We start from the raw sequence: 57,671 nt of genomic DNA, 5'->3' as shown, positions 1-57,671 counted from the left end.
GCCGGACGGACGTCCACCGTAGATGAAGCTTCCTTGCGCTCGACCTTGCTCGATGTGCTCGGCCTCGACGCCGACGCTCTTCTGCCGCGCGCGGTCGTCAACGCCTCCACGAGCAGGGTAAAGACACTCGTCCCGCTGCGCTCCGTGAAGATCCTAGATTCGTTGCGCCCTGACTTCGCCCGCATCGAAGAATTATGCAACGCACTGTCGTCGACGGGCTTATATCCTTTCGCGCTAGACGAAGCCGACAGTGGCGTCTTTCACGCGAGGCAGTTTCCACGCTCGTCTGGCTATCCGGAAGATGCCGCGACCGGCATCGCTGCTGCCGCGCTTTTCTGTGGACTGGATGTGATGAATCTGCTGCAAGACGGAAGGACACTCATCACCGTGCGCCAGGGCGAAGCGATGGGGCGTCCGAGTGCGATAACAGTAGGCTGGCGCGACGTTAACGAAAAAAAGAGCGGGTATTGGCTTACCGGGTCGGTTTTGTTAGCGACGGAGGGCTAAAAAATGATGCATTTCACTGATGCGCAGATCGAAGCCTCAGTCTCGTGCGACGAGGCGTTCGACGCTATTCGTGAAGTCTACAAGGAACGCGCGTGCGGCCGCATTGCGTTGCAACCACGGCGGCGAATCGCGGTAGGCAGAAACAAATTCAGCACGATGGCGGCCATGCTCGACCGTGAGCAGGTCGCTGCTATCAAATTCTATGCGACGCTATCGGAGCGGTTCCATTTCCACGTCGCACTTGTATCGCTCGTCGATGGTCGCCTTATTGCGATGATGGACGGCGACGCGCTTACACGCCTTCGTACGGCCGCAACGACGACCTTCGCTGCTACCTTGTTTGCCAATCCGCGCAGCCAAACACTCGGATTGATCGGCGCGGGTGTGCAGGCAGCGGCGCATGTTCGCGCGCTCATTCGCGCGTTCCTCCTCGAGCGCGTCACCATCTACGATCCCAATGACGAGATAGTGGCTCGACTCCTGACTTCGCTGGGCGCAGACGGCATCGAGGCACGGACAGCCACTGCCGAAGAAGCAGCACGCAGCGACATCGTCGTCGCCGCGACGCGATCATCCACGCCGGTCTTGTCCGGTGACTGGCTTCTTCCTGGCACGTTCATCGCGAGCGTCGGCGCAACCCGTACCGATCAACGGGAATTGGACGACGCGTGCATCGCACGGGCAAGCCGCGTGATCGTCGATGCGCGTGAGCAGACTATTGAGGAAAGCGGCGACTTTCAGTTGCTTGCGCCGGAGCTGTTGGCTCGTGCGCGGATCGATGACCTTTCGGAAGCGCTTACGAGTCCAGGATTTAACCCGACGGCGGGTCCGGTTGTCTACAAAGCGGTTGGAAATGCGTTGCAGGACGCGGCGCTGGCTGCGCTAGTCTATAAAAAGCTCCGTTCGCGCGAGTCCGAAGTGGAATGACACGAACCTCGCAAAGGCGTAGGCCGGCGTTGCGTGCCCATCTATTCCAATTCAGCATAGCCATTTGCTCGATCAGAATTTGGGGTTGCGTTGAGCTCGATATAGTCCGCTCACGATGACGTCATGGCTTACAGATATGCGTCACGGAGAGTTCGTTTCCTTTAGTCCGGTTATCAACATGCTGAAGAACATCTTTTACACCTGTTTTGCAGGCGCCTTGCTCGTGTCGAGCCATATCGCCACAGCGCAGAGCCTTGGACCTACGCTTGATAAGATCCGCGCAAACGGCGTGATGGTCATCGGTCACAGGGAATCGTCCATTCCGTTCTCCTATTACGACGCCAACAATCAAGTCGTAGGATTTTCGCAAGATCTTTGCTCGCGCGTCGTCGATGCGGTCAAGGCCCGCGTAGGCAAGCCGGACCTGATCGTGCGGATGGTGCCCGTCAACTCGCAAAATCGCATCCCGCTATTGCAGAACGGAACGATCGATATCGAGTGCGGGGTCACGACCAACACCAATGCCCGCCATGCCCAGGTTGCTTTCTCCAACACGATCTTTCTCGCGCTCACGCGCCTGCTTGTCAACAAGCATTCGGGCGTTAAGGATTTTAGCGACCTTGCGAACAAGACGGTCGTCACAAACGCGGGAACGACCGCCGAAGGAATCATACGGCGCATGAACGTTGACAAGCACCTGGATATGAACATCGTATCCACCAAAGATTACGCCGAGTCATTCCTTACGCTGCAAACCGGTCGCGCCGCTGCCTTCATGCTGGATGACGTGCTCCTGTCCGGAGCACGCACGACCGCGCGCGAGCCAGACGATTGGATCGTTACCGGTACGCCGCAGTCGAGAGAGCCCTACGCTTTCATGCTGCGCAAGGACGATCCGCAGTTCAAAAGGCTGGTTGACGATGCGCTTTCGAACCTCATGAAATCGGGCGAGATAAAAACGATTTACGCGAAATGGTTCTTCAAGCCTGTACCGCCGAAGAATATCAACTTCAACTTTGCGATGACACCGCAACTGCGCGATCTTTACGCGCATCCGGACGATAGCGCTGCTTATTGACGCCGGTCGATCCGGCTTACAGGAAAAAGATATGGCTCATGGAATGCAACGCGCGAGCGCGACGCCACTCCCGGTCAAGATGGAAGAACTCGACACGCCGTCGATCCGAAATGCACGCATCGAATTGGCGGCGTGTTTCCGCATGGCGGCGCGCCTCGGGCTGCACGAAGGGGTGTGCAATCACTTGTCGGCGGTGCTGCCTGGTCGAGATGATCTGTTCCTGGTTAATCCTTACGGCTACGCGTTCGAGGAAATCACCGCATCGAGTCTCCTGATCTGTGATTTTCACGGAAATGTAATTGCTGGGGACGGCGTGCCGGAAATCACGGCGTTTTTCATCCACGCTCGAGTTCATATGCGAAAGCCACGGATCAAGGTGGCGTTCCATACGCACATGCCGAATGCGACCGCTGTCGCAATGCTCGATGGCCCGCCGCTTCGGTGGGCGGGACAAACCGCGCTGAAATTTTATGACCGCACGGCGGTGGACGAGCAGTTCAACGGGCTAGCGCTGGACGGCGCGGAAGGCGATCGCATCGCGGAGGCCATTGGAGATGCGGACGTCGCGTTCCTGAAGAACCATGGCGTCATGGTAGTCGGAGCGACGATTGCCGAGGCTTGGGACGATCTTTATTATCTGGAGCGCGCGTGCGAAGTGCAGCGCCTCGCGCAGTCGACCGGTCAGCCGCTCAAGTTGATCGAGGCGGAGATTGCGCGCAAAACGTATGCGCAAATGCGCGAAGGCGATCGCGATAGCGCGCGACGCCACTTGGCGAGCGTGCGACGACTGCTCGACAAGGAAGGTTCCGACTACGCGCGTTGACGTCGGTTCGTAATGTCGCCATTGGATCAATTCTCGAATTGAATCAGTTAGTCCACGTGACGTCGTCGCTGCAGTCGTCGATCGAGTGTATCGGCAGCTACCAGCATGGGCGACCGTGCCGGCGGCATTGTGATCGCGCGGTTAACGCCCGCCGCCCGCCTGGGAGTGTGCCGTGGAAGTGAAATGGATCGAGGATTTCGTGGCGCTCGCCAAGCATCAGACGTTCTCGCGTGCCGCTGACGTCCGAAATATCACACAGTCCGGGCTTTCTCGACGTATCAGAGCTCTCGAGCAGGCAGTGGGCGCGCAACTCATTGACCGTAGCAGCTATCCGCCGAAGCTGACTTCCGCGGGTCGGTTCTTTCTTGAGGCGGCCGAAGAGGTGCTAATGCGCCTTGCAGACGTGAAGGCAGTCATTCAGACGGAGCAGCGGCTGCCCGGCGCGGGACTTCAAGTGGCAGCCGGACATGCGATCGCGGTCGGCTTCCTGCCTAACTGGATACGCACGATCCGGAAACGCTTTCGCGATCTGCACCTTCGCATCACGCCCACCAATGTTCACGATTCGATCCTGATGCTGCTGAACGGATCGTGCGAACTCATGCTGGTCTACGAGCACCCAGAACTACCTCTGCACGTCGATCCGTTACGCTTTCCATCTCTGGTGGTCGGAGAGGATACCTTCATGCCAGTGTCTGCGCCCGATGCGCGCGGCGGCCCCCGTTACCGCCTGCCTGGGACAGTGGCAAATCCTTTGCCGCTCATCGCCTATAGCCTCGGTACGTATTTCGGGCGGTGCCTGACGCTGTTGCTCGCGCGATCGCCGCAACGTCCGCAACTTGGGACGATATTCGAATCCGATATGGCGGATGTTCTTAAGCAGCTCGCCCTCAACGGAGAGGGTGTTGCATGGCTGCCACGCAGTCTGATTGAAAAAGAGCTGGAGGATGGCGACCTGGTGCCTGCCGGGAATGACCGCTGGTCACTCGATCTTCAGTTGCTGCTTTATCGTGACCGTCAAAACACGATGGCGTTGCTGCAATCGCTATGGCATTCGTTGGAGAACGGCGCCCACGAGGCGCCCGGCACGGGCAGCGATGGCGGCCGCGTCGCTCGCACTTGACGCAGCCGATGCTTCCATTGATAACGCAACGCAGCGCATTGCCAAAATTCTCGATGGGTCGATGACGGCAACCATGAGCCCGTTGCACTCAAAGCGTAGGTCTTGACCGACGAGCAACGGCAACTCCGTGCAACCGAGTATCACCGCACGCGCCCCACGCGACGCAAGATCAGCAATAGCGCGTTGCACGGCCTCTCGCTGATCGGGCTCGCGGTGTCCGGCCTTGACACCCCGATGGCCGTAGATCGCTGTCATGATCTCCTTCTGATGCTGAGCCGCCGGGACAAGCACATCAATGCCCACCGCGCAAGCCTCATCGTGATAAAGGCCGGATTGGATGGTGCCGTCGGTGGCAAGCAGACCGATTGTGCGTGCGTCCGGCACCTCGCGAACGATGAAAGCGATGGTTTCGCGAAGCATATGGACGATCGGCACATCGATTTGTGATTCAATTCGGTTCACGAAAGCATGTGCCGTGTTGCAAGGAATTGCAATTGCCGTAGCCCCGGCGTGTTGCAGGCGTTCACAGATGTAAAGCAGTGCGAGCGTCGGGTCTGTTTCGTTTCGTAGTAAATGTGCCGTGCGATCGGGGATCTGCGGGTTTTGCTCGACCACGAGTCGGATGTGCTCTTGATCGCGTGTTGCGGGCGTTGACTGGACAATGTTGTCAAGAAAAGCAACGGTTGCTGCAGGCCCTACGCCGCCTATAACCCCGAGCTTAAAGGGGGTGTGGTCTGACTTATCAGCGATCTGAATGGCGCATGCCTCGATAACGTCGACGGCGGGACAACCATCGCCGGGAAGGAGACCGGCGAGATGCCAGAGCTCGTCCGCCAACCAGAGGCGCTCGACGCCGGCAATGCTCGCCCGACGCGCCACGTCTGCGAGTAGGCGGGGTTCCGCGCCACTCATCTGCGTCGCACTCAAACAGATCCCTTCGGCAGCGAATCGCGTCGCGAGCGCTCGAAAGTTTGGCGGCGTAGTGACGAAAACAAGCCAGACTCGAGATATAGGTTCCGAGCTCGCTTTCAGCGATTCGAGCACCGCAGTCGCCGTGTCTACGACATGGATCGGCAATGCAGGACGGAGGGCAGTCGCTATCTGATGGCAAGCAACCTCGGGTAGCACGATAGTGCGTTCGCCAGCCAAGATCGCCCTTTCTGCGACACGCAAGAAACTCACTTGTATGTCAAACGAAGCGGTGTTCAGGGCCACCTCAGACTCCACTTCGTACACAGTTAAATTTGGCTCTACCTCTGCAAGACGACATAGTTGCGCTTGCAATACGCTCGTGAAACCTTGTGCGGCGACGCTTGCGCGCTTGCTGATAACCGTTGCCCATCGGGCAGGAGAAACTTTCACGGTCAGTCTCATAACGGATTGTAGGCCTTTATCTTGAGCCGTAAGATTCGTTCCGCGGTGCGCTTTAAGCAAAAGTCGATGCGTGTTTGGAATGTGTTCTTGCCCGAAGGTTGAGCAGAAGATGGAGTCTGTTGAGTCGTCTGTCTCGCAATCCGTCGCGGTGAGCGCAGGGCTTATGAAGTTGAGGACTGGCGATACCGGCGTTAAACGATTACCAGGCAACGTGGTACGCGCTTTACGCGCTCCGGGCGCCTAAAAATCTAAAGTACCATCGTTGTAGGCAACAATTTAGCAAAACGAAATGTACGGCCGTCGATTGTTTGGTCAAAATGCACCTCACGCGTTTGTATCGACGGTGGGTCTGCAAGACATTCACGTGCAGCGAGCGGTTCATTGGGCCGTTTTGCGGATCGCTAGTATGGGATAAAAACGCAGCTATCGCATAAGGGTAGTGATCTTTCCAGTATTTTTTTGGCAAAAGTTTCTTTCGGTCAAGCGCTGCCGCCCGATATCCGCAACTTTCCCGTATGCAGCGGCGGTTTGATGGAACCCGAACTGAGCGCAGTTTGCAGCGGGTGCCGACCTGCTTGCGAATGAAACTAAGCCAAGCATCAAACTTCCGCCTGGGCCGACGCCTTCGTCACATATGGTTGCAGCGGTGGCCGTCGCTGCAAACGTCGCCGGCACGGCGTTTGATTTGCGCACTGGTGGAAAGAATCGGGCACGTTCCGCGTTGAGCAGGCACTATGAGGGCAGCGGACGTGAATCCGCCCTCATGGTATCTAAAACCGATGTGCGATCGCAACGCGAACGCCTATCTGATGGTTGTTTGCGGAAGCCGTCTGCCCTGTAAGATAGGCGACCGCCGGTTGACCTAGCGAATCCGTTCCGGCCGCATGCTGATAGACCGCGACGATATAAGCATCGGTCCGTTTCGAAAGGAAATAGTCCGTGCCGATGGTGACTTGATGATACAGCGCACCGCCACGGCCGTCGGCACCGCTCGCGTGCGTATACACATAGGCTAATCCTGCAAGCCATCCCGGGGTGATCTGATATTTCAAGTTCGCTTCGGCATTGTCGAACTTGGCAGTACCCGCATAGCCAAGCGGGTTGAGTCCAGAGGAAGACCCCAGTCCCCGGAATTGCACGTTCGAGTACGCGGCGCCCAGCGTCAGCGAACCTAGCTGGTAATTGCCGCCGGCGCTGATGATTTGCAAGGTCGACGCGGAGGCGTACCCTGCGTAGATCGGATTGGACTCGGGCGTGGTAGCGGATCCAAGCGAACCTAGATTGTTACTGGCCGCAGTAGTGCCTGCGTTCGGATTTGTTGCATAGATGCCGAGATTCGGAGAGCGAGCGTTCAAGTACGCGACGCCCAGGCCCAATAATCCACGGTTGTAGCTGCCGCCGACCGAATAGATCTGATTTCTTGCGATCGATCCAGCAACACCGCCGAAGCTGTAGAGGCCGCCAAACTTGAGCCCGCTAAAATCCGGGCTTGTGAACTTGACGGAATTGTTGCTGCGGCGTGTGTTCAATGTATTGTCGACGTCGCCCGCATGTCCGCCCATGTATCCGGCCCACTGTGCCCCAGACTGAAACGGCTGGGTGAAATCCGTCACGGAGTCGTACTGGCGGCCAAGCGTGACGCTACCGTGTTGCGATTGCAGGCCGACGAATGCCTGGCGCCCGAATTCGGCCCCGCCTTGCGCAAGAGTGCCGTTGCCGATGCCAAAGCCATTTTCAAGCACAAAAATCGCCTTGATGTTGCCGCCGAGATCTTCCCCGCCCCGCAAACCCCAGCGGCTACCACGGATGCCGCCGGTTGCTCCGTCCTGCAGGGAGTATTGATTTGCGCCTCGGGGGCCGCTGGCAGGGCGGCCCGTCTGCGTGTTACTCGTGAAGTCGAGGCCAGCATCTATTAATCCGTAGAGCGTCACGACACTTTGCGCGATTGCTGGTTTCGCAAGTAGCACCGCTCCGAAGGACGCGATGACCTTAATGTACCTAAGCCTCATTGCTATCTCCTTTATTGTGATCTGCAGAACGAAAGTCATCGATGTCCCATGAATCGAAGCCATCGACTGGATAACATGGGTCGAACATTGCGATCGCGACGCTGCCCGATCGAGCAAGGTCAACTAGTTGCACGATGGGCCGCCCCTTCTTCCGAGACACGAGGCCGTAGAATGATCGCCGCGGTGAGCAGGGTGAGCGAAACGAATGCCGCCAGAGCAAGCATTCCACTTGAGAAGCTTCCGGTATGCTCCTTTAGCATGCCAACCGCGTAAGGTGCGAAGAAGCCGGGCAAATTGCCAATCGAACTGATGATCGCGATTCCGGCCGGCGCCTCTTCCCGCGTGAGCATTGTGGGTGGGATGGTCCGGAAAACCGGCAAATTGGCAAAGGCACCAAAGCCGCCGGCGATGAGCGCGGCCAGTCTGACGGGCGGATAGTCGGTCACGGCGGTGAGGACCAGCGCGAGGATCGCCACGATGCTGGGGATCATCAAATGCCAGCGCCGTTCGCACTTGCGATCGGACCGGGCGCCCCACAGCGAAATGCCTATGGCTGCGACAGCATAGGGGAGAGCGGAAAGTAGTCCAGTAACGGTGATGGACGTGCCGAACGCGTGAACGATTTGAGGAAGAAAGAAGGTTACGCCGTAATTCGCACAGACAATCCCGCAGTACACAAAGCCGAGAAGCCATACTCGCGGATTGCTCAGGGCACTCATTGAGGACGGCTCATGCTTTTCTGCCGCAAGTGTGGTCCGTAGCCAATGGCGCTCGTGCTCGTTGAGCCATGTGGCGTCCTCCGGGCGATCGACGAGCCATTTCAGCAATGCTGCGCCGAGGATCAGCGACGGTATCGCCTCTATGATGAAGAGCCATTGCCAGTTGGCGAGACCGTGGACACGGCCTAGACTCAGGATGAATCCGGACAGGGGTGCACCGATTATCGACGATGCAGGAATGGCGATGGCGAACGCGCCAATGATGCGCCCGCGATAAGCAGCGGGAAACCAGTGCGTCAGATAGAAGATGACGCCTGGAAAGAAGCCGGCCTCTGCCACTCCGAGAAGCAAGCGTAACGAGAGGAATTGCGGGGTCGTTCGCACGAAGGCAAAGAGAAGCGAGATGATTCCCCATGTCAGCATGATTCGAGCGAACCAACGGCGCGCGCCAAAACGGCGCAGCGCTAGGTTGCTAGGCACTTCGAACGCGACGTAGCCCAGGAAGAAGATCCCGGCTCCGGCGCCGAACGCGGACGGCGATAGTCCTAGATCGTCATTCATCGACAAGGCGGCAAAACTCAAGTTGATGCGGTCCAGATAGGCCGCGAAGTAGCACAGCATGAGCAGTGGAATCAAATGTCGCCTGATCTTGGCGATGGTCTCGTCCGGGCTGACACCCATATATCTCTCCCGTTTTCCTCGATGCACAAGGCAACGAGCAGTCTGCTGCGAACAAAGCACCATTGAGTTATCTGCGCACGTCGGACGCTCTCGTCGATATCTATTCGGCTGACTTCAATGGCCGGACGCGTGGTTCGCAGCGTCTCGGTTTGAATTCGAGTCGAACAGGCTGGTCATTGGAGCGTTTGAGGTTGCTGTTTCGCGCGCGGTTACTCGTGCACCGGAGCCCACGCGAATGCATCGGGACGGTGCGCCAGCACCGCACCGGAGCTAAGCAGGGAATCGAGTGCGTCGTCGCTGATGCCGACCGAACGCAACACGTCCAGCGAGTGCTCGCCGAGTTCGGGCAGAGGCGAAGACTCGAGAGCTTCACCGTCCGGTGCACGCGGAAACTCAGGTACGTCGAATACGAGGCCACGGTAGTCGACCTCTCTGAGTTTTCCCGGAAACCGCGCTTGAGGCGCATCGAGAACGCGCTCGAGCGGGACGACCTCGGTGAAGCCGACGCCTGCCGCCGTCAGCTGCAACGAGAGCTCGTCGAACGTATGTCGTTGAATCGCATCACGCACGATGCGCTCAACTTTGTCCCGCGCTTTCTTGCGTAGCCTCAGCGTTGCGAGCGAAGCGTCTTCTGTCTCAGGCAGTTGCAGCGCCTTACAGAACCTCAGCCAATGGCCGTCGTTAAGGATAAGAAGATATCCCCAGCGGCTATCCGACGTGAGGTAAGCCCCGTAACCTGGCATGCTAAATTCGCCGTGAGGCTCCCGCTCGGGGCGGCCCAGCAACTGTGTCTTCAGCTGTACGCCCACCAGATCGCGGGATGCGACATGCAGGCCAGTCTCATACAATCCCACCTCGACATGCTTGCGAGCATTCGGTGAGTCAATGCGCAGCATCTCCGCGAGCATACCGATCACCGCATAGGCGCCTGCGAACTGATCGTGGTATGACGGGCCCAAACGGCTCGGACGCCCGTTGTTTCGATTCGTCTCCATGACCCCCGTCGACGCTTCCGCCACGGGATTCGAGGCAAGGTCTTCTTCCTGCGGCCCCGCTGCATAGCCACGAATGTGGCAGTAAATGAGCCGTGGATTAGCCGCTTCACACTCTTTGCGCGTGACGCCGAGTTTTCGTGCTGCTTTGGGCGCGAGGTTGTGAACGAGGCCATCGGCGGTCGCGAGCAATTTCATTAGAGCCTCTCTTGCGCCAGGCTTGCTCAGATCCATGCACACGCTCTTCTTGCCATGACTGTAGGCGATGAGCGTCCCGCTCGGACCGCCTCGCACCAAGCTGCGCGTGGGGTCGCCATTGGGCGGTTCCACCTTGATGATCTCCGCACCCAGCTGGGCAAGGATGTGCGTGGCGAATGGCGCGGCCAGCATGCTGCCCAGTTCGATGACGCGTCGGCCTGCTAGAGGTGCGGTGCCCATGTCCAGTCGCTCCGAATTGGTAAAGAATGCATTCTATGCGCTCATCGACAACACAAAAAGCGCTGATTACACAGTATAAACCCGGTGTTGTCGGCTGTTCCTCCATGCATATAATGCATTCTTAACGGTGCAACCACGGAAAGCCAAAGTGAAAAGAAGATCTTTCGTCATGTGCGGTATTGCAAGCGTGCTCGGCAGTTCGCTTGCACTGGTTCGGGCGCAGGAGCGCAGCTCAGGTATAGATGGCGCAGCCAAGATCGTTACCGTGGGCGCCTTTACTCCTATCAGCGGACCCGTGCCGTTTTATGCCGTTCTGACCAATGCGGCCGACGCATGCTTCAAGTGGTCAAATGACACTAACGCGCTCGGTGGCTGGAAGATCCGCTATGTCACGTTCGATGACGGCTACGAGCCGGCCCGAAGCGTTGCCGTCACGCGCCGCCTTGTCGAGGAAACTGGAATATTCGCGTTGGCGGCGCCGATCGGTACGCCGCAAACCCAGGCGGTCATTCCTTATGCGAAAGAAGTGGGCTTGCCGATGATCGGACCGATCGGCGGGGCAAGCGTGCTGTTTTCGGAGCGGCTGTCGTTTCCCTTGCTTCCAGACTACGGATGGTCTGCCGCGTCCAATCTCGAGTACGCGCTCAACCACCTCAAGCTTTCGAGGATCGCCCTGCTGTGGGAAAACGACGAGCTTGGCCGTTCGGCGAAGGCGGGCTTCGATCATTATCTGGGGTCTGTCAATAAATCAGCCGCCGCGTCCATACCTTTCGAGGTGCGCAACACGGATTTCACACCGCATATTCGGAAGATCGCAGAGGCACAAGCAGAGGCTGTGATTCTGTTCGGCTCGAACTCGAACCTTGCTGCGGCGCTAAAGTCCGCCGACCGAATCGGTTTCGACGCCAAATGGATGGCGCCTTTCTTTACGGCGGATCCGACTACCCGAAAGCTCGCAGGATCCCTGCTGGACGGCGTGAATTTCTCGTCCTGGCTCTTACCTGTATCAGCGAGCGATCGCCAAGTGAAGGCTTATCGCGAGGCGATCTCCAAGTACTATCCATCCGATCCCGTCGGCGTCTTCGGGCTCAACGGATGGAGTAATGGAATGTTATTCGTGAAGGGTTTCCAGATGCTGCTTTCGAGCGGAAAGCCGATTACCCGGGAGAATCTGGTCGCTGTCATGGAGACGATGCGCAATCAGTCGGTGGGCGGCGCGAAAGGCGTGAGTTTCGAGCCGGGAGATCACCGCGGCGCGCGTCAAGAAGCAATCATCCAGGCCACGAGCGATGGTGGATTCAAGCTCGTGCGGGATTTCAGTCCCTACCCGCCGCAAATTTTCAATTCGAAGACTGCATGAATAATCTAGCCATGACAAATGAATTCGAGGCCTGGATCGGCCGCGAGGAACAGCATGAAGGCCCGATATCCGCGTCGACTGCCCGGGCAATGGCCGCGACGCTCGGACTCGATGCGGCCCTTGTCGACGGAGACGCACTGCCGCCGGGATGGCATTGGCTCTACTTCAACGCGATGGTGCCGCGCAGTGTACTCGGCCCGGACGGGCATCCGCGTCGGGGCGGTTTCTTGCCGCCTATTGTCTTGCCGCGCCGTATGTGGGCGGGCAGCAGGATCCGTTATGTGTCGCCGTTGCCAGTGGGGGCGCATGTCACTAAAACAAGCCGCATTCTCAAGATCGAAAACAAGGCTGGAAAGCGCGGCTCGCTCTGGTTTGTGACCGTGCTTCATACGCTCGAAACCGAGGGGAGAGCGTGCATCGTAGAGGAGCAGGATATCGTCTTTCGCGAACCATCCTCTCCCGGATCGAACCCGGCTCCAGCGCCCGAACCTCATGCCGAGCAGGCTGAATGGTCGTCGACGTTCGAACCTGACACGACTTTGCTCTTCCGATATTCTGCACTGACCTTCAATGGACATCGCATTCACTATGATCAGGCGTATGCGAAACACAACGAAGGTTATCGGGATCTCGTCGTGCACGGTCCGCTTACGTCGACGCTCTTGCAGCAGTTCGCCCTCGAATGCGGCGGAGGGCGCCAACTCGCCCGTTTCGACTTTCGCGGTGTCAATCCGTTGTTCGTGGATCGGGCGTTTGCGCTCGAGGGGCGCGCTTCCGGCGACGGTAGCGTAGCAATGTGGGCACGGGGGCCCGATGGCGAACTGGCAATGTCCGCTATCGCATCTTTCAAGTAAGTGGTTTTGAATCTACAGAACAGGAGACATCGGCATGGCGCAACATCTAAGCGGTCCCGCGAACCTTGAAGGCCAAACGGTACTCATCACCGGCGGCGCCGGCGGCATGGGCGTCGCCATTGCAAATACCTTTAGGGACGCGGGGGCTCGCGTGATCGCAACCGATAGGGCAAAGCATCAGGACATCGGCTCGGGAATTCAGTATCGGCAATACGACGTCACGTCACGCGATCAGACCGACTCGGTCATCGATGCCGTCGTCGCAGAACATGGCCGGATCGACATTCTGGTCTTGTGCGCAGGCATCATCGCTCGCACACCGTTGGGCGACAGTACTGACGAAGAGTGGGACGCAATCATGTCGGTGAATGTGCGGGGCGTCGTGAACCCGACTCGCAAGCTATTCCCGCTGATGTGCAATCGGGGCTACGGCAAGATCCTGGCAGCGGGGTCCATTGCTGCGAAGAACGGAGGCGTAGCGTCAGGCCCCGCCTATGTATCCGCGAAGGCCGCGGTGCACGGCATGATGCGCTGGATAGCGAAGGCCGGCGCGCCGCACGGCGTCTATGCGAACGTCCTCGCGCCCGGCCCGGTCGAAACCGCCATGTGGTCGAGCGTGACAAGCAATGCGGCACCCTCCGCGAACGCCACCGTTCCGCTGGGACGTTATGGTACTTCTCAGGATATCGCTCAGGCAGCGCTGTTCCTGTGTTCGCCGGCATCGAACTGGATTACGGGCACGTCACTGGATATCAGTGGCGGCATGTGGATGGACTAAGGAGAGGAATGTCTGCTATGTCAGAGTCAATTATCGGCTTCGTGGGTCTTGGCGTCATGGGTGGCCCGATGTGTCGGAACATCGCTGCGAAGCACGGTGCCGAGGTTATCGCCTTTGACAGTCATGCGGCGGCCTTCGACATTCTCGAAGGGACCACGGCTCGCCGCGCCGGGAGCTTGAGCGAAGTGGCGGAAGCGGCAGACGTTGTTTTTTTGTCGCTCCCCGGCGGCCCCGCAGTGGAAGCGGTGTGCCTGGGCCCGGACGGTTTGTCCAGCGGCAGGCGGCAGCCCATGGTAGTTGTCGATCTCAGCACTACGACCGTGGCAAGCGCGCGCGCTGTCGGCCGCGCGCTTGCCGAACGAAACATCGAGTTTGCAGACGCTCCCGTTGCGCGGACCCGCGAAGCGGCGCAACGCGGGGAACTCAGCATCATGGTTGGCGCGAGCGAGTCGTTGTTCACGCGGATGGCTCCGCTGCTTCGCTATATCGGTACCGATGTCACACACTGCGGAGACGTCGGATGCGGGCAGGTGGTGAAGCTGATCAACAACGCGCTGGTCTTCGAGCATACCGTGGCCCTCGCGGAGATGATGGTGCTGGGCGAACGCGCGGGCGTCGAGCCGGCCACGCTGCTCGACGCCGTCTCGAAGGGCTCCGGCGATAGCTTCGTGTTGCGGAACCATGGCCGCAAGGCCATGTTGCCGCGGACCTTTCCCGAGAAATCGTTCCCATCGGAATACGTGCTCAAGGATATTGGCTACGTGCTGGAGCTCGCACGGCAGACCGAGTCTTCAGTGCGCGTTGCTGAACTCGCTCAGGCCTATTACGAGGCGACAGCGCGTGACGGTTATGCTGGCCGGTATTTCCCGGCGGTGATCGAGGTGATAGATCGAGGCGCAGCGCTTCCTAGAGACCGGGACCTACCGGGGACGTCGACATGACGAACTTTCTTGGCCTCGTCTGGGCGGGTGTCGTGAGCGGATGTCTGTACGCGCTCGGGGCGATCGGGCTCGTGATGGTATTCAAGAGCTCGAAAGTCGTGAACTTCGCGCACGGCAATCTTGCGGGCCTCGGCGCATTCTTCGTGTACGGCTTTACTGCCGGCAAGTTTGCTGACCTCAGCTGGGGCGCCGCCTTGCCCGTGACGCTCATCGCCGTGGTGGCGCTCACGGGTTTGAGCGGTGCGATCATTGCACCGCTCGTAGCAAAATCCGACCTCACCAGCACGATCGCCACCCTTGGCATCGGTCTGATCGTGCAAGGTGCGACCCAATTGACGTTCGGCTCGGAGGTCGTCGCGCTCGATCTGCCCTTGCCGTCCTGGCGAACGCACATCGGCGCCATCCGGGTCACGTCTTATGACCTCGCCGTCGTGACGATTACCGTTGGCATTGTCATCGCGCTCCACCTGATAATTGATAAGACGCGTATTGGCGTCGCGTTTCGAGCCGTGTCTGACAATCCCTTTGCCAGCCGGGTGTGCGGGCTTCGGCTCACGAGAATACAGCTGTTCTCATGGATCGTGTCCGGCGTGCTCGGGCTTGTCGCGTCGCTGCTGATCGTGCCGACCACATTTCTCTCATCGACGAGCGTCGCTTCATTCATGTTGCAGGCATTCGCCGCCGCAGTCGTTGGAGGATTCTCGAGCCTGGGAGGCGCCATCGTGGGCGGCCTTCTGGTGGGAGTTCTGATGAACCTGCTGTCGTTCTACTTCTCGTCCGAATTTACGAGCACCTATCTGTTGCTGTTGATACTGGTCGTGCTGACGCTGTTTCCCAGGGGTGTATTGGCAGTCCGTGGAGGCGCCCGTGCCTGATGTATCGATGCAATCCGAAGCAGTTGCAAAGCAGGTTGGCTCAAGCCGGAGCGGGTCGGATAGCCGAAGCCGGAGCCGGATGGGCAAGCTTAGCCCGGTCCTGGTTGTCGTGCTGCTGCTCTTGCCAATCATGGGCCACGGGTACTGGATTTACACGTTGGGCCTTTCGTTCGCGAACGCCATCGCAATACTGTCGGTCAGCTTTCTCGTGCGCTACAGCGGTGAGGTGTCGATCGGCCACGGCGTGTTTGTTGCGGTGGGCGCCTATGCCGTCGCGTTATGCGAACGTTATGCAGGCGTCTCGCTTGCCGCCAGCTTGCCGCTCGCGGTGATTCTCGGTGCGCTGCTCGGGCTCGTCTTTGCGTTTCCCTCGCGCAAGCTCTCCGGCATCTCCCTGGCGGTCGTCACCATGGCGCTCGCGCTCGCACTGCCGGAACTCCTTCTACATTTTTCGAAGATATCGGGCGGATACGAAGGGTTATACGTCAAGCTTCCGTTAATTCCGCTCGGCCCCGACGCTCTGCAGCGTTATTACGTTCCGCTGTTTTGCTTGCTTGCCGTCGTCGCTGTCTTGCGACATTTTCGCCAATCACGTCAGGCGATGGCAATGCTGCTCGCCCGGACGTCGAGTCATGCGGCGGAATCGTTCGGTATCGGTCGCAGTTGGGCGCGTCTTTCGTGCATGGCGATCAGCACCGCAATCGCTTCATTGGCAGGCGCGCTGCAAGCCTTCAGTTCGTCGACGGTCTCGCCCAACAGCTTCACGATGTGGACATCCATTTTCCTCTTGGTGGGATCGGTGGTCAGCATGTACTCGCTGTCGCTCGTCGGCGGGTTGATAGGCGGCTTGTTTCTGACGCTGATACCGCTGCTGCTGGCGGGCGCGGGCAATTGGGTGCCGGTGCTCTATGGAGCGGCGCTGCTCGCAGTGGTGCTCGCCGCAAACGTCCTGCCGAGCCTGCGTCTTCACACGAATGGAGGCAAAAAGTGATGGCCGCCGAGATCCGTCATGCAGCGTCGGCACAGGCCTTGATCGTAAGTGACCTGGCGTTGTCGTTTGGCGGAAATTTCGTCTTGAAGGACGTCAACGTGTGCTTCGAGCCGGGTCAGATAACCGGATTGATCGGGCCGAATGGCGCGGGTAAGACAAGCTTTTTCAACTGTTTGACGGGTCTCTATTCCCCGCAGCGAGGTTCGATTCTCTTCGGCGATACGCGCGTGGACAGGTGGCTGCCCATGCAAAGAGCGGCGGTCGGCTTCTCGCGCAGCTTTCAACACGTTGCGTTGAGTGCGGAGTTGACGATTGTAGAGAATGTAATGGTCGGGCTCGACACGCATTCGAGGGCCGGCTGGAGCGAGGCATTTCTTCCCCTTCCCAAGGGAAGCACGGAGCGCAATCGCAATCGAAGTCGTGCGATGGAGGCGTTGGAGCATCTGGCTATCGCGGAAACCGCCGATTTTTTTCCCGCGGCGTTGCCGCCCGGCGTGCTCCGTCTGGCCGAAATCGCCCGCGCCATGGTCGGCTCGCCGCATGTGCTTTTGCTGGACGAACCCGCAGCGGGACTCAACTCTGTCGAGACGCGCGATCTGGCCGTGGGGTTGCGAAAACTTCGTTCGAAGGACCTGGTTCTGGTGGTCGTCGAGCACGACATGGATCTGATCATGGATGTTTGCGACACGATTCACGTCCTCAGCGCCGGCCGGTTGCTCGTGTCCGGCAGTCCCGCGCATGTCCGCACGCATCCGGAGGTCGTGCGCGTGTACCTGGGAGATGACGGTGAGTGAGTCTTCGAATGCCCTTCTGACAGTGAACGGGCTATGTGTCAGATACGGCGCGGGACCCGTCGTACACGATGCGGCGTTTTCGCTCGGACATGCCTCGGTCGGAGCACTGCTGGGTACGAACGGTGCAGGGAAATCCAGCGTCTTGCGCGCCATAGCCGGGCTCGCCGCATCGCAGGGGAAGATCGTCTTCGATGGGACCGACATCAGCCATACGACCGCGGCAGCGCGCTTTCGGCGGGGCGTCGTGTACGTGCCTGAAGGACGGGCCATCGTGACGGACTTGTCGGTGCGCGAGAATCTCGTCCTCGGCGCTTATTTCGTCGACAGGTCTACGCGCGAACGTCGCAAGGAGATGGTTCTCGAATTCTTTCCGGAGATCGCGAATCGACTGCGCGTACCGGCAGGCCTGCTTAGCGGCGGTGAGCAGCAGATGCTGGCGATCGGCCGCGGGCTGATGTCCGGTCCGCGCTTGCTTCTGCTGGACGAACCTTCCCTCGGGCTGGCGCCGCTACTTGTTGCACGCGTGTACGACAGGCTGGCACGGATTCAGAGCGAGCAGCGGCTGACTGTCTTGCTCGTCGAGCAAAGCTTTCACGTCGCGGCGAAGCTGGCGTCGCACGCATGGGTGATGCGTCACGGAGCCGTGGTGGGTCACCTCGACGAGACCTTGCTCCGAAGTAAAGAAGGAAGGCTGCGGGCCATCGACGCCTATCTTGGCGCCCGAATCCAAGATTCGGGCGGCGCGACCGCACATCAATAGCGAGAGGATCGGTACATGGAAACCAAACTCGAAGGCGGCCTCATGGCAGAAGGGCTGTCGTTTCCGGAAGGACCCATAGCCTTGAACGACGGAAGCGTGTTAGTTGTCGAGATCGCGGGGGCGCGCCTCACCCGTGTTTTGCCGGACGGGCGATTACAGGTGGTGGCTGTACTGGGCGGCGGCCCCAACGGAGCGGCGCTGGGGCCCGACGGACACTGCTATGTCTGCAATAACGGTGGATTCAGCTGGCGTACGGATGATGGCTTCACGCGTCCCACCGGTGCGGCCGCCGACTACCGCGGTGGGGCCATTCAGCGCGTGAATCTGGCATCGGGGAGCGCGGATACACTCTATACCCATTGCGACGGCATCCCCCTTCACGGGCCGAACGATATCGTCTTCGATGCTGACGGCGGTTTCTGGTTCACCGATTTCGGAAAGACCTTCGAAGACCGGATGATGCGCGGCGCGATCTACTACGCTCGGGCCGATGGAAGCAGCATCGTCCGGGCAGCCCATCCGGTGCTCACGCCCAACGGCATCGGCTTATCGCCGGATGGTCAAACCCTGTATGTCAGCGAAACCGAGACGTGTCGACTATGGGCTTATCCGGTGACTGGTCGAGGAATGCTTGCTCAGGAGGCATGGCCTTCCCCCAACGGCGGCCGGCTCGTTCATGGTCTTCCCGGTTATCAGCGCTTCGATTCGCTTGCCGTGGAAGAGAACGGGAACGTCTGCGTCGCGACACTCGTACGTGGCGGCATCAGCGTGTTCACTCCTGCCGGACAGTTAATCGAATTCTATCGGGCTCCGGAAAGCTACTGCACCAACATCTGTTTTGGCGGCGCTGACCGGCGAACCGCATTCATCACACTGTCAGGTTATGGGCAGTTATATGCCGCGCGTTGGCCCCGGCCAGGTTTGACATTGTTCGCTTGAATCCTGCCTACTGACGAAGGCAAAAATGGAATCACCGAAATAGGCGGGCTGTGAAAAGCAGCCGCAGGCATCGTGCCGTCTCGACATCGAGAATGCATTATCCACCGGTCCCGGTTTTCCCGCATGACAAGCAAGAAAAGCCGAAAGCCGCGTAAGAAAAAATATTTGATAGCTTGAGTCGGGGCCAATGCGTCGAAGCTTGCGTACTAGTAGTTCACTCACTTTTTAGGAGAGCAAACGTGGAAACAACTTTGAACCCCGTACAGTCCGATGTCGGAAATGCGCCCGCCGAAGGCCGTATCACTGACGAAGCCGTTGCTGAAGCAAGAAAAATGATTGGCTTGCATCTGCGTCCCGAGGGTCCATATCTGCAGGACGCAACCGCAGACACGCTGCGCAACTGGTGCAATGGCATCGGCGATTTGAATCCGCTCTACCGCGATTACGGCTACGGCAGAGGCACGCGCTATGGCTCCATGGTCGGTCATCCGATGTTTCCGATGGCGTTCGGCTGGCTTGGCCGCACGCGCTGGGGGCTGCCTGGCGTGCATGGGTTCTACGCCGGAAACGACTGGGAGGTGTTTCGCCACGTCCGTCCCGACGATCGCATCACGGCCATCGAGCGAGTTGTAGGAGTCGAGGAGAAGGAGAGCAAGTTCTCCGGTCGCCTGATGCTTCAGTACGTAGAGGCTTGCTATTACAACCAGCGTAGCGAACTCGTCGCGCGTGCGCTTGGAACCTGCACTCGCCACGAGCGCAAGGCCGCACGGGATGCCGGCAAGTATAAGGAAATCGTCCAGCATGAGTACGATGACGAGGAGCGCGACCGCATCGATGAAATGGTGCTCAACGAGCCGAAACACATCCGCGGCGCGAACGTGCGTTATTGGGAGGACGTGCAGGAAGGCGAGGAACTGCCGACCATCGCGCGCGGTCCGCTCTCGTTGATGGACACGATGGGCTTTCTCGTCGGCTGTGGACGCGGACATACGCATGGCGTGGTGCTTCAAGCCGCGGTAAGGCATCCGGGTCACTTCTTCCGTAATCCGGAAGCCGGCGGCGGCGTGGAATACACTGGTATAGGTCATCATCGCGAGTCGGTCGCGAAGGAAGTCGGCGTGCCGGGAACCTATGATTACGGTCCCCAGCGTTCGTCGTGGATGTGTTCGCTGGTCACGAACTGGATGGGTGACGCCGGCTTCATCAAACGTGTGCGAACGGAGATGCGCCGCTTCAACATTATGGGCGACACGACGTATTGCAAGGGCAAGGTTATCCGAAAGTACGTGAAGGATAACGTCGGCCTAGTCGACATCGAGATTGCGGCAGTGAATCAGCGAGGCGAGGTGACGACGCCTGGCCTCGCGACGGTGGCGTTACCGTCGCGTAACGTCGAGTTGCCGGCTTTTATCGATGGCGCGAACATCGATCTCGAGCTTCCCACGGTGCGTTGAAGCACAAAGGACAAAGTCAATGCATACCGACGACGCACCGGACCAACCGTTTTTGCCGCTGGCAGGATGTCGTGTGATCGAGCGCTCGCGAACGGTGGCGGCCGCATATGCGGGGCGCATGCTCGCCGCACTGGGGGCGACTGTCATCATGCTGGAACCACCCGAGGGAAGCCGGCTGCGTCGCGCAACGCCCACACTGCCGGAGACAGGAGAAAGCGCGCTGTTTGCTTTCCTGGCTGCGGGAAAGCGCAGTCTGATTTGCGACGCGTCAACGACGGACGGACAGGGCTTACTCGAGCGCGAGCTCGACGGAGCACACATTTTTTTGGACGATACGCCCGTAAGCGAACTTGTCGCGCAGGGCGCGGACAGCGATTCCATCGGACGTCGCTATCCTGATCTTGTGCATGTATCGATCCTGCCCTTCGGCGCGTTCGGTCCCAAGGCGCATTGGGTGGGGGAAGAGATCAATGTGGTCCATGCAGGCGGCGAGGGCTTCCTTCTTCCGAACGGTCTTTCCGCCACGCTGTTTCCGAACCGGGCACCGTTGAAGATCTACGGACATTTCGCCAGTTTTCAGGGGGGATGCAGTGCCGCGATGTGCGCACTGTCCGCGTGGTGGTCGGTGCCACGTGTAGGCGGCCAGTTCGTCGATATCTCGGTTCAGGACGCGGCGTTGTCGGTAGGGGCGTTTGCACTGCAACGTCTCGGTGACGGATCGCTCGAACATCGCGGAACACGAAGTTTTCGATATGGTGGCGTGTTCGAGGCGCAGGATGGGTTCGTCGAACTTCTGACGCTAGAGGACCGCCAGTGGAGGAACCTCGTTGCACTGATGGATCACCCCGACTGGGCCACCGACCCGGCGTTGGATGATCCTCTCGAACGAAGTCGCAGAGGAGACGAAATCAACGTTCAGATCGCCCAGTGGACGAAGCTTCACAACGTCGAGATGATTGTCAGCCGTGCCCAGTCTCTTGGTGTTCCGGCAGCGAAATATCGGACGCCGGACGAGGTGTTGACAGGTGAGCACGAACGGTCACGCCAGTTGTTTTCGCAGGCGACACTCGAGAGCGGCGTGCAAGTCGACGTTCTCGTTGCCCCGTTCCAATTCCGCTGCACACCGCTGCAGCATCCGATGAACGTTCCTGCAGTGGGCGAATACGCTCGCGAGATTGTCCAATGACGACACTCCACGCTCCGCTTGCCGGCGTGCGCATCGCCGATTTCACGATTCACGCTGCAGGTCCTTTCTGCACGCATTTGCTCACGCAGTTGGGTGCCGAGTCGATCAAGATCGAAAGCCGTGCGAGACCGGACGCCTTCCGCAAACCGCATGCGGTCTATGGCAGGTTTGCTGCGGCAACGTTCGATCAGGTCTCGTCCAACAAGTTGTCCGTCCGCCTCAATCTGAAGCATCCCGAGGCGGTCGCCCTGGCTATGGGACTCATATCCATCTGCGAGGTCACGGCGGAAAGCTTTCGCCCAGGCGTCATGCAGCGTCTCGGACTCGACTTTGAGACTTTGCGAGCGCATAAGCCCGACATCGTGATGTTGTCGCTCTCGTCGTGCGGCCAGAGCGGACCCGACTCTCACTTCGCGGGCTATGCGCCCCTGTTCGGCGCCTGGGGAGGTCTCGGGTGGATGTCGGGATACCCTGACGGGCCGCCCGTCGAGATGCGGCATGTGATGGATCATTCGGCTGGCATGCATGCGGCCCTAGCGACCATCGCGGCACTTCATCAACAGCGCATGACCGGGCGTGCGCAGCATGTGGACCTGGCGGCCCGGGAAGTTGCGTCCGCAATGATCGGCGACGCCCTGGTCCTCGCAAGCGCTGGACACGCGGCCGATCGACCGGGGAATGGCGATACGGCTATGGTGCCTCATGGCGTGTTCGCCACCAACGCGCACGATCGCTGGCTGAGTCTTGCCGTTCGCGACGACAGCGAATGGCGTTCCCTGGTCGGCATCGTCGGCCCGTCCCTGGATGACCCGTCATTCTCGTCGCTGATGGGCCGTCGTCAGCACATCGATGTTCTGGAGACGCGCCTCACGGCCTGGCTCGCGACGCGCGATGCCGAAGACACCGCGCAACAGCTGCAAGCTGCGGGAATTCCGGCGCATGTGTCGTGGAACATGGAGGACATCGCTGGAGACCCGCATTTGCGAGCGCGTGGGGCGGTCGTCGAGGTTTCGAATAACAGTATTCCATCGCGTCCCGCCGTCGGCGCGCCAGCGCGGTTCTCCAGGACCGACGAGGTCGGCATCCGCACGCTGACGCCAGGTCTGGGACAAGATGAGGCATACGTGTTCGGTGAGTTACTGGGTCTTAGCTCGCAGCAGCGCGCTGATCTTGAATCGCGTGAAATCATTTATTGACCGCGGGAATTGAATTCTCCCGGGCACCCAAAAGGAACGTTGATGACAGACACTATTTTTCTGGTTCTCGACATGGAGAACGACTTGATTCACGCTGACGGGCCCAACGGTAAAAGCGGCTATGGCGAACAGGTGAGCAGCCGGGGAATCATCAAGCATACACGCACTGCCATCGACAAGGCTCGCGCAGTCGGCATTCCGATTGGCTTCGTCCGCGTCGGCTTTTCTCCCGACTACCGGGAATGTCCTGCCGACTCGCCGATCTTCTCCGGAGCGCGCAAGAACGGCCTTCTCAAGCTCGGTGCGTGGGGTACGGAAATTCATCCGGATCTCGGAAAACAGGACAAGGACTTCGATATCGTCAAGCATCGCGTGAGTCCATTCTATGCGACAAATCTGGAGGTCGTTCTGCGCATGCTCGGCACTCGGCATATCATCTGTTGTGGCGTTTCGACCAATGCGGTTGTCCAGGCGATGGTGCGCGAAGGACATGACCGTGATTTTCGAATCACGGTCCTTGAGGACTGCTGTTGCGCGCTGACGGCCGAAGAGCACGCCAGCGCCGTCCAGAATCTCAAGCGCTTTTGCTCTTGGTCGAACTCCGTCGAATACGCGTTCGAGTGACGCGCCGATGAATCTGACCTCACATAGTTATCTCTTCGTCCCGGGCAATCGGCCAGACCGCTTCTCAAAAGCCTTGCAAAGCGGCGCTCACGAAATCATCTTCGATCTGGAAGATGCCGTGCCCGCCGGCAAGAAGGCGGAAGCGCGCGAGGCGGTGATCCGCTGGCTCGATACAAACCGAAGCGGCATTGTGCGCATCAATGCGGCCGACACCGAGTGGTATGAAGATGACGTCCGGGCCTTGTCCGCGTTTAGAGATATTCGCGTGTTGTTGCCGAAAGCGAATCGTGCCGCGCTGGATCATACCGCCGGCTCGATGCCGAACCATCGGCTGATCGGCCTCGTGGAAACCGTGTCGGCCTACCTTGCCTTGCGCGACGTGGCGGGCGGGCGCGGACTCGAACGCCTGGCCTTTGGAAGCGTTGACTTCGCGACGGACAGCGGGATTAACGACACGAACGAAGCAATGACGGCCATTCGGACGCAGATTGTGCTTGAATCGCGTGCAGCCGGACTCGCGTCGCCACTCGATGGCGTCACCGTCGACTTTGCGGATGCCGAACGCAATCACCTGGAATCGCTCCGTGCTCGCGACTTCGGATTCGGAGGCAAACTGTGCATCCATCCGCTTCAGGTGACGGCCGTGAACGTAGCGTTCAGACCTTCGCCGGCAGAAATCGAGTGGGCGCGTCGGGTTGTTGCAGCGGCGGAAGAAAGCGGTGGCGCAGCGACTGCCGTAGGAGGAACGATGATCGATAAGCCCATGATCGAACGTGCGCGTGGCGTCATCCTAAGGCTCGGCCAGAACTACTTGCTTTAGAATGCGGGCTGGGCCGAAGGAGGCAGTCTGTGTACGGTCGTGCAATGAGTCAATTGCCTTCCTGATAGAGTCTTCTGGCAAAACTAACGAGCCGAACGTCAGCAATGGGTACAAAGGAAGATCAAGTCGCAGATTACTTGCGTGAGCGTATCATTTCGGGTGTCTACCCGCGCGGCTCAAGATTGAAGCAGGCAGAGATTGCCGAAGAACTCGGCTTGAGCATTACGCCAGTTCGCGAGGCCCTCAAGCTTCTCGAAGCGGAGGGTTATGTCGGCGGTGATTCCTATCGCGGAGCACGGGTGGTTCCGTTCGATCCGGCCGCCTCTGCAGAGATACTGGGCTTGCGCGTGTGGCTCGAGACTCAGCTCGTAAAAGGGGCAACAGAAAAGATCAAGGCTCAGGATCTCGTGGAGCTTCGCGAACTTGCCGATGCATTTGCAAACGCGTTCGAAAGGGGCGACCGCCCCAACGCACGCGGGATCAACTATCGATTTCACCGCCGGCTGTACGATATAGCGGACATGCCGCAGACTCTGCATTTCACGCAGATTCTCTGGGCGCGTTATCCGTTCGATATTATTAATGCGGCAGAGAATCGCGGAGAAGACGCCGTCGATGAACACGAAGAGATTTTGCAGGCACTTGCAGCCGGCGACGTAACGGGGGCCATGCTTGCCATGCGCAAGCACATCGAGTCTGGCTGGTCCGTACTCAAATCAGTACGCGTCTAACGCCATTTTCGCCGGACGGCCGGAAGTTGGCTGCGAATCGCCAACAGCATGGCAAGGTCCTGCAACGGTCGTAAGTCAAGTCAGCAAAACATGCAGACAGCGCGATTTCGAATGGACTGATGGCTGCTCCAATAGCACGACTTGACATAGATAACGTATGCGCTCTTTGCAGCAGCCGACTCCGGAAAGAACTCGCCACTGCACGATGATTTCGAGATCATTCGAAAAGCTACGGCGCACTTCGTGAAGGGGTCGCGGTGAAGTACGCCTGGATCGACGAGCACCGCAACCAGTTCAGCGTTACTCGGCTGGGTCATATCCTGACGGTGTCGCGCAGCAGATATTTCCAGTGGCGTAAGGCGAGCTAAGTCAGCGAGCACAGGCCAACGCCGCGCTTGATTGGGAGGCGGCAGAGATTCACCGCGCAAGCCGTGGCAGCTACGGCCGTCAATATGCAAGCCGGGCGTAACGGAAACTGGCTGCCGACTTCTAGATGAATGCTTTGATGAGCCGTCGCGCTAATGCACGGGACAACGCGCCAATGGAAAGTTTCTCTCCGCCTCCCGTTCGCTGATCGGGCGCGCCGATCGTGTGCTTATCACTTCGTGACTGTCGACTTTCCCAGTACTTTAGCACTGCGACTCCGTCGACTCTAATTGCCGAACGTTGCTACGGGCACTCCGAGCCGACGCGCGGCTTCGTGCCGCCCGACCGATTCGGCAAGTCTAATCGCCTCGACCTTGAACTCGTTCGTGTATTGCCGCTTTGGCACCAGCTTCTCTAACATTCGAACCTCCGTACAAACAAAAATTAGCAAAATTCTGCGGTACGTGAAATCGAGGCACGGTCACCTCGTTCCAGCGTGTCAATATTAGTCGGTCGTGCAGCAAGCGCCTCTCGCGATATGGCGCGGCTCCTACACACTCAATGTTAGAGCGACGCATCGAGGCTTCAGCGTTCGTGCCACTCGCCAAGCATTGCTGTCAATCGTACTGTCAAAATAATTACACGAAGCGCCCGCGGTTTACTCCCAGCTGGAGGCTTGTCTGGATATCGTCGACTGGTCGAGGGCAACTACAGTCGACAACGCGGGCACACCTCTATCGATCTCTGCACTCCAGTCGAATACTAGGTCAGGACTATTGCTGCATGATTTTCCGTACGTAGAAACGAGGCAGGATCTCCTTGATAGGTTACACAGATCCCAACGGAGCACCTAACGAGCCGTCATTGCCAAGCGGGTATTCCCGTGACCGAACCACTTGCCTACCGGGTAAGGTCAGCAGCGGTAGTGACTCTAGCCCAGCTTGGTCAATCGGAGTCGATAAACCGCACATCATCGCGTGGATCGGCATTGCGCTCACACTCGCATCGTGGTCGAGCTGGCTGTGCGATCGTGAACGGCGACTCTCGAAAGGACAACAATCGTTGAAACGATGACTCAAGTTCGTAAAGTTTCGTAAAAGGCGGTTTCGCGGGATATCTTGATTTGCGATATATCTGGATATACGCTCCTCTGCATGCAACACAGGAGCCGAGTTCGTCCTACAAGCGCCGTTTTCCTGTCGGACGGCGGCACCGAGCGCCATCATCTTCACCACGACAAGTGTCACCATGGCCGGTTCTTCGACTACGGCGAACTGCACCTGCCTCTTCTCGCGATGATTACCGAGCGACCGCGTCACGGTTACCAACTAATCAACGCGATCGAAGAGCGCATGGAGGGCTGCCATACCCCAAGCCTCGGGTGATGTATGCGACTCTCGCGTGGCTGGATGACACGGGCTTTGCCGCACCGCTTGCCGAAGGTTCGAGCCGCAAGTGTTACCGCATTACACCGGAAGGCCAGGCATTCCTCGTGGCGAATCGTGCGGCAGCAGACGAACTCTAGTCGCGTAATGGGCCGCCCAAGGCGCCTGATTGTGATGACGTTCCGTCGCTGATGGAGAAAGCATTGGAAGAGCTTAAACGCGCCATGCCTCTTCGTCTCCAGCAGGGTTCAATCGATCCGATGGCCGCCGCCATCGACGCTGGACTGCATGCGGCAGTTCAGGCCATCCATACCAGCGGTAAACTATCCGCTTTTCCAACATCGATATATCACATGTCACGAAATCACGCTCCAACCTCTACCGTAAGCCCAATTAAGGACAAGCGCGTCCTCGACATGCTCGAGCGCCTGAACGCGTCGCGGCGTTTTCCTTCCGCCCAATCGTTCGACGGTCCGTCCCGAACGGATGCCGAGGCGTTCGCCGATTATGGCTTTTCCATCCATCCCGACCAAGGCGATCTGATATACGTGCTCTGTCGCGGCATGGGTGCGCGGCGGGTCGTGGATTTTGCAACGTCGATCGGCATGTCCGCGCTCTACTTCGCAGCGGCGGTGCGCGACAACGGCGGAGGTCTTGTCATCGGTTCGGAACTGGTCGCATTCAAGGCAGAAGTGGCCTGGGCGAATCTCAATGAAGCGGGCCTCGCCGATTATGCCGATATCCGCGTCGGCGATGCCAGGCAAACTCTGCGCGACCTTGGCGGCCCCGTCGACTTCGCGCTGATCGACGGCTGGCCTGCGCCCGAGGGACCATCGCTCGCGCGCGAAGTCATTGAGATCGTTGCGCCGCAGTTGCGTGTCGGCGGTTATGTTCTCAATGACAATGCGGAACCGGATTTTCTCGATTACATTCGCGATCCGGCCAACGGCTTCATCTCGATGACGCTGCCGATCAAAGGCAGCACGGAACTCGCACTGAAGATCAAGTGAAAGACGCTCGAGAAAGAACAATGTGCGATGCAGCATGCTCGATTAAGTTGGTTGCTCTTATCGCCTCGGCCGCGATGTCGGCCCTTATTGCCCCTGCATCGTATGGCAACACGGAAGGTTCCTCCAACACCTCCGCGCCCGTGTTGGCAAGTGCCGAAACTCGGGCCGTTGTATCTGCAGCGACGGCCTTCCTGGACTCGCTGAGTGCGAACCAACGCCGCAAGGCACAGTTCGCGTTCGCGCCGCAGAAAGCCGCCACCTCAGCCCGCTTCGCGAGAACGGTCCCGGCTGGCGGCGTCATGCCCAGGAGCTTGAACGGCGCGACGCCCGCCGATCATCCGGCAGGAGCTCTCGGGACACAAGCTGGCTTCGTAGGCGAACAATATGGTCAGGCGATCTGGTCGAACTACCCGGTCAGCGACGTGCCGCGACCAGGCCTGCAACTAGGCGGCCTCAGCGCCCCGCAGCGTGCGGCCGCCATGCATCTGCTGCAGGTGTCGTTGAGTGCCCGAGGCTACCAAAAGGTGCTCGACATCATGGGTTCCGATCAGGCGTTGTCGGTTGGAGAAAAACACTTCGCCGCCGGCGAAGATGTCTACACCATCGGCATCTTCGGCACGCCCAGTGCCGCTACGCCGTGGATGCTGGAATTTGGCGGACATCATCTCGGGCTCAACGTGGTGATCGCAGGCGCGCGCGGTGTGCTTACGCCGACACTGACCGGCGCTCAACCCGCCGTGTACACGTCCCACGGCAAGGCGGTACGCGTGCTTGCTGGCGAGAACGACAAGGCTTTCGCCCTGTTGGACGCGCTTGATGAAAACCAGCGCAAGCAGGCCATCCTGAATTATCGCGTGAATGATCTGGTGCTGGGGCCGGGCCATGACGGCGAGTCGATCGTGCCCGAAGGTCTGAAGGTCTCGGCGATGAGCGCGCAGCAAAAGGCCATGCTGCTCGATCTGATATCCGAGTGGGCTGGCATCGTCAATGATGCATACGCCGCACCGCATCTTCAAGAAATCAAGGCGGGTCTAAACGACACCTGGTTCGCATGGAGCGGGCCGACGACGCATGAGTCGGGTAAGAACGGCAGCGCGTACTACCGGATTCAGGGACCAAAGGTGATTATCGAATTTTCGCCGCAGGGAGTCGGCGGTGATCCGACGATGCACGTTCACACCATCTATCGCGATCCCACGAACGACTATGGACATGCCTTCACTGCCCCATGAAACGAGGATGGCTTTTTCTTGCCGGGTTCCTTCTGGTGGTGTCGGCTTCCGTCTGCGCTCATCGGCTGGACGAGTATCTCGAGGCCACGACGATTTCCGTGGCACGTGACCACCTGACGTTGCAGCTGCGCCTGACACCGGGCGTCACGGTCGCGCCGCAGTTAATCGCGGACATCGGCATCAGCGGCGACGGGCCTATTCCATATTCCTTGCAACAAAGCTACGCACAACAAGTGCGCCGTGACTTGCGGTTGAGTATCGATGATGCGGCACAGCCGCTGCGGCTCATCTCCGAAACTTATCCGACGGCCGAAGCGATGCGAAACGGTGTGGGTGACATTCTGCTCACGTTCGATGCGCCACTGCCTGCGGGCGGTCCAACGCATCGGCTCGCCTTTGAGAATCATCACCAGCGCGCGATCGCGGTCTATCTGGTGAACTGCCTGGTGCCGGGTGATCCGCGCATCAGCATCGGCGCCCAGAATCGGAACGTGGATCAGTCGCGGTATCAGTTGGATTTTTCAGTCGGCGGCATGGTCCAGCCGACGCACGCCACGGTCGCACGGCATGCATCGCAGCCGGTGGACGATCGCGGCATCATCGGCACCTTCTTCGTCCGGGGTGTGCATCACATCCTCAATGGTTATGACCATCTGCTCTTTGCGTGCGCGCTGGTCCTCGCCGTGACTACGCTGTGGGATCTCGTGAAGGTGGTGACCGCGTTCACTGTGGCGCATTCGATCACGCTCACACTCGCCGCCCTGAATCTCGTGCACCTGCCGACGAATGTGATCGAGCCGCTAATTTCGGCGAGCATTGTATTCGTCGCGTTGCAGAACGTCTTCTGCCCCGGCAGCGCGCGGGGACGCGGCCGGCTTCTTGCCGCGTTCTTCTTCGGGCTGTTTCACGGTCTTGGCTTTGCCGGTGGTCTGCTCGACATGATGCACGCGATGCCGGGCACCGCGGTCCTACTCGCTATCCTGGGCTTCAGCCTGGGCGTGGAAATCGGGCACCAGATCGTGCTGTTGCCGCTCTTCGGGCTGCTAAGATGCGCCCGCGGCTTACGATGCAATGTCGTCTCACGCGTTCATTACTCGATGGGATTACAGCGCATCGGCTCAGCAAGCATTGCGATGGCGGGTCTGTATTACCTAGGCGTCGCGCTTATTGGCGTATCGTGAACGTTCGGGCCCTGGACGCGCGACCGACCCATTCGTTAGCAGCAACAACGCCGATGGCAGGTGCCGCACCTCGCAAACCTCAACAGGTAGTCGCTCTGCCCAGTCGCAAGACTTTAACCGACGCAAGTCACACCTGAAGTCTCGTACCTTTGTGCGCTCGACGATGCGCAGTCTGACGTCAGAAGGAAGTCATCGAGGTCAGCGAGACGCAAATCGGGGGAGGGCCCATGGACAGCTGATTCATCTGGGTTGCATCCTCGGACCGTCTGGACCCTGGTGATCGTCGGTATGCGGCGCAAGCGCTACGCACGGTGCCGGCAAGCGGCGCCGCGCTTGCCGCTTTGCATTCTTTGGGCCGACCGCTTGCGACGTAGACAGCCAAGCGCATGGGCCGCCCATCGTGCCACTTTGGAGTTGCCAAGCAGGCGCCGCGCAGAATCCGCATGCCACTTACAACAATGACGTGGCTTATACGCCAAAGGCACTCTGGAGTGCTTGTAGCATGGCCGTCCGGCTACTCGTAGTCGAGCCGCTTAGTGTCGGACGCCGGTCTTTTTTGCTCTCGGTCCCATCCGAAAGTTCGCGTGCAAGCACTCGAGCGGTGCGGACCATGGCAAATTCGTCACGAAAGTGATCTACGCCGTCGTCCGCACGAAAGTCGAAAAGGTGGAGATCCGGATCTATTGTGCTTGCCGTTGCTTGCGCTGCGATGGTTACGTTCATCGCCAACCCCTCGGTCTCTCAGCACCGACCACGCCCTGCGGTTCCGAGGGGCTCGGCGGGCTCAGCGCTCCAACACTTTCCATGGTGCTTGTCCACAGATCGGACAACCTCCCATCTTAAAGAATTCGCCCGCGCCGAGAATCAGCGGGATAGAAAAGTACCAGCGGATCGCACTTCTGTGCAGGGACTCCCGCGTGCACTTTAAGTAAGCTTGAATGAAGGTGAGTCAAGACGAGCTATGCTGACAGGGACGAGTGTGCTCCGCGTAAACCCTTGACTCAAGCAATGGCAAACAAGTAATGCATCGGCAATTCGCCTCTGCAGAAGACTTGCACGATAGGTGAAAGCAGGCAATGGAAACCGATTCACAGCAGCGAACGAAGGCTGAAAACCCTTGGATAGTGGTGATCTTGCTTTCTTTCGGGTTGCTAATTTCCTTCGTCGATCGAACGAGCTTGTCGGCGGCGCTCGCCGACCGAGGATTTGTTCGAGGATTCGCGCTGACGAGCATCGAACGGGGCTGGCTCAATTCAACCGTGTTTTGGTCCTATGGCTTGTTCCAGATCCCAATGGGGTGGCTCGTTGACCGTTACGGCGTTAAATGGCCGTATTCCGCATGCTTCGTACTCTGGTGTCTCGCGGCGGCGGCAACGGGACTCATCTCGACTATGTCCGCGCTGATCGTGATGCGCTTGCTCATCGGCATCGCCGAAGCGGTGGTAGTGCCTGCTACGTATCGCTATCTCGCCGACCACTTTGCCGAAACGAGTAAGGGCACCGCGCTAGGCATCTTCTCCATCGGCGGCAAAATGGGGCCGGCGCTCGGTGCGCCGATTGCTGCGTGGATCATCGTTGCCCATTCGTGGAAGGTGATGTTCGTCGCCACCGGACTTGCCGGCATGATCTGGCTGCTGCCGTGGTTGCTGATGGTGAGAAACGATTTCCCGAACGAGGATCAACTGGCAAGCGCGAAACGTCGCGCGTCGTCGGTGCCGCTCCGGAATCTCTTTGCCAGCCCTGTGGTGTGGGGCGGACTTGTGAACAACTTCTGCTACAGCTATTTCGCGTTTTATTGCATGACGTGGATGCCTGCCTATCTCGTCGAGCAGCGCGGCTTGTCGCTGAGTGACTCCGGGCTCTACACGTTCTTCAGTTTTGCTGGCATCGCCATTGTCGCGGCACTCGCGGGCTGGGCGGCGGACCTGCTCATTGTCCGCGGCCATGATGCAGTGATAGTCCGGAAGTGTTTCATCGTGGCGGGGTTCATTGGCGGCACGACAGTCTTGCTGGGCGCCTATGCGCCGTCGCCGAACATGGCTCTGTTCTGGAACGTGGTATCCCTCACTCTCCTCGGTCTCGTGACGGCGAACAATCTCGCCTTGTGCAAGCTCACGCTCATTCCCAAACAGGCGGTCGGTCTGAATACCGGGCTCCAGCAAGTTGCGACCAGTTTTGCAGGTGGCGTGTCGGCAAGTCTTTCCGGATGGCTGCTTCATGTCGGCGGCAGCTACAAGTTTCCGATGATGGCGATTTTTGTGTTTCTGCTGATTGGCGCTTCGAGCACTGTGGTATTGCTCAGACGCGAATGGGCCCCCAAAGTGAACGATCTCCCGCCGGCCTTGCCTTCATTAGACGCCCGAACGATGGCGCGCGTGCATGACGGTACGACGGATTAACGCCCTGGACACCGGTCCGGTCGCACTCGGGGTAAATGGCAGGCGCATCGCCTGACGATATATGGAATGATTACTTCGCTTTCGGCGATCCTCTCACGGACCATCAAACCTCGCTCAATACGTCCTGCGTATGGCGGGACTTCGCGAGAGCAGCGCCGAAAGCTGCGCGCAAGCCTGGAACAACGATGGCGGCTTTCATAACCGACCGTCGAGGAGACGAAATGACACAACTTAATCCGGTAAAGCGCACGACCCGCATAGCCGCCAAGACCCCGCTCACCACCGTGCCCAAGGTTCGCCTGTATGTCGAGCAACCCGAAGAACAGCGGTGGTTCGTGCACGTCGGCCACGTCACTGATCGAGGGCGCTGGCGTACCGCGCCGCACGCGCATCCCGAATACGGTCAAATCATTTTCGTGCGGAGCGGGCGCGGCGTGATGAACCTTGACGGCCAAAGCGTGCCGTTCGAAGGACCGTGCGCACTGTTGCTGCCTACCGAATGTGTCCACGGTTTAGACTATGAGTACGATGCCGACCGTTGGGTCGTAACGATCGAAGTATCGTATCTGGCTCAGGTCAATGCGAGGCTGCACGAGTTTATAGGCTTGTGGGGAGTACCACGCGTCATCTCGCTGGCCCATTCCGAGGACGTTGGGCTCGACATACACAACTTGCTCAAGAGTCTCAAGCAAGAGGCCGAATCCGATTCGGTGGGACATGTCGCCGGCACCGAGGCGCTGCTCACCATGCTGCTCCTCAGGCTGTTGCGCGAAGCCAGTTTCGATGAGACCGGCGAAGAACACGGCACCCGTCACGACGTACGTTTGGTCGAGCGTTTCCGCAAACTGATCGACGAGCACTTCGGCGACAATCTGCCCCTGCAAAGCTACGCGTCGATGATGGCGATATCGCTGGTGCAATTGCGCGCGGCATGCGCATCGGTGGCAGAGCAGAACCCGACCAAGATGATCCACGCACGCCTCATTACCGAAGCGAAAAGGAATCTCATCTTCGGCGACATGTCAGTTGAACAGATTGCCTTCGGACTCGGCTTCGCCGATGCTGCCTACTTCACCCGTTTTTTTCGCCGTGAAGTGGGGCAGGCGCCCAGTCAGTTTCGAGCGACGGCGCGGCAGCAACAACCACGAGAAGCGTCACCGCAATAGCGAGGCACGGGCGCGTGCCGTGTGACAAAAGTCCTGGCGAATCGAGGTTTTCTGCAAAGACGCGTAGAGTTGGATCGGATAGGCTTGTATAACTGTCATTCGCCATCCGACCATGATGCAGTTTCTGCGAAGCACCCTTCCGATCTTCGCATTGCTGCTAGCGGCGGCGATGTACGCAAGCGCCGCGATGCCCGCGCAGGACACATCGCCGGAATTCGTCTACGTGGGCACACAGGCGAATCGTATCGAAGAACTGCGGCTCGATCCGGCGAGCGGCGAGCTTACTCACATTGCGACGATCAGCCTCGACATCAGGCCTACATGGCTGCTCAAGCATCCGCGCTTGCCCGTGCTTTATGCCGTCGATGACGAAAGCAACAAGCTCGGGAGCGTAACGGCATTCAGCATAAGTGAGGAAACGGGCCAATTGAGCCGCGTTGGCGCAGTGGCGACGCACGGCGTGGGCTCGACCCATCTCACGTTCGATGCGCATTCGAACACGCTGTTCGCCGCCAACTATAATAGCGGTTCAGTATCGAGCATTGCAAATCAGGACGACGGCAATGTGGGCGCGCTGGCATCGACTATCAACGAACGCGGTTCCGGGCCAAATCGCCGGCAAATGAGCGCGCACGCGCATAGCGCGGTCGTTGATCCGTCCGGAGGTTACGTTCTTGTGCCCGATCTCGGCGCGGACCGCGTGTTTGTGTATCGCTTCAATCACGCGACTCGCGCACTGACCGCACTCGATGCGTACCATTCCCACGATTTCGTCATGCCTTTTGGCAGCGGACCGCGCCACATTATATTTGGCGCCGATGGACGCTTCGCATATCTCATAACGGAGTTATCCGCCGATGTGATCGTGTTTCGTTGGGACGCGTCACAAGGGCGTCTGGCGCTCGTGCAGTCGCTGCCGGTTTCGAGCGCCGTTGCCGAAAGCGGCAAGAGTGGCGCGGAGCTCGCGGTCAGCCGTGATGGGCGCTTTGTTTATGTTGCAAATCGCGGTGAAAACGAAATCGTCGTCTATAGCGTCGATCAAGCGAGCGGCCGGCTCTCAGAGATGCAACGTGCAAATTCCGGCGGAATCAAGCCGTGGAGCTTTGGCATCGATTCGTCAGGAAGATGGCTGTTGGTCGCAAATCAGGGAAGCGGCACCGTGAGCGTTCTAGCTATTGATCCGGCAACCGGAGCGCTTAAGAATACGAGCGTTTCCGCGAAGGCATCGACTGCCGTGAGCCTTGCCTTTTCACGCTGAACCGGAAAGTCCGTGTTCGACTAGAACATGAGCGCGTGTCCGATCGCCTCAATTTGTCTCAAGTCCTGTCACGCGCGGCTTAGGCGGAGCACCGGATATTCGCTTCGCGCGACGAGCAAAATAGCGTGTCATCGCGACCGATGCACTCAACGCTCACCTGCGATCCTCCAACCCACAAGCACATAACCTGTTTGCACGAATCTACCCGATGATTTGCTGAAAATTTCGCCGAAGAGCATAGCGGGGGTTTGCAAGCGGTGTTGGAGAGCAAGCGGCTTTATCGATCGATAGGAAGACTCGTTGCAGGGCCTCTCGCAACAAAAGTGCAGTCGAATCTTACTTTTGCATAGGGACCGGGGCGCCGCCCTCACATATTCTTGATCCGTCGAGAGATCCTTCTCGCATGCAATTGGCTCAAGCTTTTGACGGAGACATATCTAACAAAGGAGACGTCGATTATAAAAAGCCTCCCTCGAAACCTAAATCTTCTGAAAACCCGGCCGCTTCGGCCTCCCAAAAAGGGGCGATCCCAATAAGGCGTGGATTTTTCACGCCGACGACCACGCATCTTTGCCCTCGGGTTATAGCGCGCTGTCCGCCGCGACAACCGGTGTGTGGACGCTTCAACTACCGATTAACGAGTATCTGAGAAAGCAGTTTCGATTATCAGTCGTACGTAGCAAATCACATTCATATAAAACGTCGGCTTACCGATGTCGAAACAAACGGAGATATCGAAATGAATAGACTAACTCCCCTCGCATGCGCCGCAGGGTTGTTTTGTGCGTCCGTCCCGTGCGTGTTCGCCCAGTCGGCAGTCACACTTTACGGCGTAATCGACAATGGCTTGGTCTATCAAAATTCGGGTGGCAACAATTCGGCGATCCGGGCAGTACCTGGCGGACTGTTCTCGACACGCTACGGCTTCAAGGGCAGCGAGGATATCGGCGGTGGCCTGCACGTCAACTTCCAGCTGGAGCAAGCGTTCTCCGGCCAGACGGGTGCAGCGACAGACCCGACCAAGGCCTTTAACCGTTTAGCGTTTGTCGGAATGTCCGGCGGTTTTGGAGAAGTCCGCTTCGGCTTGCAAAACACGCCGCAATACGACGTCCTTCAAGCGGCAATGGACCCCTCGTGGGTGAAAAGTATCGCGTCGCCGATGAATAACTTCAACGGCCTGATCATCCGGGCGAACAATGGTATTTCCTACTACACGCCAACGGTGGGTGGACTGAATGCCAAATTCATGGTGGCATTGCGCGATTCGTCGACTGGCGGAGGCTCTGGAATAGGGTTTTACAACGTCGTAGTCCAGTACATTAACGGGCCGCTGAATGTTGCGGCCGGCTATGAGCGTGGAGATGAGCCTGCGGTTGGAGCGGGTGGCAGTTATTCCCTGACGGGCGGAGCTGCTGCAGGTCCGGGCGCGGTGTTTACGGTGTTCAACGCTGGCGCTTCGTACGCGATCGGAGACGACCGCATCTGGCTGGCTTATCACACTGAGAAGTTAACCAATACGCCGAAATACATGCAGCACGACGTCTACCAACTATCGGATTCTTATCAGTTCGACCCGGCTACGCTGTTTTCGGTGATGTACGGTTACGTCCACGATCGCACGGGCGCGGGTAACAACGCGCAGCAAGTGGGTGTGCTTCTCGAGTACGCGCTGTCCAAGTCGACCGAGCTCTACACTGCGATGGCTTTTCTGCAGAACAAGAATCAAGCGAAATACACGCTTTCGGGTACCGCGTATTCAGGGCTCATTGTCGCTGCGGGCGCTGACTCGCGCGGTATCGGCATCGGTCTCGTACACAAGTTCTGACGTGGCGGCGAAATCTCCGCGCAGCTTCAATCAAGAAGCAGTCTGCAGCATCATGATCTCCGCTGCGTCGCCACCGCGAGAGCGTTTGAAGTATCCGCGAGCGGGGCGAAATACTTCTTTGCCCGGCAGCGTTGACTGCAACTGCCCGTCTGGCCTCTAGCGGATTTCGTGGCATTTGCGATCGATGGACCCAAAACTTCGATTGTCCTACGTCTCATCTACCCGCCATTCGGCGAATGACCGGCGCGTCAGGAACCGCGCGAACACAAAACTCATTTCCCGTTCGATTTCTTCTCGGCATTTTGAAGACTGTCGGGATAGGTATTGTCTCCTGCTGCGGGGTTGTAGCCATTTTTTTCGAGCGTTCCCAGCTCAGCGTTCTTCTTCCCACGGCGTGCTTTGCGAGCCACCTTATCCGGGGCTTGCGGATGGGCGGATGTCGTTGTCGACGCCTCGGGTTGCGTACTGGTCGGCGATGCCTTTGCTGCCTGCCCTGTGGGCGGACTCGCCGTGGATTGACTGAAGGCCGGCGCTGCGTGCATCAGGCACGTCGTTGCCACGATCAAGGGCCATCTGCGAGCAATGGATAACGATTTGGACATGGTGTCCTCCGACACTGAATGGGTGACGACCTAGCGCAAAACACGTGCCCTGTTGAGGCCGTCAATTCAACATGTTGATCCGGGCTTCCGCATCGTGCACATACGCGAATGCCGTGTCAATTGCTTCGCGTATGTCCAGACAACGATCAGGCGCGCGTTCGCTCGGAAAGACAAGATTAGCTTTACTTACTTGAGAGCATCAGTGCATGGATCGCGCCGCTTTAAAATCACAGGCACTGCCTTGATTCCGCTTTTTATTGTTACCGCAACAGCTGCGAAGAATTTCTGTCCCCGTCACGAGGTGGCCGGATACGAATGATCGTCCCAACCGGTCATTTACCGCTCGATCAGGGTTTACTAGTGGCGAGAAAGAAAGCCGCGTCGGCGATCTAAAAGTCCCATGGAAGATCGGGGGCCACAAAAGTGCAATCGAATCTGACTTTTGTATAGGGACGCGGGGTTGCTGCTCACCTATTCTTGACCCATTGAGACGTTTCGAGCAGCGCCACGTACACCAGTTGGTGCCGGAGCCCTATCCATGGAGACGAAGTTGACCAAGAAAGTCCCGCTCAAAATCGCAATCGCGGAGCATCCGCATACGTCTGCCATCCGCAACGGGTCGATCCCGATTGAAGGCGTGGATGCGGAATTCATCACCGTACATCCGCAGATCGGTGCGTTTCGCCGCATGGTGCGCGATGTCGAATTCGATGTGTGCGAGATCGCGCCGACCACATACATCATTGCCCGCGCCTTTGGAGCGCCGTTTGTCGCGCTGCCGATTTTCGTCGTGCGCCGCTTTCACCACGCGGGTTTGCTCGTTCGTCCGGACGCCGGTATTCAGACGCCCAAGGATCTGGAAGGCAAAAAAGTCGGCGTGCGCGCCTATTCGGTGACGACTGGCGTGTGGACCCGTCAGGTTCTGATCGACGAGTTTGGCCTCGATTCGTCGAAGGTTACGTGGGTGGTGGACGACGAAGAACACGTGACGCAACTGAAGCTGCCGTCAAATGTAATCCACGCGCCGGAAGGCGCCTCGCTTGCCGACATGATGGCATCGGGAGAATTGTCGGCGGGTTTCGGTGCCAATGCCGGCATTGGCCGCACGGGGGCGCCCACGGGCGGCTGGAAGGAAGTCGAGGCTGACTATCCCGACCTGTTGCCTAATGCGACCGACCTCGAAGCCGAGTACTTTGCCCGCACCGGCGTTTATCCGATGCACGGCACCATTGTCGTGAAGGACTCGGTGCTGGCCGAGCATCCGTGGATCGCAAAATCTATTTATGACGCCTTCGCGCAGGCCAAGAAGGAATGGCTCGCGCGTCTTGATGCAGGCGAAGCCACGAGCAAGAGCGACCAGAAGTATCTTGAGCTGCGCAAGATCGTCGGACATGATCCGTTGCCGTATGGCCTTGCCGAGAACCTCAAAACCATCGAGGCACTGGAGGCTACGGCGTTCAAGCAAGGACTGACGCCGCGCCGCATGTCGATCGACGAACTGTTCGTCGACCCGCAGGTTGGCTGATACGGGAGAGACGACATGATTATCGATTGCCACGGCCACTTCACGACCGTACCCGCATCATTTCGCGCCTGGCGCGCCAAACAGGTCGAATTCGCGAATGACCCGACGAACGCGCCTTCGCGCGACGGCGCGCACGTGAGTGACGACGAAATCCGCGAAGCCATCGGCAATGGTCAGCTCAAGTTGCAGCAGGAGCGCGGAAGCGACCTGACGCTGTTCTCGCCGATCGCCGGCCTCATGAGCCATCACCTCGGCAACGAGCGCACGAGCCTCGAATGGGCCGAAGTCTCGAACGACCTCGTTTTTCGCGTGACCGAGCTCTATCCGGATAACTTCGCGCCGGTTTGCCAGTTGCCGCAGTCGCCGGGCGCGGCGCCCGCCAATAGCATCGCCGAACTGCGCCGTTGCGTTGAGGAGATGGGCTTTGTCGGTTGCAACCTCAATCCGGACCCGAGCGGCGGCTACTGGACCGGCAAGCCGATGACCGACCGCGAGTGGTACCCACTCTACGAAGCCCTCGTCGATCTGGACGTGCCCGCGATGATTCACGTGGCGGCTTCCTGCAACCCCTGTTTTCACGGTACTGGCGCGCATTATCTGAACGCGGATACTTCAGTGTTCATGCAGATTCTGCAATCGGATCTCTTCAAGGATTTTCCGACTTTGCGTCTCGTGATTCCGCACGGTGGCGGAGCGGTGCCGTACCACTGGGGGCGTTACCGCGGAATGTCGCTTGAAATGCGCGAACGTCCACTGGAAGGCCTGCTCGACAACATCTTCTTCGACTCGTGCGTGTATCACCAGCCTGGCGTTGAATTGCTGACGAAGGTCATTCCGTCCGACAACGTGCTGTTCGGTTCGGAGATGATCGGTGCGGTTCGAGGCAAAGACCCGGCGACCGGCCAATACTTCGACGACACGAAGCGTTACCTCGACGCTTGTCCGGGGCTCAATGATGAAGACCGCTACAAGATATTCGAAGGCAACGCGCGCCGCGTCTATCCGCGCCTCGACAAGCGTCTCAAAGCGCGCGGCAAATAAGGAAGGAGATGAACATGGCTCAAGAAATCATTGATATTCATCCGCACATCATCTCCAACGATGAAACACGCTATCCGCCCGCGCCTTTGTTCGGCAAGCGTTCGGAATGGTCCAAGGAGCGTCCGACCACGGTTGAGACGCTGATCGAATCGATGGATGCGGCCGGCGTCGCCAAGGCGGCCGTGGTCCATTCGTCGACGACATATGGCTTCGATAACAGTTATGTCGTGGAAGCATGTTCCGAGCATGCGGATCGCCTCGCCGCGGTCGGCTCCGTGGACGTGCTTCAACCGGATGCGCCGGAACGCATCCGCGAGTGGGTCGGGCGCGGGCTCGCCGGATTGCGCCTTTTCACGGGCGGAAGCACCAAGGATTTTGATCCAAGCGGACTCGATGACGAAAGGTCGTTCCCCGCATGGGAGCTGTGCGGCGAGCTGAACTTGCCCATGTGCATTCAGACCGGACCCGTCGGCTTGCCGCAAGTGGAACGTCTGGCGAAGCGTTTCCCAAGCGTATCAATCATTCTGGACCACCTCGCACGCCCGGAAGTCAGCGACGGAATGCCGTATGCGAAGGCGCAAAGTCTTTTCGATCTCACCACGTTCGACAACATCTATCTGAAGCTCACACCCCGTATCTTTGGAGATGTGCAGAAGGGCAGCGCCAGTCCCGAAACGTTCTTCGCGAGTGTGCTGGACGCATTCGGCGCGCAGCGGATAGCGTGGGGCTCCAACTATCCCACGTCGCCGGGCACGCTGGCCGAGATTCTTGCGACCGCGCGCTCGTCGCTTGCGTGTCTTTCCGAGGAAGACCGCGCGTGGATTTTCGGCAAGACCGCGCAACTGCTGTATCCGACGCTGGCCTGATGTTTCAATATTCGTGCCGGCTCGCGCCAGCGCGCCGGCACGCGCGAAGTCAAACGAACGGACAAGAAGCATGCAGATGGAGACAAGCATATCTGAACGACCAGGGATCGGAGGCCGATGGGCCGTCCTTGGGCTTCTCGCGCTCGGCGTGTTGATTTCTTTCGTGGACCGCACCAGCATTTCCTCGACGCTGGCCGACCCGGCGTTCATTCGACATTTCGCGTTGTCGAGTGTCGATCGAGGATGGATCAACGCGGCCTTCTTCTGGTCCTACGGTGTCTTTCAGGTGCCGATGGGCTGGATAGCGGACCGCTACGGTGTCAAATGGCCCTATGCCATCAGCTTCGCGCTCTGGTGCCTTGCGACTGCCCTGATGGGTGCGGTGACCGCGCTTGCCGGTCTGGTCATGTTGCGGCTAATCATCGGTGTGGCGGAAGCCATTGTCATTCCCGCAAGCTACCGGTGGATTCGCAACAACTTCGACGAAAGCCAGAACGGACTCGCGGTCGGCATCCTTGCGATGGGGAACAAGTTCGGTCCCGCGCTCGGTGCGCCGGTGGGCGCATGGTTCCTCGTCAACTATTCGTGGCGAGTCATGTTCATCGCCACGGGCCTGATGGGTCTGCTGTGGCTGATTCCTTGGCTTCTGATGGTGCGCAGCGATTTACCGGCGAAGTCGGAAATCACGGAGGCGAATCTCAACGCTCGTTCGGTGACGCTCGGCAATATCATGTCCAGCCCGGTCGTATGGGGCGGGTTGATCACCAATTTCTGCTATGGCTACTTCACGTTCTACTGCATGACGTGGATGCCCGCTTATCTAGTCGAGCAGCGCAATCTCTCGATTTCGCGCTCGGGTCTGTTCACGTTCTTCAGCTTCGCCGGAATCGCAATCGTGGCTGCAATCGCCGGATGGGCCGCCGACCGCATCATTGCCCGCGGGTTCGATCCCATTCGCGTGCGCAAGGCGTTCACCGTCGTCGGCTTCGCGGGCGGTTGCACCGTGCTACTCGGAGCCTACGCGAATTCGCTCGGTATGGCGCTGTTCTGGAATGTGCTCTCGCTGTCTCTGCTCGGCCTCGTTACCGCCAATAACCTGGTACTGTCGCGCCTGACCTTGATTCCGAAGCCGGCGATCGGACTCGTGACAGGCGTCCAGCAACTCGCGACGAGTCTCGCGGGCGGCGTGTCGGCGAGCCTGTCGGGATGGCTTCTGCATGTTGGCGGAAGCTATGAACTCCCCATGGTGGTGATTCTCGGCTTCTTGGTCGTAGGCGCGCTGGCGACGATCATCCTGTATCGCTCCGAATGGGCTCCCAGGGTGACCGGAGTACACGGCAAGATGCGGCAAGCTTGATTCTTCCGGCAGCAGTGGGGCTGAAGAGTTCATTTAACACGTAACATCATTGAGATATCCTAAATGGCGAAGATCGTATTCGGCATGGCTGTGCCGCACAGCGGCATGCTCGGCCAGGCACCGGAGGACTGGCTGAAGAACGGCGAGCGGGATCGCCTCAACCCAGAACTTTGGTTTCGCAACCGGACGTGGACGTATCCCGAACTGGAAGCGCACCGGGGCGCAGCGTTCGAACCGTTTCTGACAATCGAGGAACGCACCGAGCGCGCCGCGCGTTGCCGCATAGCGCTCGACGCAATGGCTGCAGCCTACCGCGAAGCGAACGTCGACGTGGGGATCATTCTTGGCAAGGATCAGAAGGAAATCTTCACTGACTTCTCGCCGTCGATTGCCATCTATAGCGGCGCGGAAGTGCATAACGGGCCGCCGCAACGGTCGGTGTACGCGCCGGACCATCACGTGACGCATCAGTGTCATCCGGAGCTGGCGACCTACCTCCTCAAGCACTTTCAGCGTGAAAATTTCGATCTGACCGATTTGTTCGCATGGCCTGACAACGTGTGGATGAAGCCATTGCCCGAGTACCCGGTCGCCCCGCATGCATACAGCTTCGTTTATCACCAGATCATGGGCGACAATCCGCCACCGCATGTGCCGATCATCTTGAATTGCTTTTATCCGCCGACGCAGCCTTCGATGTCCCGTTGTATCGAATTCGGACGCGTGCTGCGCGATGCCATCACCGCGTGGCCCGAGGACGTGCGAGTGGGCATCTTTGCCTCTGGCGGCCTGTCGCACTTCGTCAATGACGAGGAATTCGACCGCGACATCATGAAGATGCTGGCCAATTACGACTATGACGGGCTGGCCGCGGTAGACGACCGTTCTTATCAATCCGGCACTTCGGAAATCAAGCTTTACGTGAGTGTGATGAAGGCCGTGCAGGAAACTCGAGCCCAAATGACGCTGGTGGACTATGTGCCGTGCTGGCGCACGCCTGCGGGAACGGGCGAGGGAATGGGCTTCATGTACTGGAAAGCCGAAGACTGATTTCACAAGACCAGCGAGAGAGAAGCATCATGAGCGATACACGCCTTAACAGCATCATCCGCGCCTTTGAATCCGGCAAGACCGCCTATACGGCGTTCTCCAAGCTGGACAGACAGTCAGCCATCGAGATGACCGATGCGCCGTACAACGGCATCGTCTTCGAGATGGAGCACAACCCTTATGACGTCACTGCACTGGGCGATGCGTTGCAGTACATGCTCAACCGCAAGCAGATCGCTGAATCCGGCTCGGTCGCTCCGCGTGTGACGCCGATCGCCCGTATCCCGGCCAATGGCGCGGAGATGAATCAGGCCTTTGCCAAACAAGTGCTCGATCGCGGCGCGTATGGTGTGGTGTGGCCGCACGTATCGACCGTGGAGCAGGCGTACAACGCGGTGGCTTCATGTCGCTACGCGCGCCCGAAGACGGCGCCCTTGTATGAGCCCAAAGGAGCCCGCGGCGACGGACCCGCAACGGCGGCACGTTACTGGGGCTTGAGCATGGCCGATTACTATCGCAAGGCCGATGTGTGGCCGTTGGCGCCAGAAGGCGAAATCCTCGTCGGACTCATGTGTGAAAGCACCGAGGCGATCGAAAACCTCGATGACATTCTGTCGAACGTGCCCGGTATCGGCTTTATTCTGATAGGTGAAGGCGATCTCAGCCAGCAACTCGGCCATCCGCGGGACTACGAGCATCCCGAAGTGGCCGACGCGATACGGCGAATCGTTGAGACCTGCCATAAGCATAAGGTTGTCGTCGGCAATCCGCACGTGAACGCGAAGAACCACGAACGCCTGCTCGAAGAGGGCTATCGCTTCCTGATGTCCGCGCCGCTCAAGAGTTATGGCGTCGTCGGCAAGGCGCGTGAAGTCGCGGGGTACTGAAAGATGAACGGTGCCGAAAGCCTCGTCCAGACGCTGACCGAGCAGGGCGTCGACATTTGCTTTGCGAATCCGGGCACGTCGGAGATGCATTTTCTGAGGGCGCTCGAAAACCCGCGAATGAAGAGCGTGCTGTGCCTGTTCGAAGGCGTGTGCACCGGTGCGGCGGACGGCTATTACCGGATGAAGGGCACGCCGGCGTCCACTTTGTTGCACCTGGGGCCGGGCCTCGCGAATGGTCTCGCGAATATTCACAATGCGAAGCGCGCGTCGTCGGGCATGGTGAATATTGTTGGTGAGCATTCGGCAGCGCATCTCAAGTACGATCCGCCACTCACGTCCGATATCGAAGGGCTCGCGCGTCCGCTCAGTCATTGGGTGCGGCGAGTCGAATCGCCCGATGCGGTCGCATGGGATGTCGCCGCCGCCGTGAGCAAGGCAAGCGAGCATTCTGGCCAGATCGCCACGTTGATTTTGCCGGGCGATACGTCTTGGCAGGAAACGAGCGCACGCATCGACGTTCCGCAAGCAGTCGCTTACGCGAAGACGCCGGATGCCGCGCGTGTCGAACATATCGCGAGGGTGCTTCGTTCGGGCGAGCCGACACTGATCGTGCTCGCGGGCCGTTCGACGCGTGGCCGCGCGCTCGAACTGGCGGGCAGGCTTAAAAGCGCCACGCTTTGCCGGCTTGCGACGCAGTTCTTCACGGCGCGCATCGAACGCGGGGCAGGGCGTGTCACGCTGGAGCGCATTCCGTATGCGGTCGATGCTGCGATCGACTATCTCAAGGGCTTCAGGCACATCATCACCGTCGAAACAACCGAGCCGATCGCGTTTTTCAGTTACCCGGGCAAACCGAGTTTGCTGAAGTCGCCGGGCACGACGGTTCATGCGTTGGCAGAGGTGGGTGAAGACGGCACGGCGGGACTAGAAATGCTCGTCGATGCGCTCGGTGCCCAGCACGCGCCAGTGCTCCACCAGACGCGCGCTGACGCGACCGCGCCCGTTGGTGCGTTGAACCCTGCAAGCATCGCACAGGCGCTCGCTTCGGCCTTGCCCGAGAACTGCATTCTCGTTGATGAATCCCTCACTACAGGGCGCGAAACGATGGGGCTGACTGTGGGCGCAGCGCCGCACGATCTCATCAACAACATGGGCGGCTCGATCGGCTACGGCACACCGGTCGCAACGGGCGCGGCACTCGCGTGTCCGGATCGTCGGGTGTTCTGCATGATCGGTGATGGAAGCGCCATGTACACGATCCAGTCGCTATGGACGCAGGCCCGCGAAAACCTGAACGTGACGACGATCATCTTCGCCAACAACAGCTACGCGATCCTCAAGGCCGAGTACGCCAACATGGGTGCGGGCGCGCCGGGCGAGCGGGCGCTTGCCATGATCGATATCGACAGGCCGCGCATCGACTGGCTCGCGATGGCGAAGAGCATGGGCGTGCCGGGCGTCGCCGTCAACAGCGCGGACGCCTTTCACCAAGCCATGACTCATTCGGTGCATGAGTCCGGTCCGTGCCTCATCGAGGTCCGCCTTTAATTCGATCAAATTTAGAGCGAAAGGACAAAACACCATGGGAACGACGCAAAGCAAAAAGCCTGTGCTACGCACGAACCTCGCTACCTATCCGGTCACGAAAGCGATGAAGGACGGGCGCGTGAGTTCGGAACTTGTCAATTTGGACTATTGCGGCCCCACCCCGGCGCATAACGGCTTCAAGGCGATGGTGCGCGAGAATGCGTTCGACGCGGGCGAACTAGCGATTGTTACTTTCCTGCAGGCCAAGGCCTACGGTAAGCCCTACGTGCTGCTGCCGACGCCGATCTCGGGGCGCTTTCAGCATCACTGCGCGGGGTACAACATCGACTTTGGTCCGCTGGAGCCGAAGGACATCGAAGGTAAGAAGGTTGGCGTGCGCACCTACACGCAAACTACGGCGCTCTGGATTCGCGGCATTCTGCGCCACGAATACGGTGTCGATCTGGACCGCGTGACGTGGATGACGCTCGGCGACGGCCATCTTGCCGAGTATCTTGATCCGGAGAACTGCGTGCGTCTGCCGGCGGGTTCTTCGATCCCACAGATGATGCTGGACGGGGAGCTGAGTGCGGCGCTGCTTGGCGAAGACATGCCCAAAGATCCGCGCGTGCGCACGCTCGTGCCCGATGCACAAAACGCCGCCAAGGACTGGTTCGCGCGCGAAGGCGTTGTGCCAATCAATCACATGTTCGTCGTTCACAGAGATCTGTCGCGGCAGCGACCCGACATCATCCGCGAGTTGTATCGAATGATCGTCGAGAGCCGCGCGCTGACAGAAGGCGGCGTTCCCGCGATATTCCCGCCCATTGGCCTGGAAGAAAACCGCAAGGGCCTTCAACTGGCGATCGACTGGGCGCTGGATCAGAAGATCATTCCCCATCGCCTATCGGTGGATGAGCTATTCGACGACGTGACGGCCGCGCTGAAGTGATCCGCATGAAACAAGCGTCGCCACGGGTGGCAACGTGCAAGCTCATGAGGCGCCCAAACACCGCCTCAGAACGAGAACAATCGGAGACTGTCTGTGTATTCATATTCCTGCGTCAGGACGCTGCTAGCTTGTCTAACCTTCGGAGGCGCCTGCATTTCTTTTCCGGTCATGTCGAACGCCGCATCGAGTGGAACGATGTTGCTTAACCGTGTTGGACCTGTGACGTCCGAACTGTACGTGGCCAATGCAGACGGAACCGACGAGCACAAACTCATTCCAACCTCAGGATTCGACTACCACGCATCGTTCTCGCCGGATGGAAAGTGGATCGTTTTCACGTCCGAACGCGACGGGCTCGGCGAATCGAACCTCTATCGCGTCAAGACGGACGGTACGGACTTGCAGCGCCTTACCGATCACATCGCTGTCGACGACGCCGCCGAATTTTCGCCGACCGACCGGAACGTGATTGCGTTCGTGTCGTCACGCCGAGGGAAGGCAGATTTCGGCACCACTAACGTGTGGACCTTGAACATCGCAACCGGAGCGCTTAAAAATGTCACCGGCTCGATTAAGTTCGACGCAGACAAGCCTCACAGTTTTTTCCGGCCTTCATGGTCGCCTGACGGAGCGTGGTTAGCGTTGTCGTCCGATATCGGCTCCGACTGGCGTGGCCACAATCTTCCTGTGGGCTGGGAGCGCACGCAGGAAAGCAGCATCTACCTCATCAAGCCTGACGGCTCGGGGTGGAAGAAAATCGCCAGCAATCCCGGCTTTGACGACGGATCGCCCGCCTGGTCGCCAGACGGCAAGCACGTGGTTTTCTATGAGACGCCGGTGGAATCGACGTGGGGCGCGCATCGTCCGGAAGGGATTAATTCGGTTGGCTCACAGATCGTCTCGGTGGACGTGGTGAATCTGGAGAAGGCGGCGCTCACATCCTCTCCAGGCTTCAAGGTGTTCCCGCAGTTCGTCGGGCCGACGAATGTGGCCTATCACGTCAAGGGCGGCGAAAGGGAAGGCATTTATACGACGGCAGGAACGTTCCGCTCGACGGCCAATTCGGGAATCCGCTCGCCGCACTACTCGGCCGATGGAACCAAGGTCGTGTACGAGAAAGTGAGCTTTCGTCCGGCTCACGCGAACGGCACGCCGCTATTCAGCTTCGACAAAGACTGGAACTACGAATACACCGACGTGTTCCCGCAACTTTCGCAAGATCGGAAGAAGTTGGTGTACACGGAAAAAGCCCTGAATTCTTCGATCGCCGTCGTCAATCTTGATTTCACCGGCTATACGCGCATTTACGATGCATCGACGAGCGGTCTGGATGCGGACATGATCAAGAAGGGATTGGCTGGCGCATTCCAACCTACGTGGTCGCCGGATCGCGAGTGGGTAGCCTTTGGGATTGGCGACTGGTTCTTCACGCGAGGTGCGGGACCCGGCCGAATTGCACGAATCAAGGCCGACGGCAGCATGAATAGCCATCCCGAGATTCTGACGGATGGTTCCATCAACGCGGGCTACCCGAGCTATTCGCCGGATGGAAAAAAGATCGTCTACCGCGTATGGAGCCCGAAGGTGCAGGGGCTACGCATTCTAGATCTGGAAACGCATGAGACTACGGTCCTCACGAGCGAGCCCGACAATCTTCCGGGATGGTCGCCCGATGGTAGTCGGATCGTGTTCACACGCAAACAGGTCAATCCGAGCGATCTCAACAAATTCAACTATGACGTGTTCACCGTCAAACCGGATGGCACGGGTCTGGCCCGTCTGACTTCGGATGGATCAAACCAGGGACACGCGGTTTGGACCTGGGATGGCCGCATCGCGTACAGCTCGGGTACGTATGGCTTCAGGGACGAGCTTGCACTTTACGACAACAGCTTCCAGCCGGACGGACAGAATTGGGTGATGAACGCTGACGGCTCCGACCAGCACGCAATCACGGACACGCTGTGGGAAGAAGCGATGCCCTTATATATGCCCAACCACTGATCGCCCTGTTCAATCGATGTCGTGCGATTGATGAGCCACGACATTGATGCTGATTTATGGAATCAGGTTGCCGTTCGTCTTTGCACGCGCGCAAGCAGGATCCGATTGCACCCAGATGAGCACGCAAAAGTGCAAGTGAATGTGACGTTCGTCCAATGGCTCCAACGACAACATCGCGTACCTTTGATCTGGATACCTAACGTCATGAGCTAACAGTAGCTCTAAAATTATTAAGGCGGAGACATGAAAAAAATTTCAAAAAAATCGGTTAGATCGACCTTGGTTGCGGCAACTCTTTGCTGTCTCAGCGAGGTTAGTCTTGCACAGGTTGACACCGCTCCAAATGAATCACTTCCTACGCCTGCAAAAGAGACCGTTCCGCTACAGCCTAATGGCGTAGCCGCGCCGCTGAGCGCACCTAGCATAAAGTCCGGAGAGACGCCCGGGGCACCGCCTGTTTCCTGGAATGACACGTATATCGGCTACCGCTTCGGCAGCGACTTCCATTATCCCGGCGTCCCCGGCAGCGTAGTACAAAACATCGGGTATCTAACGACCATCGGTGGATTCAGATTCGGCAGTTACGCCTTTAATGTTGATTATCTGGTCTCCAATTCGGCAAATCCGGAAGCCGGAGGCCCTTCGTCGGGCGGTGCACAAGAAATCTATAGCGTTGGTCGTGTCGAACTGAGTGCTGAGAAAATTCTCGGTCGATCCGTTGGACTAGGTCCAATTCGTGATTTCGGATTCACGGCCGGGTACGAGTTCGGCGTAAAAAACGATGCTTATGCCCAGCGTGCCCGGATGCTCGTGTTTGGCCCCACGATCGAGTTCGCGGTACTGCGGGGATTCTGGAACATCACGCCCGGGATCCGAACGGAAAGCAACCATAACGGCATTACTGGCGTCGACATTCGTTTCCGTACCGCGTGGCACGTTGAAAGCTCATGGCTCTTCCCGTTCAGAGTCGGGCCAGTTCCTTTGATCTTCCGGGGCTTCGCGAGCGTCACCGGTCCCAAAGGCAAAGACGGATTCGGTGTTGAGACAAAAACAGAGTTTCTCACGCGGGCTTCTCTCCTTGCAGACCTTGGTTCGTTCGCAGGTCATCCCCGCGTCGTCTATGCGGGTGTCGGATATGAATACTGGTATCACATGTACGGAACACCGACGAATGCGGCTGTTAGCACGATTACGTCCCTACCGATGTTCGTTGCAGAAGTTCATTTTTGAGCGCCAGCGGTGAAGCCTATCTTTACGCGTGATGGTTCCGGATAATCGTTGAAGTTGGTACTTTGTGCAGCCAACCGCATTCTTTTGTTCGCTATGAACTCGCAAGAAGGCGGTCAGCCTATAATTGGAGACAAGCAATGAAAGTCATTTTAAGTGGCAAGACATACGGCGCTCTCGCCGCATTGATGGCGTTCGGCTTGGGGCTCGCCGGTTGTGGGGGGGATGCCAGCACCGCGCCAACCGTCACGACTACGAGCGCCGACAACGCGATTGCGAGCGTTTCAACGATCGACTTTGTTGACCTTGATGGTCCTAAGACCCAAGCAATCGTCATCAGATATAATAACACGCTGAAAGCAGGCACCGTAAATTTAAATACATACGATGCATACAGCTATGCGAACCTCGCACAGACTTACGACGATTCCGCAGCCGCCACCAGAAACGGTTTGAACGGGCAGTACCCGGCGTTTGCGAACCAAACGGGGACGCCGGGCGCCCCTACATACGTTTACGTGAGCTCGACGCCGACGATTGACTCGACCAATCATACGGGTAGTGCTAGCGGCAATTACGTCGTCATCGAACTGAACACCAATTATCTTCTGGCAAACACAGTCCCTTCATGGAGAGCAGGTGTGGCAGGCGGCGTAAAACAGAAAGCGGCGATCACCGCAAGCGAAAATCAAGTCATCAGCCCTGGCACAACAATAAAAGGAAATTACGTCTCGGACTATTATTATAATTTTGCGCCGGACGGCAGTAATAACTCTGTCTATCTTGACACGGTTCTAGATGACACGACTTATACCCTTAGGGACATTTCCGGGTACAAACTGTACACGGATGATCTCCTGGCATCTTATACGGGTACGTCACCGAATGGCGTTAAGATTACATACCCAAATGCGACAATATTGTCTATGGTTGCAGGCGCCCCATTCCAAGCGACTAACTGCTTTAGCGAGTACGATGGCAAGTACCATAACGTCAGTTTGAAATACAGCCTCTTTGTCCCGGCTGATTATGACCCGAGCAAGAAGTACATGGTAGTATTGCACACCCCAGACGCTGGTGGTCTGGGCGATGATCCTTTGGACAGCCTCACAGAAGCTCAGGAAGCCGCCAACTATGCTTCAGATCGGGTCCAAGGGCTTGCCAAGGCGCAGGGTTATGGCGGTCTGATCGTCGTCATTCCCCAGATACCTAACTCAGGCCAGGATGTTGCCGATAATCTGTCGGGCAACGAATATATTCCTGCAGTATGGCAGCTTCTCGATTCGATCGTTTCCCAGTATAACATCGATACCAATCGTATCTACGGATCCGGGCAATCCATGGGCGGGATGCAGACGTTGTACATGGCTTCCATGCGAGATAATTACTTCGCGGGAATTTGGGCGATCGCCTCACAATGGGGCAACAACTATAGTAAAACCTTTACGTATCCGACTGACGGAAAAATCATAACCAATCCCGATTGGCAGAATTGGTACTACGCGATTTCCGACGACAACGTTCTCGCGACTAACATGACTGGCGATCCCAGAGCCACCGGCTACTGGAATGAAACTCAGACGATCTTCAGTAAATATACTGGCGTAACCATCCCTTATGTGACCTGGGATCCGACGACGACCACCCAGGCGCAGCAGAACGCATCGCTTGACGCTTTATTGGCGACGCCTAACAAGCTGGGTATCTACTGGAACGCATTGGCTAACGGCAGCCATAAGTTGACTTGGGTTTACGCCAATAATATTACCGATAGCTACAATTGGCTTCTCAGTCAAACCAAGCAAACGGAGGATGCTCGCGGCAAACTGCCCTTGAATGGTCTTTACTCGACTGGGCAAGGGACGAACGGTTATAGCAGCGTTCAGTACTAGATTGCAATTACGCTCTGAGTTTAGGCAGCGTTCTCCTATCTAGGATTTGAACGCTGCCATTTGCTAATTGAAACATCGCCAACAATCAACTCCGGATTATTGACACATACCCGGTCTTGTCACGTTTGCTGAGCGGCGCTGATCGCAAGTAATGAACGCTAGGCGGGCGTGAAAATAGAACGGAGACTCCATGAATTCATTTAGGTTAGCTAAACGATACACGATCTCGGCCGCCGCGAGCGCCCTTTTCGGAGTCGGGTTCGTCGGCTGTGGTGGCGGCGATCATACGGACACGGCACCCCAAACCAACTCGTCTCTAACTTCTAGCAAGCTGGGCGTGGGAGCGGGCGCCGCGGAAATCGTCTTTCCGAGCACGATGTTCGCGAATCCAAGCGCAATTGAAGGCTTTGGCGGGACGATACATGACAACCCCCATGCCCGAGTGATGGTTCTCGAGACGAATAACAAGGTTGCAATAGTTTCCCTGGAACTGGTTAGAACTGATGCAGATGGAGTCGCACTCGTCAAAGAGGTCGTCAGTCAATACACTGGCACACCTAAAAACAATATATGGGTGCATTCGAACCACACCATTACTACCCCGCATGAACCGAGTGATGCTGCTCTGAAGAACGTATGGATGGGTGCGCTGCAGACCGCGATCACGACAGCCGCGAAACAAGCGCAAGCTTCTTTCCAACCGGCCACAGCGGGATTTGGTACAGGCACGAGCGATGTGAACGTGAACCGAAATGTCCTGATGTCGGACGGCAAATACCACATCGGCTTGAGCGGCACGCTTGCGTCTAACAAAAATATGACCATTCTCAGAGTCAACTCTGAGTCGTCCGGCAAGCCGATTGGATTCATCCTTAGCTATGGGATCAAGCCGACCGCGATCGATAATGCGGGGCAAGCTGCGGGAGTGCGGCAAATTTCCTCCGATGTACCCGGTGTTGCGTGCAATATGATGGAGAAGGAATTTGGTGCACCGGCATTGTTCCTAATGGGTGCAAGCGGCGATCAAATTCCTAAGTACGACGCTTACCGTGCTGTCGATAGCGGGAATGGGAAAGTGGCAGACAATGTTGACTTTTTTAACTTGGTCGGCATGGATTACATCAACCAACAAATGATGACCCTTGGCACGCAGATGGGTAACGACGCCATCTCGATCGCAAAGAACATCTCCGCTAAACAAGCCAACCCGGCAATTTCCTACGATGTCACGACATTTCAATGGCCGGATCTGGCGGGCGACGCGCTAACGGAGCTGCAAGTGGATGCCATCCGTTTCGGCGATTCTGCATTTATTGGATTCAAACCCGAGATCGATGCCGTGACCGAGCAACAGGTGCAGGCCGCAGCTGCAAAGTTGGGATTCGCCCACGTGATGCTCGACTCCTTTCTCGCCGGTGATTCGAAATACATGCCACACGCGGCGGCTTATACGGCGCCATTGACTGTTGAAGCGCAAAAGACAGGATTTTCCGAAGGCGGTGCAGAGGAGCTGGTGACCACCTCTCTAAAGCTCTTGAACGGCTTCGTGGGCCTGACCACCGCTGATACGGTTCCGCCCGCCGCGATAACCTCGTTATCGACAACCGCTAAAACGACCGGGCCCGTAACGATAACCGTCTCAGCTTACGACGATCTGAGCGGTGTCGCGGCCATCACTACGCCGAGCGGCTCTATCGTGCAAGGGTCGAATACGACGTACTCGGTGAGCGCGAATGGAACATATACCTTTATCGTCACTGATAATGCAGCAAACACCGCGACGATCCCTGTGACAGTTTCGAACATCCAGGCCACACAATAAGGTTATCGAAACGGCCAAAGGAAGAAGGAGGAGGCCGACCAACTCACATGGATTGGGCTTGCAAGCCAGCCGTACTGGTAGGTACTAGGGGGTGGGCAAAGACCTGTATCCTTGACACGAGTCGATGCCCACGTTTTTGCGCTGACTAGATCGACGAATACACGCGCGAATGCCTTGCCATCGATGTGGCGGGGTCAATTCGCTCGGTCCGGGTGATCGAAGTGCTGTCATAGTTCATCAGCCTCCATGGCGCGCCACGCTACCTGCGCTCGGACAACGGGCCGGAATTCGTCTCGCGCGCCATCCTGAAGTGGGCGGCGCAGAACGGCATGGATATGGCACTAAGCGATCCCGGCAAGCCACGGCAGAACGGTGCCGATGAAAGCTTCAACGGCAAGTTCCGCGACGAATGCCTCGGCCTGGAATGGTTTCGAACGCGCGTCGGAGCCAAGGTCGTCATCGAGCAATGGCGGCGCCACTACAATGCCATTCGACCACATTCAAGCTTGGCCTATCTAGCACTCAACGAGTTCAAGCGTTCAAGCAGCGGTGTTGTTCAATTGAAGCAACCGAGGCCATTCTTCAAGACTGAAATGGGCCGAAGAAATCGGGCAGGTCAAGGTAGTGTTGCATTGTGCGAAGTGTCAAGCGGTTATGTCCGTTGACAGGGCGAGCAGCGATTTACGATGTACTCGCCGGGCGCGCCATCACTTGGACCGGAGGTCGAGCGTTGCTTCTAGCAAAAGATCGCGACTACATTACAAGCGAGAAAGCAGCCGAGGCGGTAGGCGCATCTCAAGCGGTGGGCTCTCGCTGGTTCCGCTATCGTGGCGGAATGCCACTATCCATGTCGAAAGCTATCGCTGGTCGATACTTGTCGTTCGCTGAGCAAGAATGGATAGCATTGCTTTCTGTCCAAGGCCTTGGAGTACGCAAAATCGCTCGGCGTATCGGACGCTGTCGACGGCGGTCAGTTTCCATGCTTTTCGGGCGGCATCGTATATCCGCGTCGCGGCAGCCACATGGTAGAACGGCGTTGCCAAGGAGGAAAAACAGGCGCGACGCCTGCCTCAACTACCAGGTCCAGCCCGGCACCGCGCCTCCACAGGGTTTCCATGTGGCAGGCCTTCTGGCCGGCGGGAGAGCGGTGAGAGCTGCCAGTATCGCAGCGCTTGCGCCCGATGACGAGTAGACCGTAGAAGGTTGCGAGTACAGGTCGTCCCAACGCATCAGACGGTGTAGATTATTTTTACATAAGTAGCGTGATCGTTCGTATTCCCAAACGTAAGATGCGGACGCGATCGGATTGGCAGGCTAGTGGTGTTCCGAGAAACCGTCACACACACTAGAATGAGAAGAGAGGGTCGTCCTAGATGTTTCCTCTAGCAACAGCCAATTGGTGCATCTTCGGGTTCGGCGAACACAGAAGAGCCTCACGGACGGTCACGATCGGTTGATGACCCAAAACTGCGTCGCGCGTTGGCCGTTTGGTTGCATGGGATAGTTCAATCAGCGAGCATGCGGACTGTACTCGCGCGGCGAGCGCCGCGCCACCCCTTTGACTCAATCAATGGGTGAGCGAGGGCCCTTACCGAAATAATTGTTTCGACGCGCCTGCACCGCCGATCAACAGACTTAGCAAAAAGCTCGAGACCGCAACGATGCCCAGCACGGCCAGCGGATTTTCGCCGGTCTGATCGAACCATGTCCACCGTGCGGCCCGCGAACTCTTGAGTGGTCCCGGCGACTTGCCCGACTCTACCTTTGATTTGACTCATCGCGTCGCCGGCACCGCTGCCGATGGCCTCCTGTACCTTGCCTGTTGCCTCCTTCAACATTCCTTTCGCCTCGGTCGTGTCCATTTCCAGTCTCCCAGAAGTCGTCGGCACAGCGAGGGCTGCCACGCAACCACCATACCTACGGATCGCACGCGGCCTCGGTCAATTCGTTCTGAGCGGCGAAAGTGCGCCAGCGGCCGACGCTGCCAATTTGGTGTAATATAAGTGCCAAATGGCAGGAGGCGCTATGACCGTCATCGACAAAGTTTCGGCGGATTCGTTGTTGGGCGGACGCTCCGTCTTGCGCCGCGCACCGCGGTCGGGCCTCGAATGGGTGGATATCGTCCGTCACGGCATCTCCTCCCAGGCGCTCGACTCAATGCTCAAATCCATCGCGATTTCGCAGTCAGAACTGGCGCAGGCGCTCGATATTCCCGAGCGCACCTTGGCGCGGCGCAAGCGCGAAGGCGTCTTCAGCCGCGAGGAGTCGGCCAAGTTACTACGACTCGCGCGTGTCGCGGCGCGCGCGGCGGAAGTATTCGAAGATCTCGATCTGGCGATCGCGTGGCTCAAGGCGCCGGCAGCGGCACTAGGCGATGCTACTCCGCTCAGTCTTCTCGATACGGACATTGGCGCCGATAGCGTGATGGATACGCTTGGGCGCATCGAGCATGGTGTTTTTGCATGACCTTGACGACATGGCGGGTAGTGACAGAGCGGTATGCTGATAGCGCCTTTTCCGGCGAAGGTGCGCGCCTCTATGGTGGGCGGTGGAACTTGAAAGGGGTCGCGCTCGTATATACAGCACAGACACAATCGCTTGCGCTCCTCGAGATGCTCGTGCAGGACTCACCGCTGCGGGCCCGGTATGTGATGATCCCGGCGCGCATTCCTGAGACCTTGATCGGGCGCGTCGATGCTGCGAATTTGCTGCCCGACTGGAGAGAGCTCAGTGCAAGGACCGAGCTGCAACAGATTGGTGCTATGTGGGCGCAGAAGCGAACGAGCGCGGTGCTTGCGGTGCCGAGCGCGGTCGTCCCGGCCGAAACTAACTATGTGCTCAACCCCAGTCATCCAGACTTCGCGCAAATCGCGATTGGGGCCCGCAATGAATGGGAAACTGATCCGCGCTTGTTGCGGCGGGCCGCTCGAAACGACGTATGACAACGTGTCGTCGCCGCGCGACCGGCACTCATTTTGTTTTTCGCAAACGGGTTTGAGCTAGAGTTGCGGCCGCGTTCGGCACTGCCGCCTTGGAGAATCGCCACGGGCGCTGAACGGCGACGTTTGAAGGCGACTGGTAAAATCTGGCGACTGATTGCAGGCATGCACCATGGGATTCGAACAGCTCGTTGCGCTTAAGGCGCAGCAGAACCAGGACGCGAAGGGCAAAAAGGCCGCATCGCGCCGGACGTCGGCGCCAGTAGGCGTCGAAAGGGAAATTAAGCAGCCGTCGAAGCGTCCGGGAACATCTGCTGACGCGGCCACGCGCGCAGTCACTACGCTGCAACGACATTTTCCGCACGCCTTTCCGTGCAGTCCCGCACCAAAGGTTCCTCTCAAGGTTGGAATTGTCAAGGATGTGCTTGTCCAAGCGGCTTCGTTTGCGCTGAGCGAGCGAGACGCTCGTAATGGCGTCAAGCTCTGGTGTCGTGGCCAACGCTATTGGACCTGTCTCGTCGAAGGCAATATGCGCGTGGATCTCACCGGCGCAATCACCGGCGTTGTATCCGCTGCTGAAGCGGAGTACGGCGCAAGTCAGGAGAAGGCTCGGCTCGCGCGCAGGCAAGAGCAAATTGCGAACAATCGACATGGTCGGGCCGCGTTGACGGACAAGAAGACAGGCTCAACCGCAGATCGTATTTGGCATAAATCAGTTAGTAAGTATTGCATAGTATATTTTAGATTGGCTATTGTGTTTACTAGATAGGATATTTGATGAAGTCTTACGGCTCAAAACGACGCTTGATCGGAGTTGAACGATCATCCTGACTGCACGGCGAGGCTGAAGAAAAATCTCATTTGTGAACGCACGACCAGTTAGCGTGTCGCACAGCACGATATCAACATGAGTACACCAATGCTTCGTTTGTTGAGGGCATTCGCCCGAAACTTGGGTGTCTTGGGAATCATGTTGGGGACCATGAGAATCATCGGGGTAGTATCAAATGTTTTTTTAGGTCTGCAGGGAGCGAGGAATGAGATCGGACCGAGCTAAACCATATGCGCGTCGAAGGTCATGTGGTTTCCGGCTGGAGCAGTTGCCGCCTGGATTTGCCCCCGTAGTTCCGGACACCATCTCACACCAAGGTTGATGAATCGGCTTTACGTCGGAACTCGCGCGG

48 protein-coding genes and 4 pseudogenes (1 of these 52 running past the window's edge) are annotated in these 57,671 nt (G+C 58.3%); 46 read left to right on the top strand and 6 right to left on the bottom strand.

Annotated elements, in window-relative coordinates; translation table 11 throughout:
• The 5 genes from NCT04_RS32975 to NCT04_RS32955 all read left to right on the top strand — a co-directional run.
• Positions 1-507, top strand: the 3' portion of a protein-coding gene (locus NCT04_RS32975) for a PhzF family phenazine biosynthesis protein (RefSeq protein ID WP_250470020.1). Its footprint begins 360 nt before the window's first position; 507 of the gene's 867 nt are visible here — the last part of the coding sequence; its start codon lies beyond the left edge, outside the window; its stop codon occupies positions 505-507.
• Positions 508-510: 3 nt separating this feature from the next.
• Positions 511-1,434: an ornithine cyclodeaminase family protein gene (locus NCT04_RS32970; RefSeq protein ID WP_250470019.1), complete on the top strand. Its 924-nt coding sequence runs from the start codon at positions 511-513 to the stop codon at positions 1,432-1,434.
• Positions 1,435-1,612: 178 nt separating this feature from the next.
• The gene (locus NCT04_RS32965; RefSeq protein WP_250470018.1) at positions 1,613-2,512 is read left to right on the top strand and encodes a glutamate/aspartate ABC transporter substrate-binding protein; all 900 of its coding nucleotides are present in this window, start codon (positions 1,613-1,615) and stop codon (positions 2,510-2,512) included.
• Between the two features lie 31 nt (positions 2,513-2,543).
• Complete coding sequence (locus NCT04_RS32960) at positions 2,544-3,335, top strand: aldolase (protein ID WP_250470017.1); 792 nt, start codon at positions 2,544-2,546, stop codon at positions 3,333-3,335.
• A 172-nt stretch (positions 3,336-3,507) separates the two neighbouring features.
• The gene (locus NCT04_RS32955; RefSeq protein WP_250470016.1) at positions 3,508-4,458 is read left to right on the top strand and encodes a LysR substrate-binding domain-containing protein; all 951 of its coding nucleotides are present in this window, start codon (positions 3,508-3,510) and stop codon (positions 4,456-4,458) included.
• Here the strand turns inward: NCT04_RS32955 and cuyB are convergent.
• From cuyB to NCT04_RS32935, 4 genes are all read right to left on the bottom strand, one after another.
• Positions 4,381-5,673: a cysteate racemase gene (gene cuyB / locus NCT04_RS32950; RefSeq protein ID WP_250470015.1), complete on the bottom strand. Its 1,293-nt coding sequence runs from the start codon at positions 5,671-5,673 to the stop codon at positions 4,381-4,383. The two genes, NCT04_RS32955 and cuyB, sit on opposite strands and share 78 nt — an antisense overlap.
• A gap of 929 nt (positions 5,674-6,602) precedes the next feature.
• Positions 6,603-7,841 (bottom strand): porin, encoded by a 1,239-nt coding sequence (locus tag NCT04_RS32945; RefSeq protein WP_250470014.1) that lies wholly within the window; start codon positions 7,839-7,841, stop codon positions 6,603-6,605.
• A gap of 119 nt (positions 7,842-7,960) precedes the next feature.
• On the bottom strand, positions 7,961-9,241 hold the full coding sequence (locus tag NCT04_RS32940) for an MFS transporter (RefSeq protein ID WP_250470013.1): 1,281 nt from the start codon (positions 9,239-9,241) through the stop codon (positions 7,961-7,963).
• A 209-nt stretch (positions 9,242-9,450) separates the two neighbouring features.
• Positions 9,451-10,671 (bottom strand): CaiB/BaiF CoA transferase family protein, encoded by a 1,221-nt coding sequence (locus NCT04_RS32935; protein ID WP_250470012.1) that lies wholly within the window; start codon positions 10,669-10,671, stop codon positions 9,451-9,453.
• A gap of 148 nt (positions 10,672-10,819) precedes the next feature.
• On the opposite strand from NCT04_RS32935, the gene NCT04_RS32930 reads away from it, so the two are divergent.
• The 16 genes and pseudogenes from NCT04_RS32930 to NCT04_RS32855 all read left to right on the top strand — a co-directional run.
• Complete coding sequence (locus NCT04_RS32930; RefSeq protein ID WP_250470011.1) at positions 10,820-12,031, top strand: ABC transporter substrate-binding protein; 1,212 nt, start codon at positions 10,820-10,822, stop codon at positions 12,029-12,031.
• Positions 12,028-12,885 (top strand): HTD2 family dehydratase, encoded by an 858-nt coding sequence (locus NCT04_RS32925; protein ID WP_350030054.1) that lies wholly within the window; start codon positions 12,028-12,030, stop codon positions 12,883-12,885. The genes NCT04_RS32930 and NCT04_RS32925 overlap by 4 nt, the downstream gene beginning before the upstream one ends.
• 34 nt (positions 12,886-12,919) lie before the next feature.
• A complete protein-coding gene (locus NCT04_RS32920) occupies positions 12,920-13,663 on the top strand; it encodes an SDR family NAD(P)-dependent oxidoreductase (protein ID WP_250470009.1) in 744 nt (247 codons plus the stop codon).
• Between the two features lie 17 nt (positions 13,664-13,680).
• Complete coding sequence (locus NCT04_RS32915; protein WP_250470008.1) at positions 13,681-14,604, top strand: NAD(P)-dependent oxidoreductase; 924 nt, start codon at positions 13,681-13,683, stop codon at positions 14,602-14,604.
• Positions 14,601-15,479: a branched-chain amino acid ABC transporter permease gene (locus tag NCT04_RS32910; protein ID WP_250470007.1), complete on the top strand. Its 879-nt coding sequence runs from the start codon at positions 14,601-14,603 to the stop codon at positions 15,477-15,479. Before NCT04_RS32915 ends, NCT04_RS32910 begins: the two co-directional genes overlap by 4 nt.
• A gap of 79 nt (positions 15,480-15,558) precedes the next feature.
• A complete protein-coding gene (locus NCT04_RS32905; protein ID WP_250470006.1) occupies positions 15,559-16,470 on the top strand; it encodes a branched-chain amino acid ABC transporter permease in 912 nt (303 codons plus the stop codon).
• Positions 16,470-17,264, top strand: a complete 795-nt coding sequence (locus tag NCT04_RS32900) for an ABC transporter ATP-binding protein (RefSeq protein ID WP_250470005.1) — start codon at positions 16,470-16,472, stop codon at positions 17,262-17,264. The genes NCT04_RS32905 and NCT04_RS32900 overlap by 1 nt, the downstream gene beginning before the upstream one ends.
• On the top strand, positions 17,251-18,024 hold the full coding sequence (locus tag NCT04_RS32895) for an ABC transporter ATP-binding protein (protein ID WP_250470057.1): 774 nt from the start codon (positions 17,251-17,253) through the stop codon (positions 18,022-18,024). The genes NCT04_RS32900 and NCT04_RS32895 overlap by 14 nt, the downstream gene beginning before the upstream one ends.
• Positions 18,025-18,039: 15 nt before the next feature.
• Positions 18,040-18,963: an SMP-30/gluconolactonase/LRE family protein gene (locus tag NCT04_RS32890; protein ID WP_250470004.1), complete on the top strand. Its 924-nt coding sequence runs from the start codon at positions 18,040-18,042 to the stop codon at positions 18,961-18,963.
• 239 nt (positions 18,964-19,202) lie between these two features.
• Entirely contained in the window at positions 19,203-20,417 is a 1,215-nt protein-coding gene (locus NCT04_RS32885) for an FAS1-like dehydratase domain-containing protein (RefSeq protein WP_250470003.1), read from the top strand.
• A gap of 19 nt (positions 20,418-20,436) precedes the next feature.
• Positions 20,437-21,603 carry a CoA transferase gene (locus tag NCT04_RS32880; protein WP_250470002.1) on the top strand — a complete coding sequence of 389 codons (1,167 nt, stop codon included), beginning with the start codon at positions 20,437-20,439 and terminating at the stop codon, positions 21,601-21,603.
• A complete protein-coding gene (locus tag NCT04_RS32875) occupies positions 21,600-22,799 on the top strand; it encodes a CaiB/BaiF CoA transferase family protein (protein WP_250470001.1) in 1,200 nt (399 codons plus the stop codon). Before NCT04_RS32880 ends, NCT04_RS32875 begins: the two co-directional genes overlap by 4 nt.
• 42 nt (positions 22,800-22,841) lie before the next feature.
• On the top strand, positions 22,842-23,423 hold the full coding sequence (locus NCT04_RS32870; protein WP_250470000.1) for a cysteine hydrolase family protein: 582 nt from the start codon (positions 22,842-22,844) through the stop codon (positions 23,421-23,423).
• 7 nt (positions 23,424-23,430) lie between these two features.
• Positions 23,431-24,243 (top strand): HpcH/HpaI aldolase/citrate lyase family protein, encoded by an 813-nt coding sequence (locus tag NCT04_RS32865; RefSeq protein ID WP_250469999.1) that lies wholly within the window; start codon positions 23,431-23,433, stop codon positions 24,241-24,243.
• A 104-nt stretch (positions 24,244-24,347) separates the two neighbouring features.
• Positions 24,348-24,974 (top strand): GntR family transcriptional regulator, encoded by a 627-nt coding sequence (locus NCT04_RS32860; protein WP_250469998.1) that lies wholly within the window; start codon positions 24,348-24,350, stop codon positions 24,972-24,974.
• A gap of 170 nt (positions 24,975-25,144) precedes the next feature.
• Positions 25,145-25,422 (top strand): annotated as a pseudogene (locus NCT04_RS32855) (IS3-like element ISBvi3 family transposase); the annotation flags it as partial.
• A gap of 207 nt (positions 25,423-25,629) precedes the next feature.
• Here the strand turns inward: NCT04_RS32855 and NCT04_RS34930 are convergent.
• Positions 25,630-25,761, bottom strand: a pseudogene (locus NCT04_RS34930) (transposase); the annotation flags it as partial.
• Positions 25,762-26,724: 963 nt separating this feature from the next.
• Between NCT04_RS34930 and NCT04_RS32845 the strand changes: the two are divergent.
• The 8 genes from NCT04_RS32845 (at position 26,725) to NCT04_RS32810 (ending at position 36,796) form a co-directional block, all read left to right on the top strand.
• Entirely contained in the window at positions 26,725-26,865 is a 141-nt protein-coding gene (locus tag NCT04_RS32845; RefSeq protein ID WP_250469997.1) for a P-loop NTPase family protein, read from the top strand.
• Positions 26,866-26,928: 63 nt separating this feature from the next.
• Complete coding sequence (locus NCT04_RS32840) at positions 26,929-27,735, top strand: O-methyltransferase (RefSeq protein WP_250469996.1); 807 nt, start codon at positions 26,929-26,931, stop codon at positions 27,733-27,735.
• Between the two features lie 20 nt (positions 27,736-27,755).
• On the top strand, positions 27,756-28,967 hold the full coding sequence (locus NCT04_RS32835; protein ID WP_250469995.1) for a DUF3500 domain-containing protein: 1,212 nt from the start codon (positions 27,756-27,758) through the stop codon (positions 28,965-28,967).
• On the top strand, positions 28,964-30,148 hold the full coding sequence (locus tag NCT04_RS32830) for a HupE/UreJ family protein (protein WP_250469994.1): 1,185 nt from the start codon (positions 28,964-28,966) through the stop codon (positions 30,146-30,148). Before NCT04_RS32835 ends, NCT04_RS32830 begins: the two co-directional genes overlap by 4 nt.
• Before the next feature lie 1,076 nt (positions 30,149-31,224).
• A complete protein-coding gene (locus NCT04_RS32825; protein ID WP_250469993.1) occupies positions 31,225-32,547 on the top strand; it encodes an MFS transporter in 1,323 nt (440 codons plus the stop codon).
• A gap of 221 nt (positions 32,548-32,768) precedes the next feature.
• On the top strand, positions 32,769-33,713 hold the full coding sequence (locus NCT04_RS32820) for a helix-turn-helix domain-containing protein (protein ID WP_250469992.1): 945 nt from the start codon (positions 32,769-32,771) through the stop codon (positions 33,711-33,713).
• Positions 33,714-33,825: 112 nt separating this feature from the next.
• Entirely contained in the window at positions 33,826-34,971 is a 1,146-nt protein-coding gene (locus NCT04_RS32815) for a lactonase family protein (RefSeq protein WP_250469991.1), read from the top strand.
• Positions 34,972-35,710: 739 nt separating this feature from the next.
• On the top strand, positions 35,711-36,796 hold the full coding sequence (locus NCT04_RS32810; RefSeq protein WP_250469990.1) for a porin: 1,086 nt from the start codon (positions 35,711-35,713) through the stop codon (positions 36,794-36,796).
• A 272-nt stretch (positions 36,797-37,068) separates the two neighbouring features.
• On the opposite strand, the gene NCT04_RS32805 is transcribed toward NCT04_RS32810, so the two are convergent.
• Positions 37,069-37,398 (bottom strand): DUF4148 domain-containing protein, encoded by a 330-nt coding sequence (locus tag NCT04_RS32805; protein WP_250469989.1) that lies wholly within the window; start codon positions 37,396-37,398, stop codon positions 37,069-37,071.
• Between the two features lie 550 nt (positions 37,399-37,948).
• Between NCT04_RS32805 and NCT04_RS32800 the strand changes: the two genes are divergently transcribed.
• From NCT04_RS32800 to NCT04_RS32720, 17 genes and pseudogenes are all read left to right on the top strand, one after another.
• Positions 37,949-38,923: an ABC transporter substrate-binding protein gene (locus NCT04_RS32800; protein WP_250469988.1), complete on the top strand. Its 975-nt coding sequence runs from the start codon at positions 37,949-37,951 to the stop codon at positions 38,921-38,923.
• 15 nt (positions 38,924-38,938) lie between these two features.
• A complete protein-coding gene (locus tag NCT04_RS32795; RefSeq protein WP_250469987.1) occupies positions 38,939-39,964 on the top strand; it encodes an amidohydrolase family protein in 1,026 nt (341 codons plus the stop codon).
• Between the two features lie 14 nt (positions 39,965-39,978).
• Entirely contained in the window at positions 39,979-40,830 is an 852-nt protein-coding gene (locus NCT04_RS32790) for an amidohydrolase family protein (protein WP_250469986.1), read from the top strand.
• Positions 40,831-40,906: 76 nt separating this feature from the next.
• Positions 40,907-42,187 (top strand): MFS transporter, encoded by a 1,281-nt coding sequence (locus NCT04_RS32785; protein WP_284509488.1) that lies wholly within the window; start codon positions 40,907-40,909, stop codon positions 42,185-42,187.
• Positions 42,188-42,250: 63 nt separating this feature from the next.
• Entirely contained in the window at positions 42,251-43,237 is a 987-nt protein-coding gene (locus NCT04_RS32780) for a DODA-type extradiol aromatic ring-opening family dioxygenase (protein ID WP_250469984.1), read from the top strand.
• 29 nt (positions 43,238-43,266) lie between these two features.
• Entirely contained in the window at positions 43,267-44,124 is an 858-nt protein-coding gene (locus NCT04_RS32775) for an HpcH/HpaI aldolase family protein (protein WP_250470056.1), read from the top strand.
• A gap of 3 nt (positions 44,125-44,127) precedes the next feature.
• Positions 44,128-45,672: an acetolactate synthase large subunit gene (locus NCT04_RS32770; RefSeq protein ID WP_250469983.1), complete on the top strand. Its 1,545-nt coding sequence runs from the start codon at positions 44,128-44,130 to the stop codon at positions 45,670-45,672.
• Between the two features lie 103 nt (positions 45,673-45,775).
• Positions 45,776-46,603 carry a type 2 periplasmic-binding domain-containing protein gene (locus NCT04_RS32765; RefSeq protein WP_250469982.1) on the top strand — a complete coding sequence of 276 codons (828 nt, stop codon included), beginning with the start codon at positions 45,776-45,778 and terminating at the stop codon, positions 46,601-46,603.
• A 168-nt stretch (positions 46,604-46,771) separates the two neighbouring features.
• The gene (locus NCT04_RS32760; protein ID WP_250469981.1) at positions 46,772-48,607 is read left to right on the top strand and encodes a TolB-like translocation protein; all 1,836 of its coding nucleotides are present in this window, start codon (positions 46,772-46,774) and stop codon (positions 48,605-48,607) included.
• A 243-nt stretch (positions 48,608-48,850) separates the two neighbouring features.
• A complete protein-coding gene (locus tag NCT04_RS32755; protein WP_250469980.1) occupies positions 48,851-49,837 on the top strand; it encodes a hypothetical protein in 987 nt (328 codons plus the stop codon).
• Between the two features lie 137 nt (positions 49,838-49,974).
• Positions 49,975-51,726 (top strand): prolyl oligopeptidase family serine peptidase, encoded by a 1,752-nt coding sequence (locus NCT04_RS32750; RefSeq protein WP_250469979.1) that lies wholly within the window; start codon positions 49,975-49,977, stop codon positions 51,724-51,726.
• Positions 51,727-51,916: 190 nt separating this feature from the next.
• Positions 51,917-53,548, top strand: a complete 1,632-nt coding sequence (locus NCT04_RS32745) for a hypothetical protein (RefSeq protein WP_250469978.1) — start codon at positions 51,917-51,919, stop codon at positions 53,546-53,548.
• 149 nt (positions 53,549-53,697) lie between these two features.
• Positions 53,698-54,140, top strand: a pseudogene (locus tag NCT04_RS32740) (integrase core domain-containing protein); the annotation flags it as partial.
• Between the two features lie 94 nt (positions 54,141-54,234).
• A pseudogene (locus tag NCT04_RS32735) lies at positions 54,235-54,506 on the top strand (helix-turn-helix domain-containing protein); the annotation flags it as partial.
• A gap of 1,067 nt (positions 54,507-55,573) precedes the next feature.
• Positions 55,574-56,014, top strand: coding sequence for an Xre family toxin-antitoxin system antitoxin (locus NCT04_RS32730; protein ID WP_250469977.1), 441 nt, complete (start codon positions 55,574-55,576; stop codon positions 56,012-56,014).
• On the top strand, positions 56,011-56,490 hold the full coding sequence (locus NCT04_RS32725) for an RES family NAD+ phosphorylase (RefSeq protein WP_250469976.1): 480 nt from the start codon (positions 56,011-56,013) through the stop codon (positions 56,488-56,490). Before NCT04_RS32730 ends, NCT04_RS32725 begins: the two co-directional genes overlap by 4 nt.
• 169 nt (positions 56,491-56,659) lie before the next feature.
• Positions 56,660-57,256, top strand: coding sequence for a ProQ/FinO family protein (locus NCT04_RS32720; protein WP_250469975.1), 597 nt, complete (start codon positions 56,660-56,662; stop codon positions 57,254-57,256).
• The last annotated feature ends 415 nt before the right edge of the window (positions 57,257-57,671 follow it).

This window comes from Caballeronia sp. GAFFF2, from assembly GCF_023631485.1.
Taxonomy (GTDB): domain Bacteria; phylum Pseudomonadota; class Gammaproteobacteria; order Burkholderiales; family Burkholderiaceae; genus Caballeronia.
This window is presented reverse-complemented; position numbering and strand designations above follow the sequence as displayed.

What these genes read in the sequence shown, in the direction of transcription:
- NCT04_RS32970 (WP_250470019.1), top strand. Translation starts at nt 511, where the DNA reads ATGATGCATTTCACTGATGCGCAGATCGAAGCCTCAGTCTCGTGCGAC.
- NCT04_RS32965 (WP_250470018.1), top strand. Translation starts at nt 1,613, where the DNA reads ATGCTGAAGAACATCTTTTACACCTGTTTTGCAGGCGCCTTGCTCGTG.
- NCT04_RS32960 (WP_250470017.1), top strand. Translation starts at nt 2,544, where the DNA reads ATGGCTCATGGAATGCAACGCGCGAGCGCGACGCCACTCCCGGTCAAG.
- NCT04_RS32945 (WP_250470014.1), bottom strand. Translation starts at nt 7,841, where the DNA reads ATGAGGCTTAGGTACATTAAGGTCATCGCGTCCTTCGGAGCGGTGCTA.
- NCT04_RS32940 (WP_250470013.1), bottom strand. Translation starts at nt 9,241, where the DNA reads ATGGGTGTCAGCCCGGACGAGACCATCGCCAAGATCAGGCGACATTTG.
- NCT04_RS32935 (WP_250470012.1), bottom strand. Translation starts at nt 10,671, where the DNA reads ATGGGCACCGCACCTCTAGCAGGCCGACGCGTCATCGAACTGGGCAGC.
- NCT04_RS32925 (WP_350030054.1), top strand. Translation starts at nt 12,028, where the DNA reads ATGAATAATCTAGCCATGACAAATGAATTCGAGGCCTGGATCGGCCGC.
- NCT04_RS32920 (WP_250470009.1), top strand. Translation starts at nt 12,920, where the DNA reads ATGGCGCAACATCTAAGCGGTCCCGCGAACCTTGAAGGCCAAACGGTA.
- NCT04_RS32915 (WP_250470008.1), top strand. Translation starts at nt 13,681, where the DNA reads ATGTCAGAGTCAATTATCGGCTTCGTGGGTCTTGGCGTCATGGGTGGC.
- NCT04_RS32910 (WP_250470007.1), top strand. Translation starts at nt 14,601, where the DNA reads ATGACGAACTTTCTTGGCCTCGTCTGGGCGGGTGTCGTGAGCGGATGT.
- NCT04_RS32905 (WP_250470006.1), top strand. Translation starts at nt 15,559, where the DNA reads ATGGGCAAGCTTAGCCCGGTCCTGGTTGTCGTGCTGCTGCTCTTGCCA.
- NCT04_RS32900 (WP_250470005.1), top strand. Translation starts at nt 16,470, where the DNA reads ATGGCCGCCGAGATCCGTCATGCAGCGTCGGCACAGGCCTTGATCGTA.
- NCT04_RS32895 (WP_250470057.1), top strand. Translation starts at nt 17,251, where the DNA reads ATGACGGTGAGTGAGTCTTCGAATGCCCTTCTGACAGTGAACGGGCTA.
- NCT04_RS32890 (WP_250470004.1), top strand. Translation starts at nt 18,040, where the DNA reads ATGGAAACCAAACTCGAAGGCGGCCTCATGGCAGAAGGGCTGTCGTTT.
- NCT04_RS32880 (WP_250470002.1), top strand. Translation starts at nt 20,437, where the DNA reads ATGCATACCGACGACGCACCGGACCAACCGTTTTTGCCGCTGGCAGGA.
- NCT04_RS32875 (WP_250470001.1), top strand. Translation starts at nt 21,600, where the DNA reads ATGACGACACTCCACGCTCCGCTTGCCGGCGTGCGCATCGCCGATTTC.
- NCT04_RS32870 (WP_250470000.1), top strand. Translation starts at nt 22,842, where the DNA reads ATGACAGACACTATTTTTCTGGTTCTCGACATGGAGAACGACTTGATT.
- NCT04_RS32865 (WP_250469999.1), top strand. Translation starts at nt 23,431, where the DNA reads ATGAATCTGACCTCACATAGTTATCTCTTCGTCCCGGGCAATCGGCCA.
- NCT04_RS32860 (WP_250469998.1), top strand. Translation starts at nt 24,348, where the DNA reads ATGGGTACAAAGGAAGATCAAGTCGCAGATTACTTGCGTGAGCGTATC.
- NCT04_RS32845 (WP_250469997.1), top strand. Translation starts at nt 26,725, where the DNA reads ATGTATGCGACTCTCGCGTGGCTGGATGACACGGGCTTTGCCGCACCG.
- NCT04_RS32835 (WP_250469995.1), top strand. Translation starts at nt 27,756, where the DNA reads ATGTGCGATGCAGCATGCTCGATTAAGTTGGTTGCTCTTATCGCCTCG.
- NCT04_RS32830 (WP_250469994.1), top strand. Translation starts at nt 28,964, where the DNA reads ATGAAACGAGGATGGCTTTTTCTTGCCGGGTTCCTTCTGGTGGTGTCG.
- NCT04_RS32825 (WP_250469993.1), top strand. Translation starts at nt 31,225, where the DNA reads ATGGAAACCGATTCACAGCAGCGAACGAAGGCTGAAAACCCTTGGATA.
- NCT04_RS32820 (WP_250469992.1), top strand. Translation starts at nt 32,769, where the DNA reads ATGACACAACTTAATCCGGTAAAGCGCACGACCCGCATAGCCGCCAAG.
- NCT04_RS32815 (WP_250469991.1), top strand. Translation starts at nt 33,826, where the DNA reads ATGATGCAGTTTCTGCGAAGCACCCTTCCGATCTTCGCATTGCTGCTA.
- NCT04_RS32810 (WP_250469990.1), top strand. Translation starts at nt 35,711, where the DNA reads ATGAATAGACTAACTCCCCTCGCATGCGCCGCAGGGTTGTTTTGTGCG.
- NCT04_RS32805 (WP_250469989.1), bottom strand. Translation starts at nt 37,398, where the DNA reads ATGTCCAAATCGTTATCCATTGCTCGCAGATGGCCCTTGATCGTGGCA.
- NCT04_RS32795 (WP_250469987.1), top strand. Translation starts at nt 38,939, where the DNA reads ATGATTATCGATTGCCACGGCCACTTCACGACCGTACCCGCATCATTT.
- NCT04_RS32790 (WP_250469986.1), top strand. Translation starts at nt 39,979, where the DNA reads ATGGCTCAAGAAATCATTGATATTCATCCGCACATCATCTCCAACGAT.
- NCT04_RS32785 (WP_284509488.1), top strand. Translation starts at nt 40,907, where the DNA reads ATGGAGACAAGCATATCTGAACGACCAGGGATCGGAGGCCGATGGGCC.
- NCT04_RS32780 (WP_250469984.1), top strand. Translation starts at nt 42,251, where the DNA reads ATGGCGAAGATCGTATTCGGCATGGCTGTGCCGCACAGCGGCATGCTC.
- NCT04_RS32775 (WP_250470056.1), top strand. Translation starts at nt 43,267, where the DNA reads ATGAGCGATACACGCCTTAACAGCATCATCCGCGCCTTTGAATCCGGC.
- NCT04_RS32770 (WP_250469983.1), top strand. Translation starts at nt 44,128, where the DNA reads ATGAACGGTGCCGAAAGCCTCGTCCAGACGCTGACCGAGCAGGGCGTC.
- NCT04_RS32765 (WP_250469982.1), top strand. Translation starts at nt 45,776, where the DNA reads ATGAAGGACGGGCGCGTGAGTTCGGAACTTGTCAATTTGGACTATTGC.
- NCT04_RS32760 (WP_250469981.1), top strand. Translation starts at nt 46,772, where the DNA reads ATGTCGAACGCCGCATCGAGTGGAACGATGTTGCTTAACCGTGTTGGA.
- NCT04_RS32755 (WP_250469980.1), top strand. Translation starts at nt 48,851, where the DNA reads ATGAAAAAAATTTCAAAAAAATCGGTTAGATCGACCTTGGTTGCGGCA.
- NCT04_RS32750 (WP_250469979.1), top strand. Translation starts at nt 49,975, where the DNA reads ATGAAAGTCATTTTAAGTGGCAAGACATACGGCGCTCTCGCCGCATTG.
- NCT04_RS32745 (WP_250469978.1), top strand. Translation starts at nt 51,917, where the DNA reads ATGAATTCATTTAGGTTAGCTAAACGATACACGATCTCGGCCGCCGCG.
- NCT04_RS32730 (WP_250469977.1), top strand. Translation starts at nt 55,574, where the DNA reads ATGACCGTCATCGACAAAGTTTCGGCGGATTCGTTGTTGGGCGGACGC.
- NCT04_RS32725 (WP_250469976.1), top strand. Translation starts at nt 56,011, where the DNA reads ATGACCTTGACGACATGGCGGGTAGTGACAGAGCGGTATGCTGATAGC.
- NCT04_RS32720 (WP_250469975.1), top strand. Translation starts at nt 56,660, where the DNA reads ATGGGATTCGAACAGCTCGTTGCGCTTAAGGCGCAGCAGAACCAGGAC.